Origin of the sequence: Moraxella atlantae NBRC 14588, assembly GCF_001591265.1 — a bacterium.
GTDB classification, from domain to species: domain Bacteria; phylum Pseudomonadota; class Gammaproteobacteria; order Pseudomonadales; family Moraxellaceae; genus Faucicola; species Faucicola atlantae.
Genome location: NZ_BCUL01000006.1, coordinates 57,672 through 115,342, shown reverse-complemented (window position 1 = coordinate 115,342; position 57,671 = coordinate 57,672). Strand labels below are relative to the sequence as shown.

Below are 57,671 nucleotides of genomic sequence, written 5' to 3'. Positions count from 1 at the left end.
GCAAATCGGCAGCCCTGCGCGGATCGTCTTGGATGGCATCAATGCTGTTTTTCCTGCCAAAGTCACCTTTGTGGCAAACCAGTCGCAATTTACGCCAAAATCGGTTGAAACCAAAAACGAGCGCGAAAAAATGATGTACCGTGTCAAGCTGAGCCTTGATCCACAAGTTGCCAAGCGTTATCAAAACCTGCTCAAAGGCGGTATGACCGCACAAGGCTACGTGCAGCTTGATCCAAATGCTAGCTGGAACCAAGACTTGGCGGTCAAACTACCCAACAGCCAAATAGCTGACCCAACCAGTGCGCCAACCCAAACCGCCAACCCAACACCTGCCACCGCTTCAACTGCCTATTAATGGCATAAGGAGCACATGGCGATGAAACGGCTACAACCAACACACAGCCAGCCAGCGCACGCTACCTTTGATGGCGCAGACAACCTGCCAGCGGTGGTCGTACAAAACGTATCGCACCGCTACGGCAAACAAACCGACGCGCTCAAAAACGTCAGCGTGACCGTACCTGCTGGCACCACCATCGGGCTTGTTGGCCCCGATGGGGTGGGTAAATCGACCCTCATGAGCCTGATTGCAGGCATGAAAAAAATCCAAACGGGCACAGTACAGGTACTGGGCAAGGACATGGGCAACAAACGTGACCGCGAGCAGCTGCTCAATAAAGTTGCCTTCATGCCGCAAGGCTTAGGACACAACCTTTATCCAACGCTGTCGGTGATGGAAAACATCGACTTTCACGCACGGTTATTTAGCATTGACAAAACCGCACGACAAGCGCGTATCGATCGTCTGCTTGCCGCCACCGACTTGCTAAAATTCAAAGACCGACCTGCAGGCAAGCTATCAGGTGGGATGAAACAAAAGCTTAGTCTATGCTGTGCCTTGGTGCATGATCCTGATTTACTGATTTTGGATGAGCCAACCACAGGGGTAGACCCGTTATCGCGTCAGCAATTTTGGACACTGGTCAATGCGCTGCGCAGTGAAAACCCCAACATGACTGTGATGGTATCGACGGCGTATATTGATGAAGCTTCACAATTTGCCTATACCATCGCCATGAATGATGGTGAAATTCTCATCAGCGACACCACCGAAAACGTCGTCAAGCAGTACGCCAATCATCCGCTAGATGCCGAAGGACGCCCCAATCTAGAAGAAGCGTATAACACCTTATTGCCCGAAAACAAACGCGGCGATACCAGCTTTAGCGTGCCGCCGTTTGAGCCTGACCCTAATTTGCCACCTGCCATTGAAGCTGAAAACCTAACCAAACGCTTTGGTGATTTTGTCGCCGTCAATCACGTTAGCTTTAGCATTGCCCAAGGTGAGATTTTTGGCTTTTTGGGTTCGAACGGTTGTGGTAAATCCACCACCATGAAAATGCTTACAGGACTGCTGGATGTCAGCGAGGGCACGGCCTATTTGTTGGGTGAGCCTGTCACAGGCGGTAGTATGGAAAACCGCCTCAAAGTCGGCTATATGTCGCAAGCGTTTTCGTTGTATGAAGAGCTGTCTGTGCGCGGCAACCTCAAGCTACACGCGCGGCTGTATCGCATTGCTGAAAACGAACAAACGCGCTACATCGAGCAGAGCCTTGCCACATTTGACCTTGCCGACGTTGCCGACAAGCTACCTGCTGATTTGCCGCTTGGCATACGTCAGCGTCTACAACTGGCAGCGGCGTGCTTGCACCAGCCTAAGGTATTGATTTTAGATGAGCCGACATCGGGCGTTGATCCTGCTGCGCGCGATATGTTTTGGAAAAAACTGGTTGCGCTATCGCGTGAGCAGCGCATTACGATTTTTGTCTCCACACACTTTATGAGTGAAGCATTGCGTTGTGACCGTATCTCGTTGATGCACCAAGGCAACGTATTGGCAGTGGGCAAACCGCGCGATCTACAAGCCCAAAAAGGTGCTGATACGTTTGAAGAGGCGTTTATCGCGTATTTGGTCGAAGCATCTGACGATGGCAAAAACACCAAACAAAACGCGCAAGCGGCTGCTACCAACCCACCGCTAGCTGATGCCGCTAAGCCGCAAACCGCTACCGCAAGCGAAAATCGCGAGCAGCCCAACAAAAAGCCGCTCAAACGGCGTCAAGGGCTGTGGGCATGGCTGGCATTGATGTGGGCGTTTGCCAATCGTGAAGGCAAAGAGCTACGCCGCGATAAAATCCGGCTGTCGTTTGCCTTGATCGGCCCTGTGGTGATTATGCTGACGGTGGCATATGCGGTGTCGTTTGACATCAACCACCTAAACATGGCGGTCATCGATTATGACCAATCCACCGAAAGCCGTGAGCTGATTGAATACTTTGATGGCTCGCCGTATTTTTCGGGCGTTGAGCGTTTGCAATCGAGTGAACAGGTACAAACACGCCTCAAAAGTGGTGACGCCAAGCTGATTTTGGAGATCCCCAGTCATTTTGCCGCTGACATGAAGCAGTTTGATCGCCCTGAGATCAATTTTTATATCGATGGTAGCGCACCGTTTATCGCCGAGAACATCAAAGGCTATGTCACGGGAATTTTGCTGACTTATGCCCGTGACAAGGTGCACCAAACAGGTCTACCGATTGATGCGCGCCCTGTGGTGATGATTGAGCCGCGGTTTTTGTACAACCAAGGTTTTGCCAGTATTTATGCCATTATCCCTGGTGCGTTGATGTTGGCGCTGATTTTGATCCCTGCGATGATGACAGCGTTGGGTGTGGTGCGTGAAAAAGAGTTAGGCTCGATTACCAATTTGTATACCTCACCTGCCTCAACGACACAATTTTTGGTTGGCAAGCAAATTCCATATATTCTGACAGCATTTGCCAGTTATTTTGTGTTGGTGTGGATGGCGATTGTCATTGTTGGGGTGCCTGTAAAGGGATCGTTTATCGGGCTGACGGTGGGCGCGCTGCTGTTGGTGTGCTCGGCGACGGCGTTTGGGTTATGGATTTCTTCGATGATGAAAACCCAAGTGTCAGCGGTATTTGCCACGGCGGTGGCGGCGATGATTCCTGCGCTTAATTTTTCAGGCTTTTTGTATCCGTTATCATCCATCACGGGCGTTAGCCGATTTGTGGGTGAGGCGTTTCCTGCCGCCTATTTTCAGCAAATTAGTCTAGGTGCATTTACCAAAGGCTTAGGGATTGAAAATTTTGCGCGCCATTACTTGATCATCCTTGGGTTTGGGGTGGGGTATGTCGTGCTTGCCAGTCTGTGCTTGCAAAAACAGGAGCAATGAGTATGCAGCGCGCTGATTTGTCCAAACCTGTGCCTGCTGCGCCCAAGCGCGTACTGCCCAGCGCGTGGCAATGGCTTAAAAATGTGCTGACTTTGACCGGTAAAGAATTTCAGACTCTGTTTAGTGACCCGATGGTACTGGCGATTATCGCGTTTTTGTTCACGGTGTTGATTTATACTATCTCAACGGGGATTACCACCGAGGTCAATAACGCCACGGTGGCGGTAGTCGATCATGATCGCTCACCGATGAGTAGCTATTTGGTGTCTACCTTGCAGCCGCCAAGTTTTCAGCCGCCAATTTATGTTGCTGATAGCCAAACCTTGAGTGATGGGTTTGATCAAGGTGAGTATATCTTTGGTTTGGAGTTTCCCGAAGATTTTGAAAAAGACGCGCGCACGGGCAAGCACCCCAGTGTGCAGCTGTCTGCCGACGCCACCGCTGTGTCGCAAGCAGGCGTGGGGATGGTGTATATCCAAGAGATTTTTAACCAAGAAACGTATCATTACCTCAAAAAAGACAGCCCACTTGCGCGTCTGCCTGTCAAAATCCAAACCAGCGTGTGGTTCAACCCAAACACCATGAGCCATTGGTTTTTTGCTGTGACCAATATCGTCGGCTTTGTGTTTTTGCTGGCGATGATGTTGGTGGGTGCGGCGATTATTCGCGAAAAAGAGCGCGGCACAATTGAGCATTTGTTGGTCATGCCCGTCACTGCCAACCAAATTGCACTGGCAAAAATCATCAGTAACGGGTTGGTGATTGCCATGGCGGCGTTGTTGTCACTGATTTTTGTCGTGCAAGGTTGGCTGGGGGTGCAAATCAACGGCTCAATCGCTTTGTATATGCTGGGCACATTGGTGTTTTTATTTTTCGCCTCGGCGATGGGTATTATGTTTGCCACGCTTGCACCAACGCTACCGCAATTTGGCTTGTTGTCACTGCCTGTGTATGTGATTTTGCGGCTGATATCAGGCGGTGATGCGCCGTTTGAGTGCATGCCTGTGTGGGTGCAAAGTATTTCGCAGTTCTCGCCTGTCACGCAGTATGCGCTGTTTAGCCATGCGGTGCTGTTTCGTAACGCTGATCTTCAGATTGTCGGGCATTATTTGGTTGAAATGACCGTTGCTGGGCTGATTTTTATGTTTTTTGCCTTGCGCCGCTTTCGCAGCATGCTTGATAAACAAGGCTAAGATTTTTTTGATTTCATATAAACATAAACGACTATTTTGGACAAGTATCATGAGGCTTTTGTACCCAATTTTAACACCACATTCAGCGCCCAATTCAACCGCTCGCCGCGCGTCACGCCGCACTCTGCTGGCTGCCTTATTCGCCAGTGCACTGGCAGCAGGGCTGATGAGTGGCTGCCAAAATACGCCCGTCAAATCATACTCGCAAGTCACGTTTCCACAACAATTTGACTATGTGTTGCCGATGGGCGAGCAAAGCGATATTCGCGCATGGTGGCAGCAGTTTCGTGACCCTGTATTGTCGCGGCTCATCGAAGATGGGTTGCAAACTGCACCCGATGTACGCGAAGCCAATGCGCGTATTGATGAGGCGCGTGCCATCGCCAAACTTGCCAATGCCGACAAAGGGCTGATGGTCGGCGCGTCAGGTGGTGCAACCGCAGCAACAGGCAGCGTTGATAATCCACTACCCACAAATGCGCGCCGTCCGCTTGGTATGCTTGGTAGTGATTGGGGTGGTTCAAACATCGACGTGGATGGGCACAGCTACCATCTGGGCGTACTGGCAAGTTGGGAGCCTGATTTTTTTGGCAAAAAACAAAGTGACGCCGATGCCGCAGGTTATGCCTATCTTGCCACAGCAGAAAAAAATCACGCCGCCCAAATGCTGGTTTCGGCAAAAATTGCGCAAGCGTATTTTGAGGCGCGTAGCAAAGAGCGTGAAGCTGCAGTGCTCAAACGCACTGAGGCAGCGTTGGTGGATTTGCGCCGCTATGCCAAAGCGCGGTTTGATCTGGGGCAGGGTACGCGCTATGATATCGATGATGTGGAAGTCAAATTGCAAGGCATCCGCGCCAAACAAGCCAACCTGACCGCCGAACGTCAAGCCAATATCCGCCAAATCGCCGTATTAAGTGGTAAAACGCCGCAGACGTTTGATTTATCAGTCAGCCGTGACAATGTCTTTAAGCACCTGCCTGCCGCACCGCGTGGTTATTACCCCAGTGACTTACTCACCCGTCGCCCCGATATCCGCGCCAAACAAGCGCAAGTCAATGCGCTAGCAGCCAGACACGGCAGCGCGGTGGCTGACCAATACCCACGTTTTGGGTTGGATTTTGGCGCGCTGACGGGCGGGCTGTCGATCAGCGACAACGGCTTGAACAGCACAGGCGCGACCGTCGGGCTGGTCAATGCCACGGTATCGGTACCACTATTTACCAACGGGCGTATCAAGCTGAACATTGCAGCTGCTGATGCGCGTGTCCAAGCGGCGATGGCAGAATATGACAAAACTTTACTCAACGCCTTGGCAGAAGTCGATAACAGCGCCCAGCTTGATGCTGCGCTGCGTCGCCAGCACACGCATGTGCAAAAAGGCGTACAAGCTGCCGAATTGCAAGCCAGCCACGCCAAAAAGCTGTATAATTACGGGCGGCAAACCTTTGATAGCATGCCCAAAGCACGGATTACCGCGCAAGAGTATGAGCAAAGCCTGATCCAAAACGAACTTGGGCAAGCGTTGAACTTGGTTGCCTTGTATAATGCGCTTGGCGGTGGTTGGCGTTAGCAGTACTTGGGAGGGGGTGAGCCTACCGCGTATTGCACTGTGCGTCCCACGTGCCAACAGATCCACATTTGCCTAAACGTTGCTGCCCCATGACCGATTACTCTGCACCGCCGTCTGCCCAAGACACGATCTTCACCACACCACTGGATAAAACCGCACGGTTTAGCTTTGATGAGCAGGTCGTGGCGTGTTTTCCCGACATGATTCGACGCAGCGTGCCAGGGTATGGACAAGTGCTGTCGATGTTGCCGATTTTTGCCCAACGCCACTGTGCGTTTCGTCAGCGTAGCGCCACAGGCGACAAGGTCAGTCGGATTTATGACTTGGGCTGCTCATTGGGCGCGGTGAGTTTTGCCTTGGCAGGGCATTTTGCACCATCGGATGTCGAGATTCATGCCATTGACGTGTCCGCACCGATGTGCCAACAGGCGCAAACCTTGCTTGCTGAGCACTACCCAGCACACGATATCACGGTGACGCTTGCCGATGTGCGTGAGGTTGAGCTGTTGCCCTGTGATATGATTGTGCTGAATTTGACCTTGCAATTTTTGCCGCCTAAATCGCGCCAAGCCGTTTTGGCAAACTGTTATGCTGCGTTGGCAGAAGGCGGGATTTTGATTTTGACCGAAAAAACCCACCTGCTTGATGAGCAAGACGACGCGTGGCAAGTTGAGCGGTATTACGATTTTAAACGCGCTAATGGGTATAGTGAATTGGAAATCAGCGGCAAACGCAATGCGCTGGAAAACGTGCTGATTACCGACACCTTGCCAATGCACCACGCGCGGCTTGCAGAGGTCGGTTTTAGCCGCCATTTGACGTGGTTTCAATTTTTAAATTTTGCGTCTATCATCGCGTTTAAATAGCCAGCGCGTTTAAACCATCACCGTTTGGTCATTGATAAAAAAATCCATTGTCGTATGAACTCCACCGCCTCTAGCATTACCCATGCCGAAACCGAATTGTACTTGACGCTGCTGCAATTAAGCGCAGCACACCCTGCGCTGCAAGATTGGTTGGCGCAGCTGCCAAGTTGGCTTGCCCACATCAAGGACAAAAGCCGCTACGCACACGCGCCGCATTACGCGTCGTTGATCGCGCGTTTGCCTGCGGTGTTGCCAGCGTATCAGCGCACGGTAGATTTGAACGCATCTGCGGTGACGGTGACACTAGACTGGACAACCGCCGCAACCAATGCCACCGCCGCGCTACTCAAACAACTGATGCCGTGGCGCAAAGGCCCATTTTTGCTGGGTGCACAAGATGACCCAACGCGGCAAGTGTTGATTGATACCGAATGGCGCAGCGATTACAAATGGCAACGCTTGGCGGCGCATATCGGTGATTTGACCGACAAGCGCGTGTTGGATGTTGGCGGCGGTTCGGGCTATCACGGTTGGCGCATGGTGGGGGCAGGGGCAGCATCGGTGGTGGTGATTGACCCGTCGTGCCTGTTTTATCATCAGTTTATGGCATTGCGGCATTTTGTTGGCGATGCCGACCGCAATCGTTATGGGCGGCTTGCCGCGCATTTTATCCCCGTTGGGCTTGAGGCGTTGCCTGCCAGCGGTTTGTTTCATACCGTGTTTAGCATGGGCGTGTTGTATCACCGTGCTGCACCGTTTGAGTTTTTAGCACAGCTTAAAGCACAGTTAGCCAAAGGTGGTGAGCTGGTGCTTGAAACGCTCGTCATTGATGGCGACGCCACGCGCGTGCTGGTACCAAGCGATCGTTACGCGCAGATGAACAACGTGTATTTTATCCCATCGGTGGCGGCTTTGACGCAGTGGCTGCAAAAAGCAGGCTTTGTCAATGTGCGCTGCGTTGATATCGACGAAACCACGACCGATGAGCAACGCGCTACCGCGTGGATGACATTTCATTCACTCAAGGATTTTTTACACCCCGATGATACGCGCTTGACGGTTGAGGGCTACCCACGTCCCAAACGCGCCATCATGCTTGCCAATAAGCCGTGATGGTTGCAAAGGTGGTAGGTATGGCAGGGCGAAGGTTGTCAGGGCAACGCAGCCGCTTACAGCGTGCGTCCAAAGTACCATTCCATGATCATTTTGATGATAAACCCGATACAGCCTGCGCCTAAAACCAAAAAAATCCAAAACGTGCCCGAACGCCCTGCGTGGGATTTTTTGGCGATATCCCACATGATGAAAAACAAAAACGCGATGAAGGCAGGCACAACAATCCACATGCCAAATTCGGTGATTTTTTCGTTAGAAATCAACATCAACATGGTGTAAACCTTTTTTATACGGGCGAAATGTTAGCAGCGGTTGCCAATGACAGCGCGCCACAGGTCATGACAAATCGAACGGTATTATAAGCCAAAACATGCGCGCATCTTGTTTTAGCAATGTAATTGCCACCGCCCACAACGACAAGGCAAGTTAGCAAAGCAGATGAAAAAAATGCCAAAAATTGCTATATTAGGCACAACTTTTTATGTTTATGTGGTATAAGACGCGCTTGAAACGCGCCCAATACTGCCAATATGACTTGTTTTTACTTCAACGCTACCTTTAACCTGTAAAACCATTTTGAGAGCGTCATGTCCGACCCAAGCCTGATCCAATCCGCCCTTGACCAAGCCGTTGCCACCTTGCAAACCGATGGACGTTTGCCCAGCGATTGGCAAAACAACAGCACCATCAGCCGCACCAAAGACCGTGCACACGGCGATTTTGCCAGTAATTTGGCGTTGGTTGCTGCCAAAGCCGCAGGACAGCCACCGCGTGTGTTGGCACAAGCCATCATTGATGCGTTACCGCAGACGGCAGGCATTGCGCGTGTGGAGTTGGCAGGCGCAGGGTTTATCAATTTTTTCTTGGATGCCGATGCGCATTTTGCTGTGCTAGATGACATCATGCGTGAGCGTGGCGATTTTGGCACCAGCGATGAATTTGCCGAACACAAAATCCAAGTCGAGTTTGTTTCTGCCAATCCGACCTCAAGCCTACACGTTGGGCATGGGCGCGGCGCGGCGTTTGGTATGAGTATTGCCAATTTGCTTGAAGCGTTGGGCTATCAAGTGCAGCGTGAGTACTACGTCAATGACGCAGGGCGGCAAATGGATATCCTAGCGACCAGTACGCTGCTGCGGTATCTAGCGTTGTTTGATGCGCCTGTCGTGTTCCCTGTCAATGGCTATCAAGGCGATTATGTCACCCAGATTGCCAAAACCATCAAAAAACAGCACGGCGACGCGTACGCCATCGATTGGCAAGCCTTGCGCCAAGACGTACCCGACGATGCGGTGTTTAGTATAGCTGCCAATGGCGACAAACAACTGGTTTCGGGTGACAAAGAAGCCCATATTGATGGCTTGATCACCAATGCCAAAGCATTATTGGGTGAAGGCTATGCGGTGTTTCATGATGCCGCGCTCAACAGCATTTTGGCTGATATCAAAGACGATTTGGCAGACTTTAGCGTGCGCTATGATGCATGGTTTAGCGAAAAATCGTTGCAAGATGCCATCGCACCGACGCTTGATGAGCTTGATAAGCGCGGTTATTTGTACGAGCAAGACGGCAACGTGTGGTTTCGCTCAACCGATTTTGGCGATGAAAAAGACCGCGTCGTGCGCCGTGCCAATGGGCAGTACACCTATTTTGCCTCAGATATCGCCTACCACCGTCACAAACTTGAGCGCGGTTTTGACAAAATCATTGACGTGTGGGGCGCAGACCATCACGGCTACATCAAGCGCGTGCAAGCGGCATTGTCGGCACTTGGCTATGATGCGGCGCGCATGGTGGTGATTTTGGTGCAGTTTGTCACCCTTTGGCGCGGCGATGAGCAGGTACAGATGTCGTCGCGTTCGGGCGAGTTTGTCACCTTGCGTGAGCTGCGCGAGGAAGTCGGCAACGATGCGGCACGGTTTTATTATGTCGCGCGCAAGCCTGAGCAGCACATGGATTTTGACCTTGAGCTGGCAAAATCGCAAAGTAAAGACAACGCGGTGTATTATATCCAGTACGCCCATGCGCGGATCTGCCGCGTGCTTGAGCGGCTAGAGGAGCGCAATCTTAGCGTAGATGACGCGGCAGGCAAAGCTCATCAAGCCTTGCTAACCCAGCCAATTGAGCTAGAATTGATGAACCGTTTGGCAAATTATCCTGATACGCTGCGCCGCGCCGCCTTGCAATATGAGCCGCATATTTTAACCAATTACCTAAAAGATTTGGCAAGCGCGTTTCATGGTTGGTACAATGACAATCGGATTTTGCCAAAAGACGGTGACATGCCCGATGCAGATACGCTCAACCTTATGCAAGCGCGTTTGCGGCTATCTAAAGCGGTGCGCCAAGTGATCCAAAACGGTCTGATTTTGCTTGGCTTGTCTGCACCAACAAGCATGTAAGCGTTTACTTGACAGACGCGCCTAGCTGACCCAAGGATTTGATCATGTCCAAAAAAACCTCATCCAAACTGCCACCGATTGGGGGAAAAGCCAAACGCGGCGCAACCCCCAACACCTCGACCAACAGCGCGTCGTTGGTGGCGGCGATGTTGGTCGGTGTCATCTTAGCACTTGGGTTGGTACTGCTGTTGTATTTGTGGAATCCGTGGGGCAAGCATGAGGAGGTTAGCGCACAGCCTGCACCTGCCAGTGCAATGGCGCAAGCGGCGGCAAGCACGCCCGATGGGCAAATGCCCGATTATCAATTTTATGATTTGCTGCGTCAGCAACAAGTCAGCGGCATACCTGACCAAGCCATTACCGCATCGGGATTGCCGTCCACTGCCAAGCCCGACGCGGTGGTGACTGCGCCGATACCGAGCAGCGCGAATGCTGCCACCTCTGCACCTGTGACCACAACCGACAATCCCATGCAATCGGCAACGGTGGCGGCGATTGAACGCAATGGCGCAGACTACATGGGCGGCACGAAAACGCTAAACGATGACGCGAGTGCAGCAGCTGGTACAGTTACAGCCGCGACCGCCAACAGCAATGACTTGACCAACGCCACGACGTATATTTTACAAATCAATAGCTTTGACAATGCCAGCGACGCTGACCGTCGCCGCGCCGAAGTGCTCATGGCAGGGGTGGATGCCCAAATCGTCAAAAAACGTGACGCACAAGACCAAATTTTGTACCAAGTCATTTCACGCACCATGCCAACCGCTGAGCAAGCCGCGCTCGCCCATCGTCAGCTACAAAACAACGGCATTGATTCGATTATTGTTGAGCAGCGTTACCGCTAGTCGCCAAACAATGCCAGTTGGTCACAGTCATCGGGATTGACCAAGTTAGAATACGTCACCCCGACCAAGCGCACGGGCAGGGCCTGTGGGGTCTGCTCGTATAGCCACGCCAGCCAGCTCTCAACCATCTGCGCTGAGGTCACAGGCGCGCTAAAGCTGTGTGAGCGTGTCAGCTGGCTAAAATCACTGTATTTGACCTTGATGGTTACTGTGTGGGCAAGTTTGTGCTTGCGTGTCAGCTGAGCAAAAGCTTTGGTGTTTTCTTGATTTAAGGCTTGCAAAATCAAAGATTTATCGGTCAAATTGTGGGCAAACGTACTTTCTGAACCAACCGATTTATGCACACGCTCGCCCTTGACGGCACGCGGGTCGATGCCGTGGCTGATTTGGTGATAAAACTCACCGCGTTTGCCAAATCGTTGCTTGAGTACCGCGCTTGGCGTGTTACGCAAATCCAGACCCGTGTAAATGCCCATCTCGTGCAAGGTTTTGACTGTTGCTTTGCCAATGCCGTGAAATTTTTTGACGGGTAGGGCGGCGATAAAATCCAACGCTTGTTCAGGTGTAATGACGGCAATACCGTTTGGCTTATTGATATCTGAGGCGATTTTTGCCAACATTTTGTTGTATGATACACCTGCCGACGCAGTCAAGCCTGTTTGTGCCCAAATATCGCTGCGTAAGCGGTTGGCAATGCGTGTGGCTGAACCCTGCTCAAAAGGGCTGGCTGATACGTCCAGATACGCCTCATCGAGCGATAACGGCTCGATGCAATCGCTATATGCCTGCATTAGCGCGCGGATTTGTTGGCTAATGCTGCGATACAGCTCAAAGCGTGGGCGCACAAACACCGCTTGCGGACACAGCTGGCGCGCACGATAACACGACATGGCAGAGCGCACGCCAAATTGCCGCGCCTCATAGCTTGCGGTGGCGACCACGCCGCGCCCGTTGGGGTCACCGCCAACGACGACGGGGAGCCCACGCCATGCAGGGTTGTCGCGCTGCTCGACACTGGCATAAAATGCGTCCATGTCGATGTGGATAATTTTTTGTACCATGTTAAAATTTGATTGCCAAATCAATGACATAAAATATGTGGCATCAAAACAGCCATCAACCGCCATTATAAAGGCGGTATCGGCAAAAATCCACGACGACGGGCAAACGTTTATCTTCCGTTGCCGTAAACCTGCGACTTTAGGCGGTGGATATAAGGCAACTTAAGTAGCTATGCTTACACACGATAAGATACTAAATATGTTAAAATAAACCCATGAAAACACTCAAGTTACGCATACGAGATAAACACACAGACCAACTAAACCGCCTAAGCGGTTCGGTTAATTTCGTATGGAACTACATCAATGACTTGAGTTACAAGTACCTACAAAAAACAGGCAAATTCTTTTCAGCCTATGACCTAAACGAATATACCAAAGGTAGCGGTGAATTCCTTGGCTTACACTCGCAAACCATCCAAGCCATCAACGAAACCCACGCCAAATCGCGTCGCCAATGCAAAAAAGCCAAACTATCATGGCGAACCAACAATCCAAACTCAAAGCGTCAATCACTTGGTTGGCTACCATTTAAACAATCTGCCATCAAACACATTGCCACGCACCAAACAGGCAAAAAAGGCTTAAAATCCACCTTACAACTAAGCCTAGCCAAAGGACAAAAGCTACTGATAGACGTATGGGACAGCTACAATCTTAGCCTGTATCAAATCAACACCTGCCAAATCGTCCAAGACAGCCGTAACCGATGGTATGCCTGTATCACCGTCAAAAAATATCTCAAACCCACTTGCGGTACTGGCAGTGTTGGCATAGACTTAGGGCTTAAAGACAGTGCCACCACCTCAAACGGTGACAAACTTACCATCAAGCAAACGCTCAAATATGCCAAAGATTTAGCTATTGCTCAAAGAGCTAAAAATAAACGGCGTGTTAAGGCTATTCATGCCAAAATCAAAAACACACGCCAAGATTTGATACACAAATTCACCACCCGGCTAGTCAAAAATAATGCCCTAATCGTGGTCGGCGATGTAAAAACCGCCCAATTTAACAGCAAAAAAGGCAGACTAGCCAAATCGGTTTACGATGCAGGTTGGTTTGAACTCAAACGCCAACTGACCTACAAATGCGAGAACGCAGGTTGCCGTTTTGAAATCGTGAATGAACGATACACTACCCAAACTTGTTCGTGTTGCGGTCAAATCGACAGCAACAGTCCGAAAGGTAGCGCAGGTTTGCGAATAAGAGAATGGACTTGTGCGAAGTGTGGCACACGGCATGATAGAGATATCAATGCTAGTAAGAACATTCTTGCGGTCGGGCTTGACCGTCTGGGAGCAGGAATCCCCTCACTTTAGGGAGGGGAGGAAGTCAAAAAATGCCAGTCAAAAGTATAGATTGACGAGTCATGCGCAAGTTTTTACAATTCAGCATTGGTTTGGCGGTGTAGTGGTTTTATGCCCGATTTTGTTTAGCAACGGTTCATCAGCGATAGTGAGTGCCATGACATCCAAATTTCGTTTTATCCGACAATCGTTGCCGCACGCACGCAAAGGCAGTGCACAGGCGTTGCAGGTCGCGCTATATGCCGCGTTGGGGTGTGGCATCGCCCAACCTGCGTGTGCCGATGATTTGGCCAAGACCGCCAATGCCACCTCCAACGCCCCAACCGCGCTAAGCACAGATAAGCCAAACCCCGACGCGACACCGACCGACACGCCGCTCGTTATCACCGCGCCACCAAGTCCGCAGCCTGTCGATATCGCCCAAGTGCCTGCCGTTGAGTATTCCGCGCAAAACTTTGACAAAGTCATTAACAATGGCGTGCCGTTTCCGCCAAGTGTGGAAGTCAATGTCCCCAGCTACTTGACGCTTAGCCAAGCGCAGGCGTATTTGGTGCAAGTATCACCCAAAGTTGCCGCCGATAACGCCAACATCGTCAGCAATGCCTTACGCGCCGACTCCACGCGCAACCTCAACAAGCCTGTGGTATTCATCGGCGCAACCGCCGCCCACGCCCATGTCGATGTGGATATTGATACCAAAGATTTTAAAAACGACGTGCGCACGGATTTGGGCAATTTAGCCAATCCGCTGCCCGTGCCCTTACCCATTCCTGTGCCAACCCCAAGCGATATCGGCGGCTTGATTGATGACAGTGTGCCCAACAACATCTCACGCGACGTCAATCGCAACCTTGCCAACGCCAATGTTACGGTGCTGTGGTCGGCGTACAATGGCAATCGCACCCAATCGGTAACCGATTTGCTCAACGGCATGACCGACGAAAGCCGCGCTGATGCCAGCCTGTCACTTGATGAACAATACACCACGCTTGCCAAGCGTTATTTTCAGACCCAGCTTGCTATCATGGCGGCGTATTTGCGCAACCAAGCCTTGCATGCCATCCAAGAAACCGACCACGCCGCCCAACGCTCGCTGGATGTCGGGCTGATTTCACGAATAGACCGCCTAGAAGCCAAAAAAGCACTGGCTGATGCCGAATACGAAAATATCAAAGCATTAAACGATGCCCAGCTTGCCATGACCGCGCTGCAGCGTATGCTACGCACCCCGTATGCCGTGCGCCCAACCTCACCGTTGTTTGTCTCCACCAAGCCGCTACCGCCGCTGGCGTATTTTCAGCAGCAAGCCAAACAGCACCACCCTGCCTTTGCCAAAGTGGCGGCAAAATACCAACAAGCCCAAGCCTTGCACGCATTTAGCGAAGCCAACTATCGCCCAACCGTCACCGTATTTGGGCGCGCGCAAGCAGGCACCGCTGACAACTGGATAGCAGGCGTGGCCGCCAACTGGAAACTATGGGGCGGTATCGACCGCGATGCCAGCCGTCAATCAAGCCTTGCCAAGCTGCACCAAGCCGAATTTAGCCAAGTCGATGCCGCCGACAACATCATGTTATTGGTCGAAAAAAACTGGCAAAGCGTCAAAAACGCCCAACAAAATTACATCGCACTCAACACCAACATTGAGCTTGCCAGTGAAATGCTACGCTTTCGCCGTTTGGGCTTTCAAGAAGGTGTGAATACCGCCGTTGAAGTCATGCAAGCTGAGGCCAATTTGCAAAAGGCAAAAACCGAACAAGCAAAAGCTGCCAACGACTACGTGCAAGCACTGGCGGATCTGATGCAAAGCTGTGGCACACCGCTGGCGTTTAATCAATACATGCAAAGCGCAGATATTAAGCTGCCTGCAATTTATTTTGAGCAGCGCGCAAGCTAATATGAGCCGTGCTTTAATTTAAAAAGTTGTAAAAAAACTGATAACCAACCGTTGAGACCAACAGGCAACCTATGGCAAACCCCAACGACCCCACCTCACACGACGCGCCACGCCTCGACGCGAACACGGTAGAGCCGCAACAACCGCGCCATGTCGTTGTCACCACCACAACCACCACGGTGGAAGAAATCGACGAGCCGCTTGCACAAGCGTCAGCCGATCCAACACCGTCTGTTGCAGGCACTGTGCCGCCCATTGAACCGCCGCCTGCGCCACCTGCCCCTGCTTACGAACCACCTGCCAAAAAGCCCAGCAAGCTGCGCAGTCTGATTATCACCTTGATTTTGCTTAGCCTAATAGGTTTGGTGCTGTGGGGATTGTTCAAAGATAAAGCCGGAATCAGCACCGAGCCGACGACGCTACAAGGGCGTATCGAGGTTAGGCAAACGCCTGTAGCTGCCAAAGTGGCAGGGCGGATTAGCCAAATTTATGTCAAAGAAGGTGACAACATCACCATCGGCACACCGCTGATTGACATGGAAAGCCCTGAAATCAACGCCAAGCTAGAAGAAGCGCGCGCTGCCCGTGATGCGGCGCAAAGCCAACTTGATAAAGCCAAAAATGGGGCGCGACCGCAAGAAATTGAGATGGCGCGTTATCAGTACGAAGCGGCACAATCGGCAGCGGATTTGGCAAAGACCACCTTTGAGCGCGTCGATCGCCTTGCCAGCGAAGGCTTGATGTCGCGCCAAAAACGCGATGAGGCCTACACCAACTACCGCGCCAGCCAAGACAAAGCCAACGCCGCCAAAGCGCAATACGACCTTGCCAAAACAGGCGCGCGCAGTGAAGATATCGAAGGTGCTGCCGCGCAGGTGCGCCAAGTTGAGGGCAAAATCAAAGAAGCCTTGGTGGCCAAAGACGAAGCTAACCTCAAAAGCCCGATTGCAGGCATTGTTGATGATGTCATTGCCAAACCGGGGCAAGTGGTTGGGCAAGGCGTACCGTTGGTGACCGTCGTTGATCCGACTGACCAATGGGTGGTGCTTAATGTCACCGAAAATAACCTTGGACGTTTTGCCGTCGGTAGCCAGTTTACGGGTAAAGTGCCTGCACTATCGACCGATGGGCAGCCATACACACAAGTGTTCAAGGTGTATTCAAGCTCGGTGTTGTCAGATTTTGCCACATGGCGACCAACCAACAGCAAAGACGGCTTTGATATGCGCACGTTTGAGATTCGCGCCCATCCGCAAAAGCCTGATAGCCGTTTGCGCCAAGGCATGACGGTGTTGGTCGAAATACCTGCCGACAACAATCAGACTGCTGCAAAATAAACGCAGCGTTCAACCTTTACAATGAGCACAATTAGATAATAGCGCATGCCTAGCCAAACCGTTCCGCCTGTCACCAACACACAGCCCAACCAACGCGGTGGGCTGTTTGCTGCGTTTTGGCGCAGCGCGCGAGGTGAGATGGTGTTTTTGCAAAACAACCCGTGGGATTTTGCCGTGATGTTTTGGCTGCCCTTGCTGATTGTGTTTTTGGTTTGGTGGACCTTTAGCGCAGGCGCGCTGGTTGGTGTGCCTGTGGCGGTGATTGACCACAGCCACACCGCGCAATCTACCACCTTGATCCGCTACATTGATGCCACGCCCGAGGTCGATGTCGTCGCCGAATTGCCCGACGCCGCTGCCGCCCAACGCGCCATTGAGCAGCGCAAGGTGTACGGTGTGATTGAAATTCCGTACGATTTTGCCGATAACTTGCAAGGCGGCAGACCCACACGGCTTTTGCTCAATGTCAATGCCCAGTTTGGAACGCATTCAGGCATGGTGCAAAAAGGCGTGCGTACCGCTGTGGGCACGTTTTCGGCAGGGGCAGAAATCAAACGCCGTATTGCCCAAGGTGAAGACACCACCACCGTTCGTACTAGCTATTCACCCATTCAAACCCAAAGCATTGGCCTATTTAACACCGCCAACAACTACCAACAGTTTTTGTCCGTCACCACCATGCCTGCTTTGTTGCATATCTTGTCGATGGTGATTGGTGCGTCAGTCATTGGGCGTGAACTGCGCGACAAAACGCTGGGGCAGTGGTATGCCAGTATCGGCGGTGACCCTGCCTATCCGACACTGTGGCGCGTTATGGCAGGGCTCAATGGCAAATTGATTTGGGCAATGTTGGCGTATACGCTGTGGGGGGCGGTGATTTTGACCCTTGATACGCGCATTTATCCTGTGCGTTTGGCATCGCTTGCGGTCACGTATGGCATATTTTTGTTGTTTATGATGGTGTCGTTTTGGCTTGGCGTGATTGTCACTGTTGGCACGTTTTCGTATCGACAAGGTTTGTCATTTACAGGTTTTATCTCCGCGCCGTCGTTTGCATTTTCAGGCGTGACGTTCCCGTTCATCGCCATGAGCCCTGCCGCCCAACGCTGGGCAAATGCCTTGCCGCTGACGCATTATTTGCGCGTACAAACCCCACAAATTCAAATGGGCGCGCCCCCAAGCTATGCCATCTCGGCGGCGTATGGCTTTATGTTGGCGGTTGCCATCACCCTGCTATTGTCGGCAGCTTTGACCAAAAAAGCCTTGCTAAAACCTGAAAAATGGGGGCAGCGCTGATGGCAAAACGGGTCGTGCGCGATGTGTGGGAGCGCAGTTTTTTGCGCCAAGTGCTGGCGGTGTGGCAAAGTGCGCTTGCCGATAAAGGCGTGATGACGATGCTGATTATCGCGCCAATTTTGTACGGCTTTTTTTATCCGTGGCCGTACAAAAATGAAGTTGTGCGCCATGTGCCTGTGGCGATTGTCGATTATGACCACTCAACGCTATCAAACACCATGATTGGCTATGCCCAAGCCAATCCACGCCTTGATGCGCAGGTCGTCACCGATGAAGGCCAAGCGCGTCAGCTGATGTGGCAAGGCAAAATCGCAGGCTATATGGTCATTGCGCCCAATTTGTTTCAAAACGTCAATTCAGGGCAAGCCGCCAAAGTCAGTATCTTGGCAAATGGTAATTATTTTTTGCTCAATAAACAAGTGCAAACGGGTTTTATGGAGGTTGCAGGTACGGTATCGGCAGGGGCAGAAATCAAACGCGCGGTTGCGCAGGGGCAGGATATCAATGTTGCCAAAGCCAGTTTTTCGCCTGTCAATATCACCATCAACCCGTTATACAACGTCACTGAAGGTTATGGCAGCTATGTCGTACCCCCCGTGGCGATTTTGATTTTGCAGCAGATGTACTTGATGGGCACGGCAATGCTGGTTGGCACATGGGTCGAGCGGCAGACGTATCGCGCGCATTTTAAGACGTGGCTGGCGCGTGTGGTCGGCTTGTCGTTTATTGGGGTGATTTTGGGCTGTTTTTATTACGGTTGGGTATTTGCGCTCAATGATTATCCACGTAACCAAAACTTGGCAGGTTCGTTGTTGCTGTTGGTTGTGTTTTTCCCTGCGGTGACCTCGCTGGGCTGCTTGCTGGGCGTGTGGTTTGGTGAGCGTGAACGCGCCATGCAGATTTTGGTGGTCAGCTCGATGCCGATGCTATTTATCTCGGGTATTACGTGGCCTGAGGCGATGCTGCCTGAGCCGCTTCAATACGTGCGCTGGCTATTGCCAAGCACTTCGGGCATGAATGCCTCGGTCATGCTCAACCAAATGGGCGACCCACTGGGTGATACCACGACCTATTTTGCCGCGCTGATGATTATCACGTTGGTGTGCTTGCTGCTGCTGCAATGGTTTGCCAGTGAGGACTAGGGCAGGCAGATAGCTGCCGCTTTGCCAAAACCGCTCAGCCGCTATTTGAGCGGTTTTTTATCATTCGTTGCCGTAAAACCACCGCCTTTAGGCGGTGGATATAAGGCAATTGTTAAATGCGATGAGTTTTGCTATACTCATCTCACTATATTCAATGTCTTACATTCCACAGTTAAGTTAAGACTAAATTGCGAGTACGCAGTAACTTAACTGGTAAGACGTTTCCAAACACACACTTAAGCTAATTCGTGTCTATGACAATCCTAACGGTAGGATTAGCTTAAAATAAGAACCTAAGATGTACGGTGTGTCGTACGGGCGGTTGCCATTGTCTTAGGTTTGCGGTGGGGCTTCACCGTCTTGCAGAAGGAATCCCCTCACTTTAGGGAGGGGAGGAAGTCAACCACGCACAAATACGACTCAGGTTGTGGCTGGCCAAGCTTTACCCAGCCGATTAACCCGCAAGTGATTACCACAACAACCGATACCAGCTTTAACATGGTACGCACCGAGGTGCGCTCACGGGCTGCCAACTCGCACTTAGGACACGTGTTTGATGACGGCCCACGCGACAAAGGCGGCTTGCGCTACTGCATCAACGGCGACGCGCTCACATTCATCCCACTGGCGCAAATGCCTGCTGCAGGCTATGGCGCGTTGGTGCCACTGGTTAAGTAACCGCGCAAACTTGATTTTTATCTGCTGTGTACCCATTTTAATGGCAATACGCGACGATGGTGTCGCTTAGGTTTTGCTGATTTGCACAAGGATAAAGGTAGCTTGACCATGTACAAGACCAATTTAGATGATACGCGTTGGGAGGAAATGGAAGTCTCAGCCGAACGCAGTACAGAAGCAGGTGTTGAAAAAATGATGTTAGAGTTTGTCGAACAAGACGACGGCAAATTGGTGCTACGCGCCGCGCACAGCGATGAAGCACCATTGGTTGCCATTGAATTTTCTGACGAAGTGCGCAAAATGCTGGGCGCAGACAGCAAATACATCGGGCAGCACATGATCCACGCGGCAATTCAAAGCTTTATGCAGCGTCAAGTGTCGCAGTGGCACGCCAATGTTTATGATGAAGAGCCTGTGCATTTTAGCTGATGGTACCATCGGTACGATCACGGTCAAAACCCCATGAAAATCGCCACTGTGTTAAAACTTGCCACCGTGGGAGCAGCGTTGTTGCTCCTACCACGGCGCAGTAGCTCGCAGGCGGATAATGTGCCGCTGGCTAACCCGACAACCAATAGCACCACCAACACGCGCCCATCTGCCCAACCCAAACATTAAACCATCACAAATTAACCGATAAAAAATCAGCGCAGAGCAATTCAGCGCAGAACAATAAGGATCAGCACATGCGAGCCACAACGCCACAAACTGCTCAATCATTTAGCAAATGGGCAAGCGCCGTATTGCTACTTGGTGCCGTTAGTGGGCAAGCGTTGGCGCAGGATTTGTACTTTAACACCTATCAGCCCGATACAGACAGCGCACTTACCCACCCTGAACGTTGTGGCAAAGCGTGTCCTGAGGTTAATTTTCGACTGATTGATACAGGCAATGCATGGCTCGATAGCCGTGTTAATAAAGCCGTCATTGGCGCTTTATTTGTCGTTGGTGATGAAAACACCACCAAACGCCAAGACCAAGCGTTACGGGTCATCGCTACACCCACCCAAGCGCAGTACAAAACCGCGATCAATGCCGCGATTGACAGCCTTGTGCGTGAAAATAGTGCCAACATCAAAGCGCGTGACAACTGGCAACAGAATGATGGCATACCCGTGCAGGTCAGTGCCATGCCGCGCTACAATGGACACCGCGGCATGCTAGAAATGCTTGCGGTCGATAGCTACACCTACCTAGGCGGCGCGCATGGTGTAAGTAACATTCAGCATTTTGTTTTTGACATGGCGCGCCAACGTGCAGTGAGTTTGGATGATGTGCTATTGCCCAAACAAAAACCGCGCTTAGAAGCCTTGGCGCGGGCGGATTTTACCGCACAGCTCAAGCGCAGCAAGATTGACCCCATCAAGCATTTTAAAGACTGGAAGTTTGCCCTAACCGATAACTACACGTGGACGCGCGAGGGCTTGTTGCTGCAATATCAGCCGTATGAATTAGCGTTTTATGCGTTTGGTGCGCCGTCAATCACCATTCCCTATGCCAAGTTACAAGGCATTGTACGTCCTCAATATTTGCCCCGTACATAGCATTTAGCTATTTAGCTGCTGTGTGATGTATTTTGTCAACCAAAAGCCGTTAGACGTGGTGACCGATTTTGCTACCCATCATTGATACCCATACGCATTTTGATGTGCCCGACTTTGACCGTGATCGCGCTGAGCAAAGCCGTTTGGCGTATGATGTGGGCGTGCGTCATGTGGTGCTGATTGGCTTTTTGGCGCGGCGATTTGACGCCATGTTGGCTTGCCAGAATCAGCTGCAACAGCTTGCCAAAACCGAGCGCGTGCCACAAGCGCATCTTGCGTTTGGTTTGCACCCTGCTTATATTGGCCAACATGCGCCCGATGATATCGACATCTTGGCAGCGTACTTGGACAAACATGGCAGCATTGCCATCGGTGAGATCGGGCTAGATACCTTTACCGCTGAACTCAAAGCACCAGAAAATTACGCCAAGCAGCAGCAGCTATTTGACGCCCAGCTAAATTTGGCAACTCAGCACCGTTTGCCGGTATTGTTGCACATTCGCCGCGCCCATGCCGATGCCATTGCTATGCTGAAAGCGGCAAAATTTGTCTATGGTGGCATCGCACACAGTTTTAGCGGCGGTATCCAAGAAGCCAAAGCCTTGGTGGATTTGGGTTTTAAAATTGGTGTGACAGGGCAGGTCACCAACCCAAATGCCAAAAAACTGCGCCATGCCTTGGTGGAATTGGTCACAGCGGTGGGGCTAGATAGTTTGGTGATCGAAACCGATTGCCCCGATTTTACCCCATTGCCGTGCCATGCTACCCATGGGCGGCGCAATGTGCCTGCCAATTTGCTGTTTGTGTTGGCAGAGCTTGCTACGCTGCTAAATGTTGAGCAAGACGTGTTAGCCAAACATTTGTGGCACAACAGCAGCGTGGCATTGCAACAGGATTTTGGCGCGTTTGCTCGCGTTTGCTCGCGTTTGATCGTTGGCGGATTGTAGCATTGTCCAATTTTGTCATGCTCAATCAACCAGATTTAACCAAAAATATTTAACCAACAAAGTGACCACCCATGACCGATACTGACCAATACCAACGCCGCTTTACGGGCACGCAAACGCTGTATAGTGCGGCGCGGTTTGCCAAATTTGAACGCTTGCACGCGTATGTCATTGGTGTAGGCGGTGTGGGTTCGTGGGTGGCAGAGGGTTTGGCACGTACGGGTGTTGGTAGCATGACGTTGATTGACTTGGATGTGCTGGTCGCCTCGAACGTCAATCGTCAATTACCTGCACTAGATAGTACGTTTGGGGTGAGCAAAATCGAGGCAATGGCAACGCGCCTACGCCAAATCAATCCACATTTGACGCTGCAGTTGGTTGATGACTTTTTGACTGCAGATAACGTCAAAGATTTGCTTCCCAGTCGCGCTCAGGTGGCTGCCAAACAAGCAGCAGGCGAGGCGGTGCTGGTGCTAGATTGCGTGGATGATATTCACGCCAAACTTGCCATCGCGCTGCATTGTCGATTTAACAAGCTAAAATTGGTCATCTCAGGCGGCGCGGGTGGTAAGATTGACCCAACCGCTATTACCGTCAGTGATTTGCGCGATACCTACCAAGACCCATTGCTCGCCAAGCTGCGCCAACGTTTGCGTGAACACAACATCAATCGCGAATTAAAAGAAAAATTTGGTTTGCGCTGTGTGTTTTCTAGCGAAGCACCCAAGTTTGACACGACCTGCCAAACAGGCGGCTTACATTGTGGCGGCTATGGTTCGGCGGTAGCGGTGACCTCAGTGGTGGGTATGGTGATGGTGGCAGAAGGGTTAAAACTTGCGGCACCTTAGGTGTCAGTTTAGCATTGGATGATGTAATTGGTAATTTTGTGTTGCAAAATGTAACCAAAATTTGCTTGCAATGAGTTTGATAGCTGTTAAGGTAAAAAACGTCAAGTCAAGGGTTTGGCTTGGCGTTTTTTTTGTGTTTGTGGTGGCTGTCTGTTGATATTTTTTTATTTGAATTTTCTGTTTTGGCAAGTTTTGTCCTAAGCTATGTTGGCTGATGGAGCAAGTGCAAGCTTGTGTTGTGTTAAAAATGCTTATCTAAATTCGGCAATGGTTTGGCGCGTGGTTGATTATGGGTAATTTTGTTTTCTTACAAGTCGTTGCGGCGGTGTGTGCGCTGTCGATTATCACGACGTTGTTTAATCGGCGGATTTTGGGCTTTCCGCCTGCGATTGGCGTGCCGATTGTGTCGGCGATTTTGGTGTTTATTTTGCAGTGGAGTGTGAGCCTATTTGGCAATAACAGCTTTATTACGATTAATATTCACAACATCGAGGAGGCGGTACGGCGCATTGATTTTTATGATTTTTTAATCAATGGGGTCATTTGTTTTATTTTGACCGCGTCCGCGCTGAAGTTTCGGGTATCAGATCTTAAGCATTATTGGAAGCCGATTAGTATTTTGGCAAGCCTTGCGTTGGTGCTGTGCGCGCTGTTTTTTGCTGGATTTATGTTTGGTTTTCAATGGCTCAACGGCTATAAAATCCCGTTTGCGGTGCTGCTGCTGTTGGGTGCAGCATTGGGTGCGACCGACCCGATAGGGATCAAAGGTGTGCTAAGTTCGGTTAAAGCGCCTGCGCATTTGATGGTCAAGCTTGAGGGTGAGTCGCTGTTTAATGACGCGGTGTGTATCGCGCTGTTTATGACGATTTTGAATGTGATTCAAGGCAGCAGTTTTAGTTTTATTCATACCATCGAGGTGCTGCTGTATGAAATCGTGGTTGCAGCGTTGATTGGTTGGTTTTTTGGCAGCATGACGCTGCGGATTTTAAGCGGTGAGCATGAGCCTGAGTCGCTGATTTTGACCACGGCATTGTTGGCAAGTGGTTCGTATTTGGTCGCGCTGCATGCCCATGCGTCTGCGCCGATTGCATGCGTGATTGGTGGTTTGATGGTCGGCAATCGTTGGAAGCAGATTTTGCAAGAGCGTGAGGTCGATGATGTCAATCACTTTTGGCATACCATCGAGGGGATCATCAATTCGTTTTTGTTTACCTTGATTGGTCTTGAGCTGTTTATTTTGGATTTGAATTTAGAGCTGATTTTGGGCGGTTTGGTGGCGTTTTTGGCGTTGCACGTGTCGCGCTTTATCGGCAATTTTTTGGCGTTCTCGTTTTTTCCGTCATGGAAAAAACACACCTACAATGGCAGTTTGACGATTTTGTCATGGGGTGGGGTGCGCGGCGGTATTTCGCTGGCACTGATTTTGTCGGTTGCCAACGTCAAAGAATTGGCACCCTATAGCAGCTATTTGGTGGCGTACACGTTTATTGCCGTGCTGATGTCGGGCGTGGTCTGTGGGCTTGGTTTGCCTACGGTGATGAACGCGTTTTATTACAATCCCGACGCGCCAACCAAGGGCTTTGCAGGTTGGTATCAGCGCTTGTGTGAAAAACTCAACCGTAAAGGCTACAAATACGTGATTGATGAAGACGAAAACGGCGAGGAGGTGATCTCGCGGTATCAGCCGCCCCCGTTGGTTATTCAAGATTCGCCCGAAGCGGTTGGCATGGCGTTGCCGTATCCGCGTGTCAAGGGCGGTGAAGCGTTGGAAGATGTGCCTGATAAGCGCAGTTTTTAATGCTTTAATAGATGTCAGCCATGGCTAGGCGGTGGGTTTGGTCGGTAACGGGGCTAGTTTGGTTAAATCTCAGTTGGCTAAGCGCAGGCTGGCTGAGTGCTTGCCAACATTTACCAACGCATAAACCTATGCGCAACATACCGCCCGATGTGCAAGCCGCGATTGCCAAACGCCAACAATGCCAACGTTTGGCGCATTTATCCGCATCGGGACAAACGCCAGCCGCTTGCCGTTATCCCAATTTGGCGCGTGAGTTCGCCAACTTGCGCCAACGTTATGCCAATCATGCGGCGGTGCTGGCGTTGCTTGACAGCGCGGCAGATTTTGATTGAAATTTTTTTGGTGTCAGTGTTTGCCAAATTTTTACAAACTTTGACAAAAAAAGCTAACCAAAATGGGCAAACATCACCATCAATAGTGGGGCAAGCAGATTGGTGATGCAACCAAAGCTTAGGGCCAACGGAATCATGGCATTGCCGCCACTGCTTTGAATGACAGGCAGCATAAAATCCAAACTTGTCGCCCCACCAAGACCCACTGCGGCACTGGGATAGCGCGGCATAATCAATGGAATCAGCAATAACGCACACAGCTCACGCAGCAAATCATTGAGCAATGCCACCGTACCCCACACCGCGCCATAACGGTCGGTCATCAAAATTCCCGATAGCGAATACCAACCGTAGCCCGATGACAGTGCCAAGCCTTGCGTCAGGCTAACGCTTGGCGTTGTCAGCGCAAAGATTGCACCGCCGACTGCCACACTAACGCAAAACACGAGGCTAATCAACGCGCCGCGTTTATCCAGCAGTACCTCACGCAAGCGTAAGCCTGAATGGGCAAGCCCAATCCCGACCGACAAAATCAACAACGCCAGCGCAAGCTTAATCCCCCATGAGAGCGTACCTTGCGCGATTGGCAACATGCGTCCAATGCCAAAGCCGACGCCCAGACACGCTAACTGCATGAACGTGCCTGACAGCACAAGGTTGGGCGCAGCTTGGCTGGCTTGATGCGTACGGGTGAGCGGATAGCGTCTGTCTAGTAGCATCAAGCCAATCAGGCCGCTACCCATACAGCACACGGCAAGCCAAATCACATAGCGCGCAATCGCGCCAAACTGCGCGCCGATATCATGCACCTGCGCCAATGACATGCCGATAAGCAGCAAAATCGCCCACACCAATACCGACAGCAGCCGATTAATCAGCGGCGTATAGCGCGACGGGATCGGCAGCCAAAAGCCAATCACCAGTGGCGATAGCACCCACAGTAAGGTAAACAACGTGTCTAGCATAGCGCAGCATAACGGCTATTGGTGACACGCGTTTGGCAGAACCAACCGATCACTAATGCGCCTCATCCCAGTTACTGCCCACACCAACCTCAACCACCAAGGGCACGGCAAAATCTACCGTCCAGCCAAGTTGGGGTGCGGTGTCGGTGAGGACATTTTGCATGGCAGTTTGCACGATCTTGCGTACTTGCTCGACTTGATCTTGCTCAACCTCAAACACCAATTCATCATGCACCTGTAGCAGCAAGGTAGCGGCATCATTCAAATCCGCAGTATTTAGCGCGTCTTGCACGGCAATCATGGCAAGCTTGATGATATCCGCAGCTGAGCCTTGCAGCGGTGCATTAATCGCCGCACGCTCGGCGGCGTTACGCACATTGCGGTTGGCGTGGTGCATGTCGGGCGTGTACAGCTTGCGCCCAAGTAGCGTTTTAACATAGCCATGCGTCGCCGCCTGCTCACGGGTCTTGCGCATATAGTCTTGCACAGTTGGGTAACGCGCAAAATACGCATCGATATACGCCTGCGCCTCGGGTGGGGCAACGCCAAGCTGTTTTGCCAGCCCAAACGCGCTCATGCCATACAGCAATCCAAAATTGATTGCCTTGGCGCGACGGCGTTCCTCACTGCTGACCTCAGCCAGTGGCTTTGCCAACACATCAGCGGCGGTAGCGCGGTGAATGTCATGCCCTTGCTGAAACGCCCCCATCAGCACGCTGTCTTGGGCAAAGTGTGCCATCAGCCGCAGCTCAATTTGTGAATAGTCCGCCGACATCACCACCCGTGACGGTGGCGCGATGAACGCCTGACGAATCAGCCGCCCCGTATCGGTGCGAATCGGGATGTTTTGCAAGTTTGGCTCACTTGATGACAACCGCCCCGTACTGGTCAAGGCTTGATGGTAGCTGGTGTGTACGCGGTCGTACGCGTCGGCAGCGTTTGCCAGTGCGTCGGTGTAGGTGCTCTTGAGCTTTGCCAAGGCGCGGTATTCAAGCACCGTATCGACCAGTGGGTGGTCAAGGCTTGCCAATGTCGCCTCATTCGTCGAATACTGTCCCGTTTTGGTTTTTTTGCCGCCGCTTAAGCCCAATTTACCAAACAAAATTTCACCCAACTGCTTGGGACTGGCAAGGTTGAACGCTTCGCCTGCTTGCTTGTGTGCTTGCGCTTCAAGTGCTTGAATTTGCGCATCAAATTCATCTGACAAGCGATGTAAAAATGCTTTATCAATCAACACACCCGTATGCTCCATGGCGCACAAAATTTGTGCAACGGGGATTTCGATGTTATTTAGCAGGCGTTGGGCGTTGTCATCATCGGCAAGTGTTTGCCTGAAGGTTGCAAACAGTTGCCAAGTGACATCCGCGTCTTCGCACGCATAATCACTTGCTGCCGTCAAATTAACTTGGTCAAATGTCAGCTGTTTTGCACCTTTGCCTGCTACGTCCTCAAACGTCGTGGTGGTCACGCCCAAATAATGCCGTGCCAAATCATCCATGTTGTGCCGTGTGGCGGTTGGGTTGATGATATAGCTTGCCAGCATGGTGTCCATTTGCCAGTTGGCAGGCGATACGTTCAAGTCAATGTCATAATGCTTAAAAATATGCGCGTCATATTTTAAATGCTGCCCGATTTTGCCAATCGCAGGGTCTTCAAGCAGTGGCTTGAGCGCACGCAACACCACATCGCGCGCCAGTTGGTCGGGCAGTGGTTGCCCAAGCTCATCAACATGCGCTACAGGGATATAAAATGCTTCATGCGCTTGCACCGCCAGTGACACACCGACCAATTGGGCCTGTTGCCAGTCGAGTGCGCTGGTTTCGGTATCCACAGCAAAATAAGGTGCGTTTTTTAGCCGCGTTAGCAGTTCGTCAAATGCCTCACGGGTACGCACGGTGTGATAAGTTTTTTGTACCACGGGTGCGGCCAGTTGGGGCTTGTTTGGTGATGTGCTTTGTCCGTCATCTGCTAAGGTCATGCTGCGTTGGTTGGCAGGGTGGTTGGGATGGTCAAGTGACTTGAGCTCTTGCTTAAAATCCAATTCGGTATAAAGCGCGCGCAGCTGCTCAATGTTGTGCGCAGGGTCAGTCGGTAGGCGTAAATCTTCCCAATCGGGCAAGCCCTCAATATCGGTGCGAATCGTCGCCAAAATTTTGTCACGCGCGATGCTCTCAAGGCTTGCCTCAAACGTCGTGCGCTGTTTGGGTTTAAGTTCTGCCAAATTTGCCAAGATGCCGTCGATGGTTTGGTATTGGCTCAATAACTTTTGCGCGGTGACTTTGCCCACACCGCTAACGCCTGCAATACCGTCTGAGCTATCACCCATCAAGGTCAAATAATCAATGATTTGCTCGGGTGCCACACCAAATTTTGCCAACACACCCTCACGGTCAAGCACGGTTTCATCAAAGCTATTTTCGACCAAAATTTGCCCATTAACCAGCTGGCACATGTCTTTATCGCCCGTTGAGATAATGACGCGCTCACCTGCCACGCACGCACGGTGCGCCAATGTGCCGATGATGTCATCCGCTTCAAAACCATCCAGTGCCAATAGTGGAATGCCGAGCGTCTCAATCAGCTGATGCACGTACGGGATTTGCTCGGCAAGCTCAGACGGCATGGGCGGACGGTCGCCTTTATAAATCGGCGACATCTCATGGCGAAACGTCGGCGCTTTGGTGTCAAACGCCACCAGCATGTGCGTCGGTTGATAGCGATTCATCAGCTTTTTGATGGCATTGAGCGTGCCTTTAATCGCGTTGGTTGCCATGCCTTGCGCGTTTTGCATGCTCACGGGCAGCGCGTGGAATGTACGAAACAAGTAGTACGAACCATCAATCAACACCAACGGTGGGCGGTTGGGGTCGGTGGTTTGTGTGGGTAGCAATGCGGTGGATTGTTGAGTTGAGTCAGTCATAAATTTGTATTTTTTAGCATAAGTTTGGCGATATCTAAACGCGCTATTATACGCTATTTTAGCTGTAAATTTTTGATAAAATACTTACTTGCTAAAATATATATTCAATCCATTTAAAAATTTTAAAAAAGTCAGCCACCTGCATGCTGGACAATTTCGGGCAAGGTAAACGGATAGCACAAAATTCCGCGAGGCGTTGCCAGTACGGGGATTTTATCGGCAAGGGCAAGCATTTGCGCGTCGGGTAAGTCAGCGATATCAAGTACCCGCCAGTCAAAGCGTGTGACCGCTTGCGCATAGCGTAAAAGCTGCGCCGCCTCATCACACAGATGACAGCCTAACGTGCCGTATAGCTGCCACACGCCGTCGGTGGGTTGGGGGATGAGGGTGGCTAATTTGACTGGTATCACTGGGCGTTGGTGCGTTTGATTTGGCATGGTGTTTGGCAATCGGATGTTTTAAAAAAAGAACAAATCGTTATTTGGGCGAATCGGGCAAGCATAAAGTAAATTTGGCAAAAATTCACCCATTTTGCCAAATATGGCATAATAGCCGCCACCAGCATTTTAATGTTACTGGTTTAAATTTTTGTTATTGTAGCGAGCGTGCCTTGCCTAGACCACAACCACCCGTCCAAAACCGCCCAACCTCATCGGCTTATCCTGCCTTGCCACCACCGCGCCAAGGCAATCCGCTGCTGAGGTTGTGCAAACGCTTATTTGCCACGTTGGTTGTATTGTGGCTGGCGTTTCATGTATGGGTTGGGGCGATGCTGATGGTGTGGCAAACCCAGCCAATCAACAACACCATGTTTATGACCTTGCACCGCTTGAGCGGCGGCGCGCCCGTCAGTCAGACATGGGTTGAGGACAGCCAAATTTCGGTCAATGTCAAACGCGCGGCGATTGCCAGTGAAGATGCCAACTTTGCCAATCATGCAGGCTTTGACGTGCAAGGTATTGAGCAGGCGATTAAGAAAAATCAAAAGGCAGGCGCGATTAGTGCAGGTGGTTCAACGATCAGCCAACAGCTTGCCAAAAACTTATTTTTATACCCCAAACGCTCCTATATTCGCAAGGGCGAAGAGGCACTGATTACGGTGATGATTGAGCAGCTGTGGAGCAAAGCGCGTATCTTGACCGCATACTTAAATGTGGCAGAATTTGGTGATGGTATTTATGGCATCGAGGCGGCAGCGCAGCATTATTTTAATCGCCCTGCCAAAAGCCTAACCAAACGTCAAGCTGCGTTTTTGATCGCCATGTTGCCCAATCCCAAGTATTATCAAGCACACCCCAATGATCGCCGCTTGCAGACCAAAACCCAAATTATCTTACGGCGCATGGGTACGGCGGATTTGCCAGACCGTTAATAATTGGCTAAAAAACGGCTAAATCATTAGCCGTTTTGTCAGTGTGCTCAACAGTGCAAGCATCATTTAGAACGCTTGAATCGGTTCTTTATCTAATGGCTGCGGCATGGCAGAAGAATGGTGCGAAGAAATCAGCCATTGCTTGCTTGTTGGGTCATAGCGATACACATAGGTGTAGCGCGCCGTGACTTTTTCATTGTTTTTGTAAGTGAAGCGGTACACACCCGAATCTGCCGCAAAATTGCAGCCTGTGGTGATGTGGCGCTGCAAAATTTCACCCTTAGGTGCTTTGACAAGCCAATGCGCAAAATAGTCTTGGATTGCCGCTGGGGTAACGCGAGGGCGATTTGATACGGTCGGCAATAAGATTGAGTTTGGGCCATAGTTTGCTGCCACACGTGCAGGATCAAGGCTTTGTAGGGCTGCATTCCAGCGATCAAACAAGCGTGCAACCTCATCATTGCTGATCATCTGACAGCTGGTTGCTTGGCTGACAATAGTTTTAGTAGGTGCTACTTTGGCGGTGGTTGGGGTGACAGTGTTTGATGCGCAGCCTGTGACCGCACCTAGGGCAAGACCCATGCCAAGTAATTGTGAAAAACGATTAAATTTTTGCATTGCATGCCTCCAAATTGTTTGTCATATTCAGCCTTAAGGTAGGCTATTGTGTGTGACTCATGCTTTTTTAGCATTTGCCTTTTTAACATTTTAACATCAAAAAATTAAACGCTAAGCCTTATACGCTAAACCACAGTCACCAAAACAGTGACCAAAATTGGATAGTAATACTTGATAAATCTTATCGCTTAGCTAATTTAATTTTATACATGAAAAAAAATTATAAAGCCAGCCTTAATAGCTAGCTTTTTTGTATCATTTTGGCAACTTTTGCTATAAACCACGGTTTGATAGCCGATATTTATCAATTAACTTTTTTATAGCATAAAATAGATTGACTGTTTTGCATAACACGTTAATTTATTGAATGAAAATTTTATTGAAACATTGAAACAAGGGAATCTATTATGTCAGTCACCGAAGAAATTCTCGTCGAATTGCCCCCCACGCCAAGCGTATTACCCGATATCCATTACCCCGAAGTGTTTGAATACGCCGATTGCGACATCAACCTGTATTTTAACCGTGAATTGTCGTTGTTGCAGTTTCACCAGCGCGTGCTGGCGCAAGCATTAGACCCACGCCATCCACTGCTTGAGCGGCTGTTTTTTTTGATTATTTTTTCATCGAATTTGGATGAATTTTTTGAAATTCGCGTGTCTGGCTTGTTACAAAAAGTCCAAATGGGCGATCGGGTCAGCAGCATTGACGGTATGCACCCAAGCCAAGTGCTTAAATATATCTCTGCCATCGCGCACAAGGCGGTTGAGGAACAGTACCGCATTTTAAACGATATCATCTTGCCTGCACTGGCAGAGCAGCAAATTCGCTACCTCAAACGCGATGAGCTCTCTGATGCGCAAGCCAAGTGGGTGAAATGGTATTTTGACAACCAAGTCGCGCCTGTACTGACACCCATCAGCATTGACCCTGCCCATCCATTTCCGCGTTTGGTGAATAAAAGTCTAAACTTCATCGTGACATTGGAGGGCAAAGATGGTTTTGGGCGTGAAATCAATCTGGCGGTGGTGCCTGCACCGCGCAGCCTGCCGCGTGTCATTCGCCTGCCCGATGACTTGACAGGTGGTAGAGAGCACCACATCATGCTCACTGCGGTGATTCATGAGCATATCGGCGAGCTGTTCCCCGGTATGACGGTGACAGGGTGCTATCAATTTCGTTTGACGCGTAACGCCGATTTGGCATTGTCCGATGATGTTGAAGATATCGCCAAAGCACTTGAGGGCGAGCTGGATAACCGTCGCTTTGGTGCTGAGGTACGCCTTGAGGTGACCACCAACTGCCCAGCCCAAATCAGCGATTATCTGCTTGATGAGTTTGGCCTACAAAAAGACCAGCTTTACCGCGTCAATGGTCCAGTCAATCTCACGCGCCTGCTGTTTGATTTTAAAATTCCGCATCTACGCTTTCAGCCATTTACCCATGCCATCCCCAAAGCGTTTCGCCGTGAAACCTTTGAAAAAAACGACAACGTCTTTACCGCGATCAGCAAGCAAGACATCCTGGTGCATCATCCATTTCACGCCTTTGCGCCTGTCACCAACCTGCTATGGCAAGCCGCGCAAGACCCAAATGTGCTAGCGATCAAACAAACCTTGTACCGTTCTGGTACCAATTCTGAAGTCGTACAAGCCCTTGCCGAAGCGGCGCGTAAGGGCAAAGAAGTTACCGCCGTCATCGAGCTGCGCGCGCGTTTTGATGAAAAATCCAACATTGAGGTTGCCAATCTCTTGCAACAGGCAGGTGCAGTGGTGGTGTATGGCATTGTTGGTTACAAAACCCATGCCAAGCTGATGCTGATTTTGCGCCGTGAGGACGACAAAATCCGTCGTTATGTCCATCTTGGCACGGGCAACTACCACGCAGGTAACGCCAAAGCCTACACCGACTATGGCTTGTTTACCGCCAATCCTGCCATCACCGAAGACGTGCATAAGATTTTTAACGAACTGACGGGCATGGGCAGACCTGCAAAACTGCAAAAACTGCTACACGCGCCTTTCACCTTGCATGACAGATTATTAAGTTTTATCGATGATGAAATTGCCCATGCCAAAGCAGGTCGGCGCGCGCATATCATCATCAAGGTCAATGCCTTGACCGAACAGCAGCTCATCGACAAACTATACGCTGCCTCGCAAGCAGGCGTAAAAGTACAGCTGATCATCCGTTCAATGTGCTGCTTGCGCCCACAACTTGCAGGTGTATCGGACAATATCGAGGTGCGCTCAATAGTTGGGCGGTTTTTGGAGCACACGCGCGTGTACTACTTTGCCAACGGTAGCGAAGACACCGACGGCAGCAATACCCAAACGCTAGATCAAGCGCAAAACCTTGCCAAAAAAGACCAACGTGCTGATCAGTACCAACCGCGTTTGTACTGTGCCAGTGCAGACTGGATGGAGCGCAACCTGTTTAACCGCGTTGAGGTCGCCTTCCCAATCGAAGATGCCAAAGTATTTAAGCGTATCATGCAGGATCTACACAACTACCTGCGCGACAATACCAACGCATGGTCGCTAGACGCCAACGGCACCTGGCACGCGCTCACCCCAAATGAAGACAAAGCGGCCTTTAGCGCGCAAGCCTATTTGCTCGACAAAATATCAAGATAAAACAGGCACAATATAGCAAACGTGGCATGCTATCCACTCACAATCGATAACAGCTTGTTACCGATTCACATGCAAAAGACAAGCAAAAACACATGCCACTTTGCTAAGATAAAACCTCAACAAACCCATAGTAAAATTTAAGCCAAAAGGAATGCACCATGACAAATATTGACCCAAGCCAAGCCAACCAAGACAGCAGCACCAGCCTTAACCCAGCCAGCCAAGTCCAACCAACAGACTTACAACAAGCCGTGGATGACGTAAACCCTGCCGAACTGGCACAAAATCTGGACTCAGATGCCAGCAATGACGCGCGTCAAGCCGCTGAGCAAGCAGGGCAGACGCTATCAGGCGGTGCTCAGGCGCAAAACCTACGCGGCGATGAAGAAACCCCATTTGTCGATGACGCACTACGCACCGATAAATAAAAGCAAGCCGTGCGCTTGTTAGCTATTGATTGCTAAGTCCGCCCATAACCCACAGCGCGTTTAACGACACGTTACGATAAACGCGCTTTTTTTGACCAAATAACCCACCAAAACCCGATACTAGCCAGATAAAATAACAGGAAAACCAGCATGTCAAACGACCAATCAACCACCAACCCAAACGGTGTCAGCAATATTTCTAACAAAGTTGAACCAACAGGCGTCGAATATCGCGATGCCCCCGACGCTAGCGCAGACAACGCCACTACCAGTGGCGTATTGAGCACCGACCCAACCAACCTAAACCGTACAGCTGACGGTGAAGTGACCAATCCAGAAAGCCTAAAAAATATCAACCCAAATGGCGTATCGACTGCAGACAGTGCGCCGCATAATACTGCAGGTATTACCGACACCCAAAGCATCTTAAGCACTGATCCTACCAACCTTAACCACGCTGCAGGCAATGCCGTTGTTGAAGACAGCGTCACTCACCAAGCAGGTGAAGGTGTGACCGCAGGCAAAGCCCCTGCTACCGAAACGCCCGATATTTTTGACAATCGCCCACAAGCAGCCGTCAAAACGCCAACCACAGAAGCGCAGACAGTCGTCAGCCAAACATCAGGCGACCCGTTACAAGTGCTGCCTCAGCAAGGTGAGGCTATCAGCGAAACACGCAGCTATCCGCTAGAGAGCACCTCAGAAGCTCACGTCGATCACCTTGATCGCCTATCAGATGGTAGCTATGACGTGCCACGCGAACACGATGAATAACCAGCCATCTATTTTTAAACCCTAAAAGAAGATTAGAACTTAAAGGCAAACCATGCAAGCACCCAATATTCACCCCGATTCGCTCACCCAACCCAGCGCGACGCCAGAAGGCGCTGATTTAGTACGCCCATTGGCAGCCGAACAAGACCAACACGTCAATCGTGGCGACAAGCCTGCCGAAGAACCCGACCGCCGCGACCAACCAGGGCAAGCGTTTGATGGTGGCGTCAATACCCACACCGCAGGCAACGATGTGCCACAAAGTGCAGAAATCAACACGCTTAATCGCTACGCCAACCCCGAAAACGCCCAGAGCCGCACGCTAAACCCCGATGGCTCTAAACCCAACACGGGCAGTGAGTGAGGTTTCATGCGACACAAAAAAAGACAGCCAATGCTGTCTTTTTTGTTAGATTCATTCATTACAGCCAGTCTGGCACACCACTATGAAAACGCAATTCGCTGTCAGGTGTGCTAATCAGCTCACACTCGACTGTGCGAAAAAATGCCACACGTTCATCAATCGGATCATCCGACAAGTTTTGCGCCAATGCCAAATAATCCTCAAAATGGCGGCTTTCAGATTTAAGCAAATAACGATAATACCGCGCCAATTCGTCATCGGCTACCACCGCCGCCAATGCTGCAAAACGTTCGCACGAGCGTGCCTCAATAAATGCCCCGATGATTAGCACATCTATCATTGCCGCAGGTTCAAACGTGCGCTTGTGGCGCAGCAGCCGTTCGGCATAGCGCCCTGCAGGGATATGCCGCCACGCCAGTCCGCGCGCTTCCATCAAATCAAGCACCTGCTCATAATGTAGCATTTCCTCACGGATTAGCTGCGCCAGTTTGCGCTGCAAATCTGTATGCGACATATAACGAAACACCAAGTTCATCGCCGTACCTGCCGCTTTTTTTTCACAATTGGCATGGTCTTGCAAAATCGTGGGCAAATCTGCCAGTGCCGCATTTAGCCATTTATCAGGCGTTGGGCAGCCCAAAAACGTTTGAATGGGCTGCATATCAATGGGCGCGGCAGGGTAAGGCTGTGTTAGCACATCGCTATTGGTGGGCACCACATCAGCTTGGGTGAAATCAGAATTGGTCATATGGCATAGCAAAAAGTGATCAAAAATATGATTATAGCACAGCCAGTTTTTGCGCCTAGCCCGTATATACGTGGTGCTCAAAAATCTCAATGTGGGCAAGTTAAACAAGAATTTGACTATATATTTCAAAAATAAATGTATTATATTTCTTTATTTCATCAAATGATAATCGTATAATCAAATTATGCCATGCAGGCAAGCCAGCGTTTATTGAACGATGGCAAAAAATGATAGCAATGACAGGGAAAAAGGAAGCCAAGACAATGACAAACCAACAACCACACCATGCCAGTACACCAGCAGATACCGCCCAGCGTGTCAGCAAGGGCGATTTACTCATTGATCAGCAACTGTATGATTTTATTGAAAATGAAGTCTTGCCCGTGGTCAAAATCGATAGCAACAAATATTGGCAAGATTTTGAAAACATCGTCAAAGAATTCACACCACGCAACCGTGAACTGCTTGCCAAGCGCGATCAATTTCAACAACAAATTGACGACTGGCACAAGGCAAATCCTGCTAAAGATGGACAAATCAACCGCGAAGCCTACCGCGCATTTTTGCAAAAGATAGGCTACTTACAGCCGCAGGGCGAAGATTTTAGCGTAGATACGCAACATGTTGATGACGAAATTGCGCACATTGCCGCGCCGCAGTTGGTTGTGCCTGTGCGCAACGCACGCTATGCCCTCAACGCCGCCAATGCGCGCTGGGGCAGCCTATATGACGCGTTGTATGGTACGGACGCTATCAGCGAAGACAACGGCCAAGAAAAAGGCAAGAGCTATAACCCGACCCGTGGCGCGGCGGTCATCGCATTTGCCAAAGACTTTTTGGACAAGCATTTTGCCCTACAAGATGGCAGCTATACCGATGTGACAGGCTTTGCCGTAAGCGATGGCAAGCTTGTGGTTAAGCAAGGTGAGCGCCAGACCGCATTACAAGATAGCGCACAATTTGTTGGTTATACGGGTAATGCCAGCCAACCTAGCGCGGTGTTGCTCAAGCACAATGGCTTACACGCCGACATCCAAATTGACGCCGATAGCCCGATAGGTAAAACCGACCCTGCAGGCATCAAAGATGTCTTATTAGAAGCCGCTGTCACCACAATTCAAGACTGTGAAGATTCGGTAGCCGCTGTCGATGCTGAAGAAAAAACCGAAGTATATCGTAATTGGTTTGGCTTGATGACAGGCGAGCTTGCCGAAACGTTTGACAAAAACGGCAAAACCATGACGCGCACCATGCAGCCAGACCGCGAATACACCGCACCAAATGGTGAAGTGTTTAGCTTGCCAGGGCGTTCGTTGATGTTGATTCGTAACGTCGGGCATCTGATGACCAACCCTGCGATTTTGGTGAAAGACAACAATGGACAAACCCATGAAATCTATGAAGGCATCATGGACGCGCTTATTACGCCACTGTGCGCCTTACCCGATTTGCGCCATGACAACCGCCTGCCCAACTCGCGCACAGGCTCCATGTATATCGTCAAGCCAAAAATGCACGGGGTAGAGGAAGTCCAATTTACCGTGGATTTATTTGCCGCGGTTGAGCGTGCGTTGGGACTGCCCGAAAATACGCTTAAAATCGGCATTATGGACGAAGAACGTCGTACCAGTGCCAACCTAAAAGCCTGTATCCGCGCCGCACGTCATCGGGTGATTTTTATTAACACAGGCTTTATGGATCGCACGGGCGATGAGATGCACACCAGCATGCAAGCAGGCGCGTTTGTACGCAAAAATGCCATGAAAAACACCGACTGGCTAAGCGCGTATGAACGTCAAAACGTGCAAATCGGGGTTGATACGGGACTTGCAGGCAAAGCGCAAATTGGCAAAGGCATGTGGGCGCAGCCTGACAACATGCACGCTATGCTAGCAAGCAAAGGGGCGCACCCCAAATCAGGCGCAACTTGCGCATGGGTACCATCGCCCACAGGCGCGACCTTGCACGCCATCCACTACCATGACACCGATGTGTTTGACGTACTGGCAAATATCCAGCAGCAGCTTGATCAAGGTCAAAGCCCAGACGCGCTTGACGACCTATTGACCATTCCACTGGCACAAGCTACCGACTGGAGTGACGAAGAAATCGCGCAAGAACTTGACAACAACATTCAAGGTATTTTGGGCTATGTCGTGCGTTGGGTAGATCAAGGCATCGGCTGCTCAAAAGTGCCTGATATTGACAATATTGGCTTGATGGAAGACCGCGCAACCTTGCGTATCTCAAGTCAGCATGTTGCCAACTGGCTGCTACATGGCATTGTCACCGCTGAGCAGGTCGATGAAACCTTGCAGCGCATGGCAAAAGTCGTTGATCAACAAAACGCAGGTGATCCCAACTACCGCCCGATGGCACCTAACTTTGACGGCTACGCATACAATGCCGCGCGTGATTTGATCTTTGAAGGCACACGCCAACCAAGCGGCTACACCGAACCATTGTTGCACCGCGCACGTCTGGCACTAAAGCGCGCTAACGCTTGATTTTGACTTAAACCTAACCAAAGCGTCTGGTCAGTATCAGACGCTTTTTTAATAGCAAAAATTAATTGTAACAAAACTTGTATATTTGATAATTACGTTTTAAACTATGCCTGTTTATTGCCAAGTGTTGCAAAATGTAGCCCTAAATTCACTCACAGTACAAGGTAGCAGTGGCAGTAATGTTACAAAAAACACGGCAACCGTTAAAACCTGTAGTGAATAAATTGCTAAATTCTTGTCGTGATTTCACAATTTTGTAACAATTTATTGGCAAAATTTGCGCTAACTAAGCTGTTTGTTAGGCAGTGTTAGAGGTTAGCTGGCGTATGACAATTTTGGCACGCCACTCGCCACAAACAACCCACTTATTTATGTAGCGGTTCATTTAACTTTCCACGGAGTGATATCCATGAAAAAAATCGCCCTTGTATCAGCGATCGCTATCGCCTCAATCTCGTCTGCCCAAGCAGCGCCAAAAGTATACGGTAAAATCTTCCTATCAACGGATTATGTTTCTACCGACTATGATGACTCTTCTAAAAAAGATGAAGATACTTTTAAATTGAACGACAACTCTTCACGTATCGGCTTTCGTGGTGAAGACAGCCTAAACGATGACATCGATTTGGTTTATCAACTTGAATACGGTGTATCACCTGATAGCGACACCACGCAGTTCAAATCACGCAACACATATATCGGTTTGTCAAACCGTCAATACGGTACACTATTGGCAGGTCGTCACGATACACCATTTAAGCTATCAAAAGGCAGTGTGGATGTGTTCACCAATAACTCTGGTGCTGGTTTGTCATTGGACAAAATCGGTCCAAAAGGTTTTGAAAAACTTGGTGAGGAACGCGCTAATAACGTAATCGCTTATAAATCACCTGCTATCGTTGGTATGCCTGTAACCTTTATGGCAGCTGTTTCTCTATCAGAAACTGATGCAGACGGTCATGTGGTGCTAAAACCTGCAGTAAAAGAAGTCAAAGAAGTTAAGCTTCCAGACGGTACTGTGCTAGTAAAAGGTGTAGCTGCGCAGCCAGCGGTATACAGCGAAAAGAAAGTTAAAGACAACGGCTACTCAGCGATGCTCGCTTATGACCAAAACGGCATGTACCTAGCTGCTGGCTATGACAGCAACGTAGGGGCGGCAGATAGCGCGTGGCGTATCGCAGGTTCGGTTGATTTGGGTAAAATGAACATGGGTCAAGGCTCGATGATGAGCAATCTTGTTCTAGGTGCATTGTACCAAAACGCTGACATCTACGATAACAAAGACGATGCCAAAACTTGGTTAGTGTCTGGTAAATACAAGCTACCTGAAAGCAAATGGGCAATCAAAGCACAGTATGCCAATACTGACTTTGGTAATAACGACGCTACAGAAATCGCGGTTGGTGGCGAGTATGCCTTTAGCAAGGCTGCAATCGGTCACATTTACGCAGGTCAAGTGGATCGCGATCACTACAAAGATGATACCGTTATCGGTGCAGGTCTAGAATACAAATTCTAATCCTGGCTAAATTGTTTAGAAAAACTCACCCAACTGGGTGAGTTTTTTATTGCATCTTTACAAAAAGATAACACTTCTAAAAAAATGCAAAAATATATTGCAAAATATTGCAAAGTTGCTATGCTAGGGCTAATCAAACAGCTTTTGGTAAAATTTGTTGCCGTAATATGTATGGCACGGCAAATAAGCAGTTAGGGACTTACCACACCAAAACTGATTTTGATGCGTTATTTTTTGGAGGTGACGGATGAAAAAACTTGTCTTGATGGCTGCCCTAGCAGCATGTGGTGTATCAGTAGCAAACGCTGCACCAACCGTTTATGGTAAAGCATTTTTAACATTAGACTATGTCAGCGGCGGCGACACCGATGTAACGACCACCACCGACACTTATGTGAATGGTAAAGTAAGCACCAACAGCACAAAAACCAGCACCGATGGCGGCGATGTGACTGAGCTGAATTCTAACTCATCACGTATTGGTTTGAAAGGGGCGGAGAATTTAACCGACAACACCGATGTGGTGTATCAGCTAGAATACGGTATCGATGTCGATGCGGACGACAACGGCAAAAAACAATTTTATTCACGTGATACCTATTTGGGTCTAGCCAACAAACAATACGGTACGCTATTGGCAGGTCGTTTGTCAGCGATTGATGATAGCATCAATTATGTTAGCCAAGCCGTGGGGCAATTTGATAACAGCTTTGGCGATGCAGCGTGGGACGGTAACCGCATTAACAACGCCTTTGCTTATGTATCACCTGATTACAACGGCATGAACTTTATGGCAATGTACGCGCTTGACAACAAGAGCGAACACAACGGCTTAGGGCATGAAGGCTGGGGTGTGGGTGTAAAATATGAGCCTGAAGGTCAGCCTTATCGTGGTGGTATCACTTACATTCAAGCAGGTGACTTCAAAACCACGCGTATCAGCGGTGCGTATGATTTGAACAACACTGTGGGCATCGGTGCGTTGTATCAGCTTGATAAAGCTAAAGAAAATGATGGCAAAGATGAGAATGTATTCTCAATCAGCGGTACTTACCAAACAGCCAGCCCATGGAAAGTATACGCACAAGCGGATTTTATCGACAATGTTGCCTTTAACAACGATGCCGACAGCCAACAATTTGTCATTGGCGGTAAATATGCCTTTAGTAAACAAGCGATTGGTCACGTTTATGGTGGCTACCGCAACAACGAATACAAAGAAGTCGTCAGCAACGTCAAAGATGGTAACGGCACGGTTGTAAAAACCAAAACTGAAACCGACGGCATGGCAATTGGTGCAGGTTTAGAGTACTTGTTCTAATTCTAAACCGTTGTTTATGCCATTGGGTTGAGCCTTTTGCCACTTTTAAGAGCAAAAGGCTAGCGATTTGACGGGCTGCGTTATTTGATCCGCGTTATTGACACAGTAACGTGGATTTTTTATCTTCCGTTGCCGTAAACCTGCGACTTCAGGCGGTGGATATAAGGCAACTTAAGTAGCTATGCTTACACACGATAAGATACTAAGTATGCTAAAATAAACCCATGAAAACACTCAAGCTACGCATACGAGACAAACACATAACGAAGCTTAACCGCCTAAGCGGTTCGGTTAATTTCGTATGGAACTACATCAATGACTTGAGTTACAAGTACCTACAAAAAACAGGCAAATTCTTTTCAGCCTATGACCTAAACGAATATACCAAAGGTAGCGGTGAATTCCTTGGCTTGCACTCGCAAACCATACAAGCCATCAACGAAACTCACGCCAAATCGCGTCGCCAATGCAAAAAAGCTAAACTATCATGGCGAACCAACAACCCAAACTCAAAACGTCAATCACTCGGTTGGCTACCATTTAAACAATCCGCCATCAAACACATTGCCACCCACCAAACAGGCAAAAAGGGCTTAAAATCAACACTACAACTAAGCCTAGCCAAAGGACAAAAACTCATCATCGACCTATGGGACAGCTACAATCTATCGCTGTATCAAATCAACACCCTTGAGGTCGTCCAAGACAGCCGTAACCGATGGTATGCCTGTATCACCGTCAAAGAATATCCTAAAACACAATGCGGAGCAGGTAGTATCGGTATTGACTTAGGGCTTAAAGACAGTGCCACCACCTCAAAAGGTGATAAACTGCAAATCAAACAGACCCAAGCATGGGCTAAAAAATTAGCCATCGCCCAACGAGCAAAAAACAAACAGCGTGTTAAGGCAATCCATGCCAAAATCAAAAATACACGCCAAGACCTCATCCACAAATTCACCACCCGATTAGTCAAAGATAACGCGCTAATCGTGGTTGGTGACGTTAAAACCACCCAATTTAACAGCAAAAAAAGCAAACTAGCCAAATCGGTTTACGATGCAGGTTGGTTTGAACTCAAACGACAACTGACCTACAAATGCGAGCACGCAGGTTGCCGTTTTGAAATCGTCAATGAGAAATACACTACCCAAACTTGTTCGTGCTGTGGCGATACGTCCAGTAGTCCGAAAGGTAGAGCAGGTTTGCGAATAAGAGAATGGACTTGTGCGAAGTGTGGCACACGGCATGATAGAGATATCAATGCTAGTAAGAATATTCTTGCGGTCGGGCTTGACCGTCTGGGAGCAGGAATCCCCTCACTTTAGGGAGGGGAGGAAGTCAATGCGTGTTGTTGTGCATGTTTGCTGCATGAAATCAATGCGAAGACGCGGGAAGACGCGATAAGCTGAGAAAGTTTTGCCAAATACCCGTGATTGTTGGTAAAATTCTGTTTTAACTTCTGCTGATTTTTCAAGACGAATAACGATTATGACCAAATTCATTTTTGTGACAGGTGGCGTGGTGTCATCGTTGGGCAAAGGTATTACCGCCGCATCGGTGGCAGCGTTGCTTGAGGCGCGTGGGCTAAAGGTCACCATGACCAAGCTTGACCCATATATCAACGTGGATCCTGGCACGATGAGCCCGTTTCAGCACGGTGAAGTATTTGTCACCGAAGACGGCGCAGAGACGGATTTGGATTTGGGCTACTATGAACGGTTTTTGCGCCATTCAAAGATGAGTAAAAACAACAACTTCACCAGTGGTAAAATTTATCAAAGCGTGCTTGAAAAAGAACGCCGTGGCGATTATCTTGGCGGTACGGTGCAGGTCATCCCACACATCACGGATGAAATCAAACGCCGCATCCATGCCAGTGGTGAAGGCTATGATATTGCCATGATTGAAATTGGCGGTACGGTTGGCGATATCGAGTCGTTGCCGTTTATGGAGGCGGTGCGGCAAATGCGCGTTGAACTTGGGCATAGCCAGTCGATGCTTATGCACCTTACCTTGGTGCCATATATCGCCAGTGCAGGTGAGAGCAAAACCAAGCCTACCCAACATTCGGTCAAAGAATTGCGCAGTATCGGGTTACAACCTGATGTGCTGATTTGCCGTAGCGAGCACCCAATCAGTGAGGATAACCGTCGCAAAATTGCGCTATTTACCAATGTGGAAGAACGCGCGGTGATTTTGTGCCCCGACGCGCAAAGTATTTACCAGATTCCTAGTATCTTGCATGAGCAGCAGCTGGATGATTTGATTTGTCAGCGTTTTGGCTTACAGACCAATACCGCAGATTTGAGCGATTGGCAAGCGTTTACCGATGTACTGCTCAATGCGGAGGACAGTGTCACAGTGGCAATGGTGGGTAAATACGTTGAATTGCCTGATGCGTATAAGTCCATCAATGAAGCCTTGCTACATGCAGGGGTGGCAAATCATGTCAAAGTAAACATTGCTTATGTCGATGCCGAACGCTTGGAGACTGAAAACGCATTGATGGATGTGATCAAAAATGCTGATGCCGTACTGGTTCCTGGTGGGTTTGGTGAGCGCGGCACAGTGGGCAAAATGCAGGCGATTAGCTATGCGCGTACCCATGGTGTGCCATATCTTGGGATCTGTTTGGGGATGCAGTTGGCGGTGATTGAGTTTGCGCGTAATGTCATCGGGCTTGAGGCAAATTCAACCGAATTTGACAAACGCACCAAAGAGCCATTGATTGCGCTGATTACCGAATGGTTTGATGAAAAAGGTGAACTACAAGTGCGTAGCGACGACTCAGACTTAGGCGGTACCATGCGCCTTGGTTCGCAAAAAGCAGAGCTGGTCGAGGACAGCCGTTTGCGCCAAATCTATGCCAGCCCGACGATTAGCGAACGCCACCGCCATCGTTATGAGATGAACGGGCGTTATATTGACGCGCTACAAGACGCAGGCATGAAAATTTCGGGTTATTCAGCCAAGCAGCATTTGGTGGAGGCGGTTGAATTGACCGATCATCCGTGGTTTATCGCGGTGCAATTCCATCCTGAGTTTACCAGTCAGCCACGCGGCGGTCATCCGTTGTTTAACAGCTTTGTAAAAGCGGCAATCCATCATAAAGCGCAACATGCCAACGACAAGCAGCCAATGACTGAGCATCAACCCAGCTGATAGGCTGAGCAAAATCAGTTTGATATAACTACCTAAGCGGGCAACTTAATAAAGCACTAACCATAAAGCACTAACCAAAAAAGGCAAATCCGATGAGCCCAACCACTTCTGATGTCACTACCAAGCCCACCGCGCAAGCCGAAATTGCTTTGGGCGATTTTGTCATGGGTAACACACGCCCGTTTGTGCTATTTGGTGGTATGAATGTGCTTGAATCGCGTGAGCTGGCGCTTGAGATTGCCGCGGCGTATGTCGAGATCTGCCAAAAGCTTGGCATTGGCTATGTGTTTAAGGCAAGTTTTGATAAAGCCAACCGCTCAAGCTTATATTCGTTTCGTGGGCCAGGTATGGACACGGGGCTGCAATGGCTGGCGGATGTCAAAGACAAGTACGGCGTGCCTATCATCACTGATGTGCATGAACCATATCAGGCGGCAGCGGTGGCTGAAGTGGCGGATATTATTCAGTTGCCTGCGTTTTTGAGCCGTCAGACTGATTTGGTGGTAGCGATGGCGCGGACAGGTGCGATTATCAATATCAAAAAAGCGCAATTTCTTGCCCCGCACGAGATGCGCCATATCATCAACAAATGCCTAGAGGCAGGCAACGACCGTGTGATTTTGTGTGAGCGCGGCAGCATGTTTGGCTACAACAATTTGGTGGTTGATATGCTAGGCTTTGACACCATGAAAGCCTTTGACGTGCCTGTATTTTTTGATGTCACGCATAGCTTGCAGCAACCAGGAGCACGCAGCGACAGCGCAGGCGGACGGCGTGAGCAGATTACCACCTTGGCGCGTGCAGGCATGGCGACAGGGTTGGCAGGGCTGTTTTTAGAGGCTCACCCCGAGCCTGAACTGGCAAAATGCGACGGTCCTTGCGCCCTGCGCCTAAGCCAACTTGAACCGTTTTTAAGCCAACTTAAGCAAATTGATGACTTAGTCAAAGGTTTTGCCAAATTAGATACCCATTAATTCGGCAAACACTTATTAAATGATATAAACAGGATGGTCGTATGGCAATTCAGACAGTGGCATTGGATTTAAAAGGTATCGACGATGCACAAGGCTATGCCGCGGTTGAGCGCGCGCTTGGTACGATTGGCGGTGTGACGGCAATGCGCCTTGACCCTGCGGTACATCGTGTGCTGGTTGAGTATGACGATACCCAAACTTCGGTGCATGCTTTTAAAGCTGCATTGACCACGGTGGATTATATCAGTGAACCATTCCCGATTGATGCGCCTGCCAATCCAAACAATGACCGCAACCTGATAGATGATCTAGAAGATAGCGGCAAGTTATAAGGCTAAACACCATAGATTTTAAAAGGATAGCACCATGAGCCAACAACATACTACGATCGGCATTGATGGCATGACATGTAACGGCTGCGTCAAAAGCGTGACACGCGCATTGCAGCAAGTGACAGGCGTGCAAAACGTTACCGTTAGCCTTGTTGATCAACGTGCCGAGGTTGATTTTGATGACAATCAAACCGATCTTGCCGCGCTGCGTGAGGCGATTGAAGACGCAGGTTTTGATGTTATTGCCTAATCCCTTGATTTGACAAAACATGCGTTTGCCCACATAGTTAGGTGACTTACTTAACCAAATTGATGCATAGCTAAATTGATGCTTAAGGGGGCAGCCGTGCGTTCATCGCCCACACCTAAAAACACTACCCATTCACCCGCCGCCGACGCGCTTATGGATGCGGCTGCTTTAACGCTGACCATCGATGGCATGACCTGTCAAGCCTGTGCCAGCCGTATTGAAAAAGTCCTCAACAAAAAATCCGCCATCATACAAGCAGATGTGAATTACGCCAATGAACAGGCGCAAATTCGATACGATGCTGCCGTAACCAATCCCGATACCATCATCGAATGGATTGGTAAGGCAGGTTATCACGCGCAGGTTGAAACTTCGGCGCTTGCCGCGTCCGATGATGTAGCCGATAGCACAAAACCACCGCTACGCTTGATGATAACCTGGCTGTGTCTTGCGCCGTTTTTGGTCGGTATGCTTGGCATGTTGGTCGGTTGGCACGGCGCAATGTTGCCTGTGGCATGGCAGTTTGTGTTGGCAAGTGTCGTGCAGTTTGGCACGGCATTACCGCTGTATCGCAGCGCGTGGGCAAGTGTGCGCGGTGGGCTTGCCAATATGGACGTGTTGGTGGTACTCGCGACGCTGACGATTTGGTTGTATTCTATTTATCTGTGGCAAGTCACGCCTGCACATGGCGTGTATTTTGAAGCCAGTGTGATGGTGATCGGCTTTGTTCAGTTGGGCAAATACCTCGAGCAGCGCACCAAAAAAACCAGCTTAAACAGTATCAATTTGCTTTTGACCCTCACGCCAACGCAGGTGCAAGTCAAACAAGCTGACGGCAGTTGGCAGGTGCAGGATGTGACAGACTTGCGCTGTGGGCAGGTGGTGTTGGCAGGTACGGGCACACGCATTGCCGCTGATGGGCAGGTGGTTGCAGGTGCTGGGTGGTGTGATGAAAGCCATTTAACGGGCGAATCGTTACCTGTACAAAAAGATACTGGTAGCCGCGTGTTAGCAGGCGCATTGGTGACCGATGGCAGTGTGGAGTATCGCGTTAGCGCGACGGGGCAGGCGACTCAATTGGGTGATTTGATACAAGCCTTGCACGATGCGCAAGGCAGCAAAGCGAACATGGCGCGGCTTGCTGATAAGGTTTCGGCGGTGTTTGTGCCAGTGGTGGTCGGGCTTGCATTGCTGTGTTGGTTGGTCAATCGTATAGCAGGTGTGACGGCAGATGACGCGCTGCTGCGTGCGGTGTCGGTGTTGGTCATTGCCTGTCCTTGCGCACTAGGGCTTGCCACCCCTGCGGCGATTATGGCAGGCATGGGTGTTGCGGCACGGCATGGGGTATGGTTTAAGGATGCGCAAGCATTGGAGGCGGCAGGCGGCATTGATACCTTGGTGCTAGACAAAACAGGCACACTGACCCAAGGCACACCGCAAGTGATTGCTGAGTATCAAGCAGCAAATCTTGCAGCGACAGGTTTAGATTACGCCGCGTTGTTACACCTCGTTGGCAGTATCGAACAACGCACCAATCACCCATTGGCACGCGCGCTCACCGCATTTAGCCAACAGCAGCTTACTGATTTTTCAGCCGAAACGCGCCAACCGCCAAGTCAAGATTTTAGCTTAAATAATGTGCAAACCGTGGCAGGGCACGGCGTACAAGCTCATGTTAGCCAACACAGTACAGGCAAAGACTTTGCCATCAATATCGGCAGTCCCACTTGGGTTGGGCTCACATTGCCCGATACTATTGGGCTAGCCTCGGCATGGCAAATCGCCAGTCAAGTGGCAGTCAGCGTCGATGGTGTACCTGTGGCGGCGTTTGCCTTAGCTGACGCGCTCAAGCCTGAGGCAGCACAAGCCTTGGCAGATTGGCAAGGTATGGGGCTTGGCGTGTGGCTATTGAGCGGTGATAAGCCCAGCGTGGTGCAGCATATTGCCGATGAATTGCATCTAGACCTTAATCACGCATGCGGCGATCTGCGCCCAACGGATAAAGCCGATCGTATTCGTGCGTTGCAAGCGCAAGGTCAGCGTGTGGCGATGGTCGGTGATGGTATCAACGACGCGCCAGCGTTGGCGGTGGCAGATGCCAGCTTTGCTGTTGCCCATGCTACTGATATTGCCAATCACAGTGCAGCAGCGCGTCTGCTTGGCGGTGGTTTACAGCAGCTGACCGCGGCGTTACAAATCGCCCGTGCAACCCTACGCACTATTCGGCAAAATCTGTTTTTTGCCTTTATTTATAACGCCATCGGCATGGCATTGGCGGCGTTTGGACTGCTCAACCCAATGATTGCCGCAGCAGCAATGGCGATGAGCTCGTTGTCGGTGTTGTTTAATGCCATCAGGCTCAACCGTTGGCATGCACCCAGCGCAAGCCATTTGATGCCCGCCGATACGCGCATGATTGCCGACAAATCTGCGCCGACTGTGGTATGATAGCACCATTTACACTGCTTATTTTTATTGGTTTTATTTTTTTTCGCCGAAACTTGTGTAAGGACAGCCCATGTACGCCGAAAATACCACCCAAAACAACCAAATTATCGATATCGTGGCGCGTGAAATCTTGGATTCACGCGGTAACCCAACGGTAGAAGCCGATGTAATTTTAGCCGATGGCACGGTGGGGCGTGCAGCCGCTCCCAGTGGGGCTTCAACAGGTTCACGCGAGGCTCTAGAATTGCGTGATGGCGACAAAAACCGCTACTTGGGCAAAGGTGTCAAAAAAGCCGTTGCCAACATCAATAGCGAAATTCGGGCAGCATTGGTGGATAGTGATGTCACCGCCCAACGCGCGCTGGATGACAAATTGATTGCCCTTGATGGCACTGACAACAAAGCCCACTTAGGCGCAAATGCCACCTTGGCGGTATCGTTGGCGGCGGCGCGTGCAGCAGCGGCTTCACAAAAATTACCGTTGTTTCAATATATTGCCAATCTACGCGGGCAAACTTCATTGTCTATGCCTGTTCCGATGATGAATATCTTAAACGGCGGTGCACACGCCGACAACACCGTGGATATTCAAGAATTCATGATTGAACCAATTAACTTTACCAGTTTTGCTGAGGCACTGCGCGCAGGGACAGAAGTTTTTCATAGCCTAAAATCGGTGCTCAAAAAGCAAGGTTTAAATACCGCCGTCGGCGATGAAGGCGGTTTTGCGCCCAATTTACGCTCAAATGAAGAGGCGATTACCGTCATCATGCAGGCGATTGAGCAAGCAGGCTACCAAGCAGGCAAGGATATTTATTTGGCGCTTGATTGTGCGTCGAGCGAGTTTTATCGCGATGGGCAGTATGTACTGGCAGGTGAGGGCGATAAGGCGTTTGACGCGCATGGCTTTGCCGATTACTTGGCGGATTTGGTGCGCCAATACCCCATTATCTCGATCGAAGATGGCTTGGATGAGTCTGATTGGCAAGGCTGGGCATATTTGACCGAGAAATTGGGCAAAACCGTGCAGTTGGTTGGTGATGACTTATTTGTCACCAATCCAAAAATCTTGCAACAAGGCATTGATCAACACATCGGCAACGCGATTTTGATTAAATTTAACCAAATCGGCACGTTGTCAGAAACCTTAGATGCTATTTATCTTGCCAAACAAAACGACTACGCCACGGTGATTAGCCACCGTTCGGGCGAAACTGAAGACAGCACGATCGCGGACTTGGCGGTGGGTACCGCGGCAGGTCAAATCAAAACAGGATCGCTGTGTCGTTCTGACCGCGTGGCAAAATACAACCAGCTGTTGCGTATCGAGCAGATGGTAACGGCAAGCTACCGTGGGGCGCAAGAATTTATCGGTTTGCGCAATCCAAAAGCGTAAGACTGTAAGCTATAAAATCGCTTAAATCAAAGTATCAAGTAATTGAAAAAAGGTGTGCCACAGGTGCACCTTTGGTTTTTTGCGCTCAAGCGGTGCAAAAACGCTTATCATTGCTGCCTTGATTTGCTAGAATGAAGCGCAAGTTTTAGCTCTCTTATGCCAAGTTTTGACCGCGTTTTTATTGCCAGCTGTTGATTGTACCCCATGACCCATATCCGCCAACTTTTGATGATTGTGTTTGCCATTGCCGTACTGTTGGCGTTGCAGTGGCAATATTGGTTTGGCGTCAATGGGCATGGCGATGTGGCAAAAATCAATCAGCAAATCAACGAACAACGCTACATCAATAGCGAACAACAAAAGGCCAATGCCGTGCTAGCCGCCGATGTCAATGACCTCAAAAACGGTTTGGAGGCGGTAGAAGAGCATGCGCGCGTGGATTTGGGGCTGATTAAATCGGGTGAAACGTTTGTCCAGATGTCCACCGCCGAGCAAGTCTATAGCCCTGATAGCACCGTCAGCCGTCCCTCACCTTAATTTACTCATATCATCTATTTTGCAAAACTATGCCAAAGTTTGCCTCAAAGTCTGCCCAAACCGTCGCCACGCCGCGCATTCACGCGTTGATCGTTGCTGCAGGTGTGGGCAAGCGTTTTGGGGGAAGCCTACCCAAACAGTATACGCGCATTCATGATCAGACTGTGTTACAACACAGTGTGGCGGCATTGGCTCAGGTTGCGCCGATCACGCACTGCCACATCGTGATTGCGCGTGATGATGACATTGCCAAAACGCTGGATTTTGCCCTGCCGACTACTTGGGTTGAGGGGGGAGCAGAACGGATGGATTCGGTGCGCCACGGCGTGCAAGCAATTTGGCAGGCAGGTTTTGACAGTGCCGATGATTGGGTGCTGATTCATGACGCAGCGCGTCCGTGTGTGCAAGCGACGGATGTCACGCGGCTGATTGCACAGGCGACGCAACAGGTAGCAGGCGGACTGCTGGCAGTACCCGTGCGCGATACTGTCAAACGCGCCGCCGTACAAAACGGACAAACTTTGGCGGCAGCCACCTTGGCGCGCAATGAGCTGTGGTTGGCGCAAACACCGCAGTTGTTCCCGATTGCTAAATTGTTGGATTATTTGCAGCAGGCACAAACGTTGGGGCTAGGCTTTACCGATGAAGCCAGTTTGTTTGAGCATTTTGCGACACAGCCATGCGATTATCCGTTGTTGGTTGAGGGTAGCCACAGCAACATTAAGCTGACCTTTGCCGAAGATATCGTATTTGCTGAGGCGTGGCTCGTGCACACTTAGTGGTGTCGTCGTGTTGCTGGCAAATTTGACACAAAAAAATCGCCCATCTCAATAGACGGGCGATTTTGAAATAAGTGGCGTCCCCACGGGGATTCGAACCCCGGTTACCGCCGTGAAAGGGCGATGTCCTAGGCCTCTAGACGATGGGGACGCAGAAGACTATTAGGATGTGCTATAAAGCACCTTGCCCAAGCGGGAAGTATATGATAGTGGTTTTGGCAGGACGCGTCAAGTATTTTTATGCGATTTTTGCCAAATTTTTTTTGTGACGGTCACATGTTGCCGATGTGATAAATACAGGCTATGTGTGTTTGGGTGGTGTTGGCGCAGCTTTTCGGGTAAGATAGGCGGCAAAAATTGATGGTTTGTTAGCTTTAGGTTTTATCTTTTCAACGACTCACTTTTTATATGATAATGAAATAATTGCCAGACGGCAGTTAGCCAGATGCAGCGGGAGCAACGACGATGAAAATCGCCATCAGCGCAGGCATTGAATATGCTTTAAATGTTAATTATCGCACGATTGGGCTGGATTCGACAGATTTTACCAACATCGCGGCGGTGGTGGTGACGATGGCGGATTTGCCGTTTGTGCATGAGGAATTGGACAGTTTGGGCTTTGATATCCCAACGTTTGTGGCGATCAAGTACGGCGATAGCGTGCCCGATGAGTGGCTGCCGCATGTATATGGTGTGCTTGAGCTTGCCGATGACCAAAAGTATTACAACGGGCAGTTAGTCAATGCCGCGGCAAGTGATTATATCGCCACGCTGGATCCGCCGTTTTTTCAGGCATTGATGGAGTACACCGATTACGGCAACGCGGCGTTTGATTGCCCAGGGCACCAAGGTGGGCAGTTTTTTCGCAAGCATCCATCGGGGCGGCGGTTTTATTTGTATTTTGGCGAGCCGTTGTTTCGCGCCGATTCGTGCAACGCCGATGTACGTTTAGGCGATTTGCTGATTCATGAAGGCCCTGCCTATGAGGCGCAAGCCCATGCCGCCAAGGTGTTTAATGCAGATAAGACGTATTTTGTGCTCAATGGCACGTCATCATCAAACAAAATCGCCATTGGGGCGTTGGTGACGCACGGCGATTTGGTGTTGTTTGACCGTAATAATCATAAATCGGTGTATCAAGGCGCGCTAACGATGGCAGGCGGTACGCCTGTGTATCTAGAAACCGACCGCAACGCGTACGGCTTGATCGGCGGTATTCCTGCGTATTGTTTTGAGGAAGCTGAAATTCGTGCGCGTATTCGTGAGGTCGCGCCTGAACGTGCTGATGCACCACGTCCGCTGCGTTTGGCGGTGATTCAGTTGGGTACGTATGATGGCACGATTTACAATGCGCGCCAAGTGGTAGAAAAAATTGGGCATTTGTGCGATTACATTTTGTTTGATAGCGCGTGGGTCGGCTATGAGCAGTTTATCCCGATGATGCGCGATTGTTCGCCGTTGCTGCTTGAGTTGGGCGAAGATGATCCAGGTATTTTGGTGACCCAATCGGTACACAAGCAGCAGGCAGGGTTTTCGCAAGCCTCACAGATCCACAAAAAAGACAACCATATTCGTGGGCAGGCGCGTTATGTCAATCACAAACGCTTTAATAATTCGTTTATGATGCACGTCTCGACAAGCCCGTTTTATCCGCTATTTGCTTCACTGGATGTCAATGCCAAAATGCATGAAGGCAAGGCAGGGCAGCGTATGTGGCATGAGTGCGTGGTCGGTGCGATTGAGGCGCGTAAAATGCTGCTTGATACCTGTGAGTTAATTTTGCCATTTGTGCCACCGACAATTGACGGCAAACCGTGGCAAGATTATGACACCGAAGTAATCGCCAATGATATTCGGTTTTTCCGTTTTGAGGCAGGCGCGCGTTGGCATGACTTTAATCATTATGCTCAAAATCAGTACTTTATCGATCCGTGTAAGCTACTACTGACCACACCCGGCATCGATATGCAAACAGGCGAATACCAGTCCACGGGGATTCCTGCGGCAATTTTAGCCCATTATCTGCGTGAAAGCTCGGTGATTCCTGAAAAGGCAGATCTCAATTCGATTTTGTTTTTACTCACCCCTGCCGAGACGTTGGCAAAATTTCAGCATTTGGTGGCGCGGATTGTGCGTTTTGAGCGTCATATTCGTGATGACAGCCCTGTCAGTGATGTGTTGCCAACGCTTGCCAAGGCGTTTGTGCATTACCGTGCGTTGAGTATTAATCAGCTATGCCAACAGCTGCACGACTTTTATAAGCAATATCAGCTCAATCAATTGCAAAAACAAATGTTTGAGCGCGCGCACCGTCCTAAAGTTGCCATGAGTGCGTTTGATGCCCATGTGGCATTTATCAAAAATCAGATTGAGTTGGTACCACTTAGCGAGATTCGCGGACGCATTGCTATGGAAGGTGCGTTGCCGTATCCGCCTGGTGTATACTGTATCGTACCAGGAGAGATTTGGGACGGCGCGGTGTTGAACTACTTTTTGGCATTAGAAGATGGCGTGAATCGCTTGCCAGGTTTTGAGCCTGAGGTGCAAGGCGTGTACTGGGACTACAACGATGCTGGGCGCAAAACCGCGTACGCGTATGTGCTAGCAGACGATCGCGCGCGTTAGACAAACTAGGATGATAATTTGAGCGCACATGGTTTGGATTGCCATCATTTTGTCAAATTTAGGCGTTATGCTAGCGTGTTTGCTTGGTGAGATGAAAGGCGAGTGTAAGGTGAGCAAAGGGGGTATGACGGCGTGGCAAGTTTGGCTTTGACTTCAGCAAACGCGGCGGATATGCCTGCGCGTCGCCCGTCACCGTGGTGGTGGCTGCTTGGGTTGCTGTTATTTGCTGCAAGCTTGATCGTACAGCTGCCAGCCGCGTGGTTGGTCAAAAAATTTGCACCCAATAATCCTTACTTGCAGCACGTGTCGGGCAATCTGTGGCACGGGCAAGCCAACTGGCAGCTAGGCGTGCGCCCCAATCAGCCGCTGGTTGGTACGGTGGATTGGCAGTGGCAGCCGTGGCGTTCATTGACGGGCAATATGGGGTTTGCCGTCAAAATCGATAGCCGCCAAACGCACTTGACAGGTGACATCGCGCTTGGTCGCAAAGCATGGCAAGTCATTGATTTATCTGGGAAAATCGCGCCTGAAACACTGCGCCAGCTGGTTGATTGGCAACTGCCTGACACGCCGCTGGTACTTAAAAACGTGCAAGTCAAGAAAACCAAACAAGGTTATCCCAAAGCAGAGGGCACGCTCAACTGGGCAGGTGGTGAGGTTGGCTACCCCAACGCAGGGCGCGTGTATCAGCTCAACTTACCAACGATTTTGGGCACGCTCAGCAGTGAAATGGCGCGCGGTGCCAACAATGCCAGTACAAACGGCGCAACGCTGCACTTGGCCTTAACCAATGAACAAGGGCAGCGGCTTGGGGATTTGCGTTTGGATAACGATGGCATGCTGGATGTTGCTTTGACCCAGCGACTGCTCAAAACCATGCCAAAATACCAAGGCAAAGGCGTGGATGACAGCGTGATTGTCACCACCCGTCAGCCGATCGGCGCATTACGTTAGGGCAAGGTACGTATGAAAAAACCGCTTCGCGCTGCTCATGCGCCAAATAACGCTGCCACCGCCAATATGTTGACAAAATTTTATCCGTTGCTGTTATTGCTGATGTTGGTGTGGTTGGCATGGACGGTTGCACGGCTGATATGGCTGGTGCTTGCTCCACCAGTCATCCCCAACTTGCCGCCTGTTGCCTTGCAGCCGACCGACAGTGCGCCAATGAGTAGCAATGCGCTGGATATATTCGCCCAACCCACCACGCCAACACCCGAGCAGACCATGCCTGAGCCGCCGCCAGATATCAAGGTGTTGGGTGTGACTGTGGCAAATCCTGCACGGCTGTCATTTGCTATTCTCAACGCAGGTGGCAAAACCCAGAGCGTGCGCGTTGGTGACCCGATTGGTGATACCGATTACAAACTGTTTGCCGTGCATGCCGATCACATCGTATTGCTAGCTGCCAACGGGCAACAGGTTGAAGTGAAATTTGGTGAGCCGTTCGCCCTTGACCAAAGCGATGCCATCCGCGCCAAACAAAGTGAAGCAGGTAGCAATAGCTTGTTACCCCCATCGCCTAGCCTAAGTGATGCCATGTCTGCCAATACAGCACCAAGTGGCAATCCTGATCATGAGCGCGAACGCGACGACCCCAGCGAACCTGCTAGCTCAAACAATCCTGTCGCTGCTGCACCGTCTGAGACAGGCGCAAGAAAAGCACTGACAGGCGCGATTAACAACCTTGAGCAAAACCCTGCCGCCTACCTCAGCCAAATGGGTGTTGCCGCAACAGGTGAGGGCTATTTGGTCACCGATGGCACACCAGCAGGGCTAAAAAGTCGGCTGGGCTTGCAAACGGGTGATCGTGTGGTGTCGGTAAACGGGCAAAACGTTGGCGTAAGCCCACAGCAGGATGCCGAATTGCTCAAGCAAGTGCGCCAATCGGGCAACGCCCAAATCCAAGTCCAGCGCGGCGATCAAGTCATCACTGTGCGCCAATCATTTTAAATGCTTGTATGTGGTAAAAAAATTTTGTTAATGTAGTGCAAGGTGAAAAACCTGTTAGCAAGAAACCCTGTTAGGAATGTTATGAACGCTCAACCTCGATTTGCCGCATCGCTGCGGTTGTCAAAGTCTTTTGCCCGCGCTTGGTTGGGTACGTGCTTACTTGCTGCTACGGGGCTGACAAGTCTTGTCGCACATGCCGAAACAGGCTACAAAGTGCACCTGCAAGACGCGGATATCAAAGCGTTTATTGACCAAGTTGCCAGTATCACGCACAAAAACTTTGTGCTTGACCCACGTGTCAATGGCAATGTCACCGTAATTGCCAACAAAACCTTATCCGAACAAGAAGTGTACGATTTGTTTTTGGCGGTGATGAAAGTCAACGGCATTGTCGCCATCAATCGCGGCGATATCACCGAGCTGGTGCCTGATTCGGTAGCCAAGCAGTCGGGTATTGACGTGGATTTGCGCGGACGCAGCAGCGGCAGCCAGATGACGACACGGATTTTTTACCTCACCAATACCAATGCCAATGACATCTTAAATGTCTTGCGCCCGATGATGCCACCGTATGCCAACGCCACAGCGGTAAACAGCCTCAACGCGGTGATTTTATCCGACCGTGCCGACCACCTCAACGAATACGCCAAGCTGATTGCCAACCTTGATAACAACGTCAATGATCAGCTCACCGTCATCCCGTTGCGCCATGTTGATCCCAAACGTATGATGGATCTGCTCAATTCATTGATTGGCACGGCAGGCGGCGGCACAAGCAGTGCTTCAGCACAAGGGCAGGGTGGGCAAGGTAGCGGTGTTAGCAGCAGTGGCAGTAACGGGCTGATCAGCTTGATTGCTGACCCTGCCGCTGATCGTCTATTGGTCAAAGGCAGCCCCGAGCTGACCGCCAAAGTGCGCCAAATGGTCGAGCAGCTTGATACCGTTTCATCCAAACGCCTAAGCGGCTTACGCGTGTTTCGCCTCAAATATGCCAGCGCGCCACACATCGCTGACATGCTGCGCGCTTTGCTTGCTTACCAATCGATCAACAGCGCAGGCGACCCCAGCACCTTACAAGCCACGTCAATGTTTGACAACAACAACACAAATTCGACCACCACAAACACCAATACCACCAACGAAAGCTCGCCGACAGGCTCACCGATCAGCACCAGCACAACCAACACCGCAAGCACCAACAGCACCAGTAACACAGGACGACCCTTTAGCATCATCGCGGATCAAACCCAAAATTCGGTGATCGTCAATGCCAGCCCTGAGCTGATGCCTGAAATTGAAGCCGCCATTGAGCAGCTAGACAGCCGCCGCGACCAAGTATTGATTCAAGCGGCTATTATGGAAGTATCGGGCAACGACACACAGCAGCTTGGTGTACAGTGGGCATTGGGCAGTGCCAACAGCGGCATCGGGATTGTCAATTTTAGCAACGTTGGCGCAGGGCTGACTAACCTTGCCACCGAGGTCATCAAAAAAACACCAGGTTCAGCCGCCGCCGCGGTATCAGGCGCGTTTTTAGGCTTGGGGGATAGCCGCGTCAATAGCAGCGGCAACCGCGAATTTTATGGCGCGATTTTA

At 50.3% G+C, this 57,671-nt stretch carries 49 protein-coding genes, 1 tRNA gene and 1 pseudogene (2 of these 51 cut by a window edge); 42 read left to right on the top strand and 9 right to left on the bottom strand.

Going from position 1 to position 57,671, the window contains the following annotated elements:
* From MA2_RS05455 to cmoB, 6 genes are all read left to right on the top strand, one after another.
* Nucleotides 1-355: the final stretch of an HlyD family secretion protein gene (locus tag MA2_RS05455; RefSeq protein WP_067057663.1), read on the top strand. Its footprint begins 869 nt before the window's first position; only the last 355 of its 1,224 coding nucleotides appear in the window; its start codon lies off the left edge, out of view; it ends in the stop codon at nucleotides 353-355.
* A 21-nt stretch (nucleotides 356-376) separates the two neighbouring features.
* A complete protein-coding gene (gene rbbA / locus MA2_RS05450; RefSeq protein ID WP_079352108.1) occupies nucleotides 377-3,256 on the top strand; it encodes a ribosome-associated ATPase/putative transporter RbbA in 2,880 nt (959 codons plus the stop codon).
* A gap of 2 nt (nucleotides 3,257-3,258) precedes the next feature.
* Nucleotides 3,259-4,449, top strand: a complete 1,191-nt coding sequence (locus MA2_RS05445; protein ID WP_079352109.1) for an ABC transporter permease — start codon at nucleotides 3,259-3,261, stop codon at nucleotides 4,447-4,449.
* A 49-nt stretch (nucleotides 4,450-4,498) separates the two neighbouring features.
* Nucleotides 4,499-6,019, top strand: coding sequence for an efflux transporter outer membrane subunit (locus MA2_RS05440; RefSeq protein ID WP_079352110.1), 1,521 nt, complete (start codon nucleotides 4,499-4,501; stop codon nucleotides 6,017-6,019).
* An 89-nt stretch (nucleotides 6,020-6,108) separates the two neighbouring features.
* Entirely contained in the window at nucleotides 6,109-6,885 is a 777-nt protein-coding gene (cmoA, locus tag MA2_RS05435; RefSeq protein ID WP_067057660.1) for a carboxy-S-adenosyl-L-methionine synthase CmoA, read from the top strand.
* 54 nt (nucleotides 6,886-6,939) lie between these two features.
* Nucleotides 6,940-7,998, top strand: coding sequence for a tRNA 5-methoxyuridine(34)/uridine 5-oxyacetic acid(34) synthase CmoB (gene cmoB, locus MA2_RS05430; protein ID WP_067057657.1), 1,059 nt, complete (start codon nucleotides 6,940-6,942; stop codon nucleotides 7,996-7,998).
* Nucleotides 7,999-8,054: 56 nt separating this feature from the next.
* Here the strand turns inward: cmoB and MA2_RS05425 are convergent, their stop codons facing one another.
* Nucleotides 8,055-8,273 (bottom strand): DUF2788 domain-containing protein, encoded by a 219-nt coding sequence (locus MA2_RS05425; protein WP_067057653.1) that lies wholly within the window; start codon nucleotides 8,271-8,273, stop codon nucleotides 8,055-8,057.
* A 315-nt stretch (nucleotides 8,274-8,588) separates the two neighbouring features.
* Here MA2_RS05425 and argS point away from each other — a divergent pair, with 315 nt between their 5' ends.
* Nucleotides 8,589-10,403: an arginine--tRNA ligase gene (argS, locus tag MA2_RS05420; RefSeq protein ID WP_067057650.1), complete on the top strand. Its 1,815-nt coding sequence runs from the start codon at nucleotides 8,589-8,591 to the stop codon at nucleotides 10,401-10,403.
* Between the two features lie 44 nt (nucleotides 10,404-10,447).
* Complete coding sequence (locus tag MA2_RS05415; RefSeq protein WP_067057647.1) at nucleotides 10,448-11,254, top strand: SPOR domain-containing protein; 807 nt, start codon at nucleotides 10,448-10,450, stop codon at nucleotides 11,252-11,254.
* Here MA2_RS05415 and dinB read toward each other — a convergent pair.
* The gene (gene dinB, locus MA2_RS05410) at nucleotides 11,251-12,315 is read right to left on the bottom strand and encodes a DNA polymerase IV (RefSeq protein ID WP_245945281.1); all 1,065 of its coding nucleotides are present in this window, start codon (nucleotides 12,313-12,315) and stop codon (nucleotides 11,251-11,253) included. The two genes, MA2_RS05415 and dinB, sit on opposite strands and share 4 nt — an antisense overlap.
* Before the next feature lie 215 nt (nucleotides 12,316-12,530).
* On the opposite strand from dinB, the gene MA2_RS05405 reads away from it, so the two are divergent.
* The 11 genes and pseudogenes from MA2_RS05405 to MA2_RS05360 all read left to right on the top strand — a co-directional run bounded on the left by MA2_RS05405 (nucleotide 12,531) and on the right by MA2_RS05360 (nucleotide 23,314).
* A complete protein-coding gene (locus MA2_RS05405) occupies nucleotides 12,531-13,637 on the top strand; it encodes an RNA-guided endonuclease InsQ/TnpB family protein (protein ID WP_067057644.1) in 1,107 nt (368 codons plus the stop codon).
* Nucleotides 13,638-13,782: 145 nt separating this feature from the next.
* Nucleotides 13,783-15,522: a TolC family protein gene (locus MA2_RS05400; RefSeq protein ID WP_067057640.1), complete on the top strand. Its 1,740-nt coding sequence runs from the start codon at nucleotides 13,783-13,785 to the stop codon at nucleotides 15,520-15,522.
* 71 nt (nucleotides 15,523-15,593) lie between these two features.
* Complete coding sequence (locus MA2_RS05395) at nucleotides 15,594-16,859, top strand: HlyD family secretion protein (protein WP_079352025.1); 1,266 nt, start codon at nucleotides 15,594-15,596, stop codon at nucleotides 16,857-16,859.
* A gap of 45 nt (nucleotides 16,860-16,904) precedes the next feature.
* Complete coding sequence (locus MA2_RS05390; RefSeq protein WP_067057637.1) at nucleotides 16,905-18,155, top strand: ABC transporter permease; 1,251 nt, start codon at nucleotides 16,905-16,907, stop codon at nucleotides 18,153-18,155.
* Nucleotides 18,155-19,297 carry an ABC transporter permease gene (locus tag MA2_RS05385; RefSeq protein WP_067057743.1) on the top strand — a complete coding sequence of 381 codons (1,143 nt, stop codon included), beginning with the start codon at nucleotides 18,155-18,157 and terminating at the stop codon, nucleotides 19,295-19,297. Before MA2_RS05390 ends, MA2_RS05385 begins: the two co-directional genes overlap by 1 nt.
* 402 nt (nucleotides 19,298-19,699) lie before the next feature.
* Nucleotides 19,700-19,975: pseudogene (gene msrB, locus MA2_RS05380) on the top strand (peptide-methionine (R)-S-oxide reductase MsrB); the annotation flags it as partial.
* A gap of 108 nt (nucleotides 19,976-20,083) precedes the next feature.
* On the top strand, nucleotides 20,084-20,404 hold the full coding sequence (locus MA2_RS05375; protein WP_067057631.1) for a hypothetical protein: 321 nt from the start codon (nucleotides 20,084-20,086) through the stop codon (nucleotides 20,402-20,404).
* A 33-nt stretch (nucleotides 20,405-20,437) separates the two neighbouring features.
* Nucleotides 20,438-20,593, top strand: a complete 156-nt coding sequence (locus MA2_RS11125) for a hypothetical protein (RefSeq protein ID WP_156470937.1) — start codon at nucleotides 20,438-20,440, stop codon at nucleotides 20,591-20,593.
* Between the two features lie 68 nt (nucleotides 20,594-20,661).
* Nucleotides 20,662-21,519 carry an RsiV family protein gene (locus MA2_RS05370; protein ID WP_067057628.1) on the top strand — a complete coding sequence of 286 codons (858 nt, stop codon included), beginning with the start codon at nucleotides 20,662-20,664 and terminating at the stop codon, nucleotides 21,517-21,519.
* 68 nt (nucleotides 21,520-21,587) lie between these two features.
* Complete coding sequence (locus tag MA2_RS05365; protein ID WP_067057625.1) at nucleotides 21,588-22,466, top strand: TatD family hydrolase; 879 nt, start codon at nucleotides 21,588-21,590, stop codon at nucleotides 22,464-22,466.
* Nucleotides 22,467-22,537: 71 nt separating this feature from the next.
* Nucleotides 22,538-23,314: a tRNA threonylcarbamoyladenosine dehydratase gene (locus MA2_RS05360; RefSeq protein ID WP_067057622.1), complete on the top strand. Its 777-nt coding sequence runs from the start codon at nucleotides 22,538-22,540 to the stop codon at nucleotides 23,312-23,314.
* A gap of 3 nt (nucleotides 23,315-23,317) precedes the next feature.
* Here MA2_RS05360 and MA2_RS05355 read toward each other — a convergent pair whose 3' ends face one another.
* A complete protein-coding gene (locus MA2_RS05355; protein ID WP_067057619.1) occupies nucleotides 23,318-23,503 on the bottom strand; it encodes a hypothetical protein in 186 nt (61 codons plus the stop codon).
* Nucleotides 23,504-23,603: 100 nt separating this feature from the next.
* On the opposite strand from MA2_RS05355, the gene MA2_RS05350 reads away from it, so the two are divergent.
* Together MA2_RS05350 and MA2_RS11120 are read left to right on the top strand one after the other, a co-directional pair.
* The gene (locus tag MA2_RS05350) at nucleotides 23,604-25,112 is read left to right on the top strand and encodes a cation:proton antiporter (protein WP_067057618.1); all 1,509 of its coding nucleotides are present in this window, start codon (nucleotides 23,604-23,606) and stop codon (nucleotides 25,110-25,112) included.
* Between the two features lie 128 nt (nucleotides 25,113-25,240).
* A complete protein-coding gene (locus MA2_RS11120; RefSeq protein WP_079352022.1) occupies nucleotides 25,241-25,444 on the top strand; it encodes a hypothetical protein in 204 nt (67 codons plus the stop codon).
* Nucleotides 25,445-25,497: 53 nt separating this feature from the next.
* Here the strand turns inward: MA2_RS11120 and MA2_RS05340 are convergent, their stop codons facing one another.
* The 3 genes from MA2_RS05340 to MA2_RS05330 all read right to left on the bottom strand — a co-directional run bounded on the left by MA2_RS05340 (nucleotide 25,498) and on the right by MA2_RS05330 (nucleotide 29,766).
* Nucleotides 25,498-26,409, bottom strand: a complete 912-nt coding sequence (locus MA2_RS05340) for a LysO family transporter (RefSeq protein WP_067057611.1) — start codon at nucleotides 26,407-26,409, stop codon at nucleotides 25,498-25,500.
* 52 nt (nucleotides 26,410-26,461) lie between these two features.
* Nucleotides 26,462-29,329, bottom strand: coding sequence for a DNA polymerase I (gene polA, locus MA2_RS05335; protein ID WP_067057607.1), 2,868 nt, complete (start codon nucleotides 29,327-29,329; stop codon nucleotides 26,462-26,464).
* Nucleotides 29,330-29,460: 131 nt separating this feature from the next.
* Nucleotides 29,461-29,766, bottom strand: coding sequence for a glutaredoxin family protein (locus MA2_RS05330; protein WP_079352021.1), 306 nt, complete (start codon nucleotides 29,764-29,766; stop codon nucleotides 29,461-29,463).
* A gap of 257 nt (nucleotides 29,767-30,023) precedes the next feature.
* Here MA2_RS05330 and mtgA point away from each other — a divergent pair, with 257 nt between their 5' ends.
* Nucleotides 30,024-30,701, top strand: coding sequence for a monofunctional biosynthetic peptidoglycan transglycosylase (gene mtgA / locus MA2_RS05325; protein ID WP_067057738.1), 678 nt, complete (start codon nucleotides 30,024-30,026; stop codon nucleotides 30,699-30,701).
* Nucleotides 30,702-30,767: 66 nt separating this feature from the next.
* Here the strand turns inward: mtgA and MA2_RS05320 are convergent, their stop codons facing one another.
* On the bottom strand, nucleotides 30,768-31,319 hold the full coding sequence (locus MA2_RS05320) for a DUF4440 domain-containing protein (RefSeq protein WP_079352020.1): 552 nt from the start codon (nucleotides 31,317-31,319) through the stop codon (nucleotides 30,768-30,770).
* A 407-nt stretch (nucleotides 31,320-31,726) separates the two neighbouring features.
* Between MA2_RS05320 and ppk1 the strand changes: the two genes are divergently transcribed.
* The 4 genes from ppk1 to MA2_RS05300 all read left to right on the top strand — a co-directional run bounded on the left by ppk1 (nucleotide 31,727) and on the right by MA2_RS05300 (nucleotide 35,521).
* Nucleotides 31,727-33,955 (top strand): polyphosphate kinase 1, encoded by a 2,229-nt coding sequence (gene ppk1 / locus MA2_RS05315; RefSeq protein ID WP_067057604.1) that lies wholly within the window; start codon nucleotides 31,727-31,729, stop codon nucleotides 33,953-33,955.
* Between the two features lie 158 nt (nucleotides 33,956-34,113).
* Nucleotides 34,114-34,383, top strand: a complete 270-nt coding sequence (locus tag MA2_RS05310; protein ID WP_067057601.1) for a hypothetical protein — start codon at nucleotides 34,114-34,116, stop codon at nucleotides 34,381-34,383.
* Between the two features lie 150 nt (nucleotides 34,384-34,533).
* Nucleotides 34,534-35,157, top strand: coding sequence for a hypothetical protein (locus MA2_RS05305; RefSeq protein ID WP_067057598.1), 624 nt, complete (start codon nucleotides 34,534-34,536; stop codon nucleotides 35,155-35,157).
* A gap of 52 nt (nucleotides 35,158-35,209) precedes the next feature.
* Entirely contained in the window at nucleotides 35,210-35,521 is a 312-nt protein-coding gene (locus tag MA2_RS05300; RefSeq protein WP_067057595.1) for a hypothetical protein, read from the top strand.
* A gap of 58 nt (nucleotides 35,522-35,579) precedes the next feature.
* On the opposite strand, the gene MA2_RS05295 is transcribed toward MA2_RS05300, so the two are convergent.
* Entirely contained in the window at nucleotides 35,580-36,269 is a 690-nt protein-coding gene (locus tag MA2_RS05295; protein ID WP_079352019.1) for a MiaE family protein, read from the bottom strand.
* 263 nt (nucleotides 36,270-36,532) lie between these two features.
* Here MA2_RS05295 and MA2_RS05290 point away from each other — a divergent pair, with 263 nt between their 5' ends.
* The 12 genes from MA2_RS05290 (at nucleotide 36,533) to ispD (ending at nucleotide 51,497) form a co-directional block, all read left to right on the top strand.
* On the top strand, nucleotides 36,533-38,776 hold the full coding sequence (locus MA2_RS05290; protein WP_067057729.1) for a malate synthase G: 2,244 nt from the start codon (nucleotides 36,533-36,535) through the stop codon (nucleotides 38,774-38,776).
* A gap of 409 nt (nucleotides 38,777-39,185) precedes the next feature.
* The gene (locus tag MA2_RS05285) at nucleotides 39,186-40,295 is read left to right on the top strand and encodes a porin (RefSeq protein WP_067057592.1); all 1,110 of its coding nucleotides are present in this window, start codon (nucleotides 39,186-39,188) and stop codon (nucleotides 40,293-40,295) included.
* Between the two features lie 247 nt (nucleotides 40,296-40,542).
* On the top strand, nucleotides 40,543-41,616 hold the full coding sequence (locus MA2_RS05280) for a porin (protein WP_067057589.1): 1,074 nt from the start codon (nucleotides 40,543-40,545) through the stop codon (nucleotides 41,614-41,616).
* A gap of 224 nt (nucleotides 41,617-41,840) precedes the next feature.
* Nucleotides 41,841-42,944, top strand: a complete 1,104-nt coding sequence (locus MA2_RS05275) for an RNA-guided endonuclease InsQ/TnpB family protein (RefSeq protein WP_067057586.1) — start codon at nucleotides 41,841-41,843, stop codon at nucleotides 42,942-42,944.
* A 163-nt stretch (nucleotides 42,945-43,107) separates the two neighbouring features.
* Complete coding sequence (gene pyrG, locus MA2_RS05270; RefSeq protein WP_067057583.1) at nucleotides 43,108-44,781, top strand: CTP synthase; 1,674 nt, start codon at nucleotides 43,108-43,110, stop codon at nucleotides 44,779-44,781.
* A gap of 92 nt (nucleotides 44,782-44,873) precedes the next feature.
* The gene (gene kdsA, locus MA2_RS05265) at nucleotides 44,874-45,755 is read left to right on the top strand and encodes a 3-deoxy-8-phosphooctulonate synthase (RefSeq protein WP_067057580.1); all 882 of its coding nucleotides are present in this window, start codon (nucleotides 44,874-44,876) and stop codon (nucleotides 45,753-45,755) included.
* 41 nt (nucleotides 45,756-45,796) lie between these two features.
* Nucleotides 45,797-46,087: a heavy-metal-associated domain-containing protein gene (locus tag MA2_RS05260; RefSeq protein WP_067057578.1), complete on the top strand. Its 291-nt coding sequence runs from the start codon at nucleotides 45,797-45,799 to the stop codon at nucleotides 46,085-46,087.
* Between the two features lie 34 nt (nucleotides 46,088-46,121).
* Nucleotides 46,122-46,337 (top strand): heavy-metal-associated domain-containing protein, encoded by a 216-nt coding sequence (locus MA2_RS05255; protein ID WP_067057575.1) that lies wholly within the window; start codon nucleotides 46,122-46,124, stop codon nucleotides 46,335-46,337.
* Between the two features lie 96 nt (nucleotides 46,338-46,433).
* Nucleotides 46,434-48,785, top strand: coding sequence for a heavy metal translocating P-type ATPase (locus MA2_RS05250; RefSeq protein ID WP_245945282.1), 2,352 nt, complete (start codon nucleotides 46,434-46,436; stop codon nucleotides 48,783-48,785).
* 70 nt (nucleotides 48,786-48,855) lie between these two features.
* Nucleotides 48,856-50,181 carry a phosphopyruvate hydratase gene (gene eno / locus MA2_RS05245; RefSeq protein ID WP_067057570.1) on the top strand — a complete coding sequence of 442 codons (1,326 nt, stop codon included), beginning with the start codon at nucleotides 48,856-48,858 and terminating at the stop codon, nucleotides 50,179-50,181.
* Between the two features lie 204 nt (nucleotides 50,182-50,385).
* Nucleotides 50,386-50,718, top strand: coding sequence for an FtsB family cell division protein (locus tag MA2_RS05240; protein WP_067057567.1), 333 nt, complete (start codon nucleotides 50,386-50,388; stop codon nucleotides 50,716-50,718).
* Nucleotides 50,719-50,747: 29 nt separating this feature from the next.
* The gene (gene ispD, locus MA2_RS05235) at nucleotides 50,748-51,497 is read left to right on the top strand and encodes a 2-C-methyl-D-erythritol 4-phosphate cytidylyltransferase (protein ID WP_067057564.1); all 750 of its coding nucleotides are present in this window, start codon (nucleotides 50,748-50,750) and stop codon (nucleotides 51,495-51,497) included.
* A 75-nt stretch (nucleotides 51,498-51,572) separates the two neighbouring features.
* Here the strand turns inward: ispD and MA2_RS05230 are convergent.
* A tRNA-Glu gene (locus tag MA2_RS05230) sits at nucleotides 51,573-51,648 on the bottom strand.
* A 314-nt stretch (nucleotides 51,649-51,962) separates the two neighbouring features.
* On the opposite strand from MA2_RS05230, the gene speC reads away from it, so the two are divergent.
* From speC to gspD, 4 genes are all read left to right on the top strand, one after another.
* Nucleotides 51,963-54,122, top strand: a complete 2,160-nt coding sequence (gene speC, locus MA2_RS05225; protein ID WP_067057560.1) for an ornithine decarboxylase — start codon at nucleotides 51,963-51,965, stop codon at nucleotides 54,120-54,122.
* Between the two features lie 132 nt (nucleotides 54,123-54,254).
* Entirely contained in the window at nucleotides 54,255-55,076 is an 822-nt protein-coding gene (gene gspN, locus MA2_RS05220) for a type II secretion system protein N (protein ID WP_245945283.1), read from the top strand.
* Between the two features lie 12 nt (nucleotides 55,077-55,088).
* Nucleotides 55,089-56,075 carry a type II secretion system protein N gene (locus MA2_RS05215; protein ID WP_245945284.1) on the top strand — a complete coding sequence of 329 codons (987 nt, stop codon included), beginning with the start codon at nucleotides 55,089-55,091 and terminating at the stop codon, nucleotides 56,073-56,075.
* An 81-nt stretch (nucleotides 56,076-56,156) separates the two neighbouring features.
* Nucleotides 56,157-57,671 carry the 5' portion of a type II secretion system secretin GspD gene (gene gspD / locus MA2_RS05210; protein WP_067057553.1) on the top strand. It continues 879 nt past the right edge of the window, so 1,515 of the gene's 2,394 nt are visible here — the first part of the coding sequence; its start codon is at nucleotides 56,157-56,159; its stop codon lies off the right edge, out of view.

Bases quoted from the DNA above. Each gene is read 5' to 3' on its own strand.
- rbbA (WP_079352108.1), top strand. From the start codon at position 377: ATGAAACGGCTACAACCAACACACAGCCAGCCAGCGCACGCTACCTTT.
- MA2_RS05445 (WP_079352109.1), top strand. From the start codon at position 3,259: ATGCAGCGCGCTGATTTGTCCAAACCTGTGCCTGCTGCGCCCAAGCGC.
- MA2_RS05440 (WP_079352110.1), top strand. From the start codon at position 4,499: ATGAGGCTTTTGTACCCAATTTTAACACCACATTCAGCGCCCAATTCA.
- cmoA (WP_067057660.1), top strand. From the start codon at position 6,109: ATGACCGATTACTCTGCACCGCCGTCTGCCCAAGACACGATCTTCACC.
- cmoB (WP_067057657.1), top strand. From the start codon at position 6,940: ATGAACTCCACCGCCTCTAGCATTACCCATGCCGAAACCGAATTGTAC.
- MA2_RS05425 (WP_067057653.1), bottom strand. From the start codon at position 8,273: ATGTTGATGTTGATTTCTAACGAAAAAATCACCGAATTTGGCATGTGG.
- argS (WP_067057650.1), top strand. From the start codon at position 8,589: ATGTCCGACCCAAGCCTGATCCAATCCGCCCTTGACCAAGCCGTTGCC.
- MA2_RS05415 (WP_067057647.1), top strand. From the start codon at position 10,448: ATGTCCAAAAAAACCTCATCCAAACTGCCACCGATTGGGGGAAAAGCC.
- dinB (WP_245945281.1), bottom strand. From the start codon at position 12,315: ATGGTACAAAAAATTATCCACATCGACATGGACGCATTTTATGCCAGT.
- MA2_RS05405 (WP_067057644.1), top strand. From the start codon at position 12,531: ATGAAAACACTCAAGTTACGCATACGAGATAAACACACAGACCAACTA.
- MA2_RS05400 (WP_067057640.1), top strand. From the start codon at position 13,783: ATGACATCCAAATTTCGTTTTATCCGACAATCGTTGCCGCACGCACGC.
- MA2_RS05395 (WP_079352025.1), top strand. From the start codon at position 15,594: ATGGCAAACCCCAACGACCCCACCTCACACGACGCGCCACGCCTCGAC.
- MA2_RS05390 (WP_067057637.1), top strand. From the start codon at position 16,905: ATGCCTAGCCAAACCGTTCCGCCTGTCACCAACACACAGCCCAACCAA.
- MA2_RS05385 (WP_067057743.1), top strand. From the start codon at position 18,155: ATGGCAAAACGGGTCGTGCGCGATGTGTGGGAGCGCAGTTTTTTGCGC.
- MA2_RS05375 (WP_067057631.1), top strand. From the start codon at position 20,084: ATGTACAAGACCAATTTAGATGATACGCGTTGGGAGGAAATGGAAGTC.
- MA2_RS11125 (WP_156470937.1), top strand. From the start codon at position 20,438: ATGAAAATCGCCACTGTGTTAAAACTTGCCACCGTGGGAGCAGCGTTG.
- MA2_RS05370 (WP_067057628.1), top strand. From the start codon at position 20,662: ATGCGAGCCACAACGCCACAAACTGCTCAATCATTTAGCAAATGGGCA.
- MA2_RS05360 (WP_067057622.1), top strand. From the start codon at position 22,538: ATGACCGATACTGACCAATACCAACGCCGCTTTACGGGCACGCAAACG.
- MA2_RS05350 (WP_067057618.1), top strand. From the start codon at position 23,604: ATGGGTAATTTTGTTTTCTTACAAGTCGTTGCGGCGGTGTGTGCGCTG.
- MA2_RS11120 (WP_079352022.1), top strand. From the start codon at position 25,241: ATGCGCAACATACCGCCCGATGTGCAAGCCGCGATTGCCAAACGCCAA.
- MA2_RS05340 (WP_067057611.1), bottom strand. From the start codon at position 26,409: ATGCTAGACACGTTGTTTACCTTACTGTGGGTGCTATCGCCACTGGTG.
- polA (WP_067057607.1), bottom strand. From the start codon at position 29,329: ATGACTGACTCAACTCAACAATCCACCGCATTGCTACCCACACAAACC.
- MA2_RS05330 (WP_079352021.1), bottom strand. From the start codon at position 29,766: ATGCCAAATCAAACGCACCAACGCCCAGTGATACCAGTCAAATTAGCC.
- MA2_RS05320 (WP_079352020.1), bottom strand. From the start codon at position 31,319: ATGCAAAAATTTAATCGTTTTTCACAATTACTTGGCATGGGTCTTGCC.
- ppk1 (WP_067057604.1), top strand. From the start codon at position 31,727: ATGTCAGTCACCGAAGAAATTCTCGTCGAATTGCCCCCCACGCCAAGC.
- MA2_RS05310 (WP_067057601.1), top strand. From the start codon at position 34,114: ATGACAAATATTGACCCAAGCCAAGCCAACCAAGACAGCAGCACCAGC.
- MA2_RS05305 (WP_067057598.1), top strand. From the start codon at position 34,534: ATGTCAAACGACCAATCAACCACCAACCCAAACGGTGTCAGCAATATT.
- MA2_RS05300 (WP_067057595.1), top strand. From the start codon at position 35,210: ATGCAAGCACCCAATATTCACCCCGATTCGCTCACCCAACCCAGCGCG.
- MA2_RS05295 (WP_079352019.1), bottom strand. From the start codon at position 36,269: ATGACCAATTCTGATTTCACCCAAGCTGATGTGGTGCCCACCAATAGC.
- MA2_RS05290 (WP_067057729.1), top strand. From the start codon at position 36,533: ATGACAAACCAACAACCACACCATGCCAGTACACCAGCAGATACCGCC.
- MA2_RS05285 (WP_067057592.1), top strand. From the start codon at position 39,186: ATGAAAAAAATCGCCCTTGTATCAGCGATCGCTATCGCCTCAATCTCG.
- MA2_RS05280 (WP_067057589.1), top strand. From the start codon at position 40,543: ATGAAAAAACTTGTCTTGATGGCTGCCCTAGCAGCATGTGGTGTATCA.
- MA2_RS05275 (WP_067057586.1), top strand. From the start codon at position 41,841: ATGAAAACACTCAAGCTACGCATACGAGACAAACACATAACGAAGCTT.
- pyrG (WP_067057583.1), top strand. From the start codon at position 43,108: ATGACCAAATTCATTTTTGTGACAGGTGGCGTGGTGTCATCGTTGGGC.
- kdsA (WP_067057580.1), top strand. From the start codon at position 44,874: ATGAGCCCAACCACTTCTGATGTCACTACCAAGCCCACCGCGCAAGCC.
- MA2_RS05260 (WP_067057578.1), top strand. From the start codon at position 45,797: ATGGCAATTCAGACAGTGGCATTGGATTTAAAAGGTATCGACGATGCA.
- MA2_RS05255 (WP_067057575.1), top strand. From the start codon at position 46,122: ATGAGCCAACAACATACTACGATCGGCATTGATGGCATGACATGTAAC.
- eno (WP_067057570.1), top strand. From the start codon at position 48,856: ATGTACGCCGAAAATACCACCCAAAACAACCAAATTATCGATATCGTG.
- MA2_RS05240 (WP_067057567.1), top strand. From the start codon at position 50,386: ATGACCCATATCCGCCAACTTTTGATGATTGTGTTTGCCATTGCCGTA.
- ispD (WP_067057564.1), top strand. From the start codon at position 50,748: ATGCCAAAGTTTGCCTCAAAGTCTGCCCAAACCGTCGCCACGCCGCGC.
- speC (WP_067057560.1), top strand. From the start codon at position 51,963: ATGAAAATCGCCATCAGCGCAGGCATTGAATATGCTTTAAATGTTAAT.
- MA2_RS05215 (WP_245945284.1), top strand. From the start codon at position 55,089: ATGAAAAAACCGCTTCGCGCTGCTCATGCGCCAAATAACGCTGCCACC.